The organism is Clostridioides sp. ES-S-0190-01 (genome assembly GCF_020658275.1).
GTDB lineage: Bacteria > Bacillota > Clostridia > Peptostreptococcales > Peptostreptococcaceae > Clostridioides.
Genome location: NZ_JACVWA010000045.1, coordinates 57,672 through 115,342, shown reverse-complemented (window position 1 = coordinate 115,342; position 57,671 = coordinate 57,672). Strand labels below are relative to the sequence as shown.

Below are 57,671 nucleotides of genomic sequence, written 5' to 3'. Positions count from 1 at the left end.
AGTCTATTATATTTATTAAAAAAGGTGGATACTAATGATAAAAGTAGAGAATTTACATAAAAGTTTTAAAGGTACAGAAGTTCTTAAAGGTATAAATTTAGAAATAAATCAAAGTGAAGTAGTAGCTATACTTGGTCCATCTGGAACAGGTAAATCTACGTTACTTAGATGTTTAAATTATTTAGTTGAGCCTACAAAAGGAAAAATAATGATTGGAGATGTAAACGTAGATGTAGAAAAAGCAACAAAAAAGGATATAGCAAATTTAAGAAAACATACATCTATGGTATTCCAAAATTATAACCTATTTAAAAATAAAACAGCATTAGAAAATGTAATGGAAGCATTGATAGTAGTACATAAAAAGAGTAAACAAGAAGCTAGAGAAATTTCGATAAAATTAATAGAAAAAGTTGGGATGTTAGATAGAAAAGATTTTTATCCATCAAAGTTATCTGGAGGTCAGCAACAAAGAATAGGTATAGCTAGAGCGATGGCAGTAAATCCAAATGTAATATTATTTGATGAACCAACATCTGCACTTGACCCAGAACTTGTTGGAGAAGTTTTAAGTGTTATAAAATCGCTTGCAAAAGATGGAATAACAATGCTTATTGTGACTCATGAAATAAATTTCGCAAAAGAAGTTGCTGATAAAATTATATTTATGGATAATGGTGTGATAGCTGAAGAAGGAACTCCTGATGAAATATTTAATAATCCAAAAAATGAAAGAACGGCAAAATTTTTAAATATTATTAGGAAAGAAGAAGTATTTAATTAAAAACATATAATTGAAGTATGTCTTAAGACATATGAGATACTTTCATAAAAGTAAGCTAATTAACATACAAAATTAATAGATATCTTAATTTATATAATTAAGATATCTATTAACTTTTTGAGTAAAAATATAAATTCTAGATTTAGACGTAATGCCTATAATTTGAATTAATTAAAATTATGTGTATTGAATCATATAAGTTTAAATATCAAACTTATTTTGGAAACAAAAGATTTCAAACTTATTTTTGTTAAAAGATAATAGACCTTCATCTCTCATTTTTCCAAGTTCTCTTGACATAGAACTTCTATCAACACATAAAAAGTCAGCCATTTCATTTCTTGAAAAAGGGATTGTAAACTTATAGTTACCCGTTCTCTCTATTTGATTTGAAAAGTACATGAGCAATTTTTCACGAGTTGTTTTACAAGAAAGCAACTCTATTTTGTTATGAAGTAAAATATTTTTTTCAGCTATTAATTGTAACATATTTTCAACAAGTCTATTGTGAAATTCACATGTAGACGAGCAAATACCAGTCACACTTTTAAACTTTATAAATAGAACTTCACATGAAGATGTTGTCACTACTGTTACAGTACTTTTATGTAGTCTAGTGCAAGCAAACACCTCTCCAAATAAATCACCAGGTAAAAGTTCAGCCACAATATTTCTATTACCTTCAATATCTTCTTTTATTATGTGTGCACTTCCCTTAAGCATAATTCCAATAGAAGTCACTTCATTTCCTACAGAAAATATTATGTCATCTTTTGGATAAGTCTTATCAGTAACACCCAAACATTCTAACATTGCTTCAAGTTCATCATCTTTAATCCCTTCAAACAGAGAAATCCTTCTTAATAGATTTATATGTTTTTCTAAAAATTTTTTCAAATAATCACTTCCTTGTTGCATATGCAACCGATAATTTCTTTTCATTGTACTATACTAAATTTATAAAAGCAAGGAGATATAAAAATCCTGATACAAAAATCTAAAATAAAAAAGACCTATGTCTTAAAAATAAATATCTAGTAAAGTAGTATTTTAAACAAAAAAATTTTATGAGGTGATATAAATGATTAGAAAAATAATTAAAATTAATGAAGAAAAATGTAATGGTTGTGGATTATGTGTTGAAGCTTGCCATGAAGAAGCTATAGGTATGGTAAATGGAAAAGCAAAACTTTTAAGAGACGATTATTGCGATGGTTTAGGAGATTGTTTACCAACTTGTCCAACGAATGCAATTTCATTTGAAAATAGAGAGGCTGCAGAATATGATGAAGAAGCAGTAAAAGCAAATATGGAAGCAAAGAGAGCACAAAAAGAAAATTTAGCATGTGGATGTCCAGGTTCTCAGTCTAAGTCTATAAAAAGACAAGATTTAGATACTATATCTACAAATAACAATATAGTAATGGAGGCACAAGAGTCTCAGCTTAATCAGTGGCCAGTGCAAATAAAACTAGTACCTGCTAATGCATCATATTTAAAGAATGCAAGTCTTTTAATAGCAGCAGACTGTACAGCATATGCATATGGAAATTTCCATAATAAATTTATGAAAAATAAGGTTACATTAATTGGTTGCCCTAAACTTGATGAAGTTGTTTATGCTGAAAAACTTACAGAAATTTTAAGATTAAATGATATTAAAAATATAGTGGTAACACGTATGGAGGTACCTTGTTGTGGTGGTATCGTAAATGCAGTTAAAACAGCCCTACAAAATAGTGGAAAGATGATACCATGGCAAGTAATTACTATATCTGTAGATGGGAAAATAGTAGATGGAGAAATCTAATTAAGTAAATCGTAAACAATTTAATAAATTTTAATAAATAAAATTAAATGGGAGGAATAAAAGATGGAGAATATGTTTTGTTTTCAATGTGAACAGACAGTTGGTGGTAAAGGATGTACTGTAAATGGAGCTTGTGGTAAAAAAGGGGGAACAGCTAATTTACAAGATGAACTTACAGGAGTATTAATTGGACTTTCAAGAGCAACTGTTGGAAATAAAAATAGACCAACAAGAGAAACAGATAAAGTTATGATAGAAGGATTGTTTACTACTGTAACAAATGTAAGTTTTGATGATGAAGCTATAAAAAGACAAATTGAAAAAACTGAACTAGCAAAAAGTGAACTTGTACCTAGATGTTCAGATTGCTCAACAACTTGTAGTAGAAATGATAACTATGATATGAAGAATTTATGGAATGATAATGAAGATATACGTTCATTAAAATCATTAATTTTATTTGGATTAAGAGGGATGGCTGCTTATGCTTATCATGCAATGGTACTTGGATATACAGATAAAGAAGTGAATGACTTTTTCTACGAAGGGTTAATAGCAGTTGGAGAAGACTTATCTAGTGATGAACTTTTAGGATTTGTAATGAAAACTGGGGAAATAAACTTAAAATGTATGGAATTACTTGATAGAGCAAATACCGAAACTTATGGAACACCAGAGCCAACTCAAGTACCTATGAAAATTGAAAAAGGTCCATTTATTGTAGTTACAGGGCATGACCTTTATGATTTACACAAATTGCTAGAGCAAACAAAAGATAAGGGAATAAACATATACACTCATGGAGAATTATTACCAGCACATGCATATCCAAAATTAAAAGAATATAAGCACTTAAAAGGAAATTTTGGTACAGCATGGCAAAATCAACAAAAAGAATTTGACAATATACCTGCTCCAATACTATTTACGACAAACTGTTTAATGCCTGTTAAGGATAGTTATAGAGATAGAGTATTTACTACAGAAGTGGTTGCTTATCCTGGTATGGTTCATATTGGAGAAGATAAAGATTTTTCTAGTGTAATAGAAAAAGCACTTGAACTTGGAGGATATAAAGAAGATATGCATATGACTGGAATAAATGGAGGTGATATGCTAACTACTGGTTTTGCAAGAGGAACAGTTTCATCTGTACAAGATACAGTAGTAGAAGCTGTAAAAAATGGTGCCATAAGACACTTTTTATTAGTTGGTGGTTGTGATGGTGCAAAACCTGGAAGAAATTATTATACTGAATTTGTAAAACAAGCTCCTGAAGACACTGTTATATTGACTCTTGCATGTGGAAAATATAGATTTAATGATTTAAATCTTGGAGAAATAGGTGGTTTACCACGTTTAATGGATATGGGACAATGTAATGATACTTACAGTGCAATTCAAGTGGCTATTTCATTGGCAAATGCTTTTGAATGTGATGTAAATGAATTACCTCTTAGCATAGTTCTATCATGGTATGAACAAAAAGCTGTTTGTGTACTTCTTACATTGCTTTACTTAGGTATAAAAAATATCTATATAGGACCTTCTTTACCAGCGTTCTTGTCTGAAAATGTATTGAATATATTGGTTGAGAAATTTGCTTTAACTCCTATATCTACTCCAGAAGAAGATATGAAAAAAATATTAGGATAAAGAAAATACGCTTAGCTGATAAGGTATAAATTTTATAATCAAAGTATTATTAAGATTAATTATAATTAACATAAATAAGGGGTGGCTTTGTATAAGGTCAACCCTTATTTATATTTTTATGGTCTATTACTAAAGTATATATTATTTTAATCAATTATTTATAATAAATCATACTTTTAAATATTTATAATAAATCATACTTTTAAACTTATAATACTTAAAATATGTGTATAGTACAAACAAATAAAAAGTATAGTTTTAATAGTGCAGGATACTGAATTTAATTATAGAAAGAGGAACTTTGTAATATAGAATTTGCATAATATATATATATTATAGTGTAATTATTTTAACTAAAATTTAAAATATATAAGGCATTTTATATGGGGGTATGTATATATGAAAAATTCGAATTTTAATATATTAACATTCGATGGTGGTGGATTAAAGGGAGCATTAAGTATATCCATACTTGAGAGAATAGTAGAGGAGTATCCAAGTTTGTTAAATAACATAAATATGTTTGGAGGAACATCTACAGGCAGTTTGATTGCATTAGGGCTTGCATATGGTGTAAGCCCAAAAGAGATAAAGACTCTCTATTCAATTGAAAATTCAAAGTATATTTTCAACAAAAGTTATGCAGAAATGCTCAGACCAAAGTATGAAAATAAAAATTTAAAGGAAATTTTACTAAGTATATTTCCAGAAGACTTAGAATTGAAAGATTTAAGTAAATTAGTCATGGTACCAAGCTTTTATATAGGTAATGAAGAACATTCATGGAAGCCTGTATTTTATAATAATATGCCAAATTCTCTTAATAAAACTAGTAAAGTTGTGGATGTAGCAATGGCAAGTAGTGCTGCACCAGTATTCTTTCCAACCTATAATTGTCATGTTGATGGTGGTATAATAGCAACTGACCCAAGTTTAGCATGTATAGTTTATTCAATTGACAGTGGACTTAAGCTAAATTATAAAAATACAAGACTTTTTTCTATAGGGACTGGATATGTATATAATAGTATAAAGACAGATACAACTGAATGGGGAGCTATTGACTGGATAATCAATAAGGAGCCAGACTTACCAATTATATCTGTTACACTAGAAGGGAACTCTCAAATGAGTCAACTATTTTCTCAAAAACTTCTTGGAGATAATTACTATAGGTTAAATCCTAAAATGGAGAGAGATGTAGCTATGGATGATTGTGATTCACTAGAATATTTAATATCTCTAGGTGAAAACTGTGATATAAAAGATGCATTTGAATGGATAAATAAAAAAGGTTTTTATAAAAATTAGGTATAGTTTTTCATTATATTTATAAGTAGAAAATTTTTATAGTTTATAATTTTGATAAAAGATTTTGCAATTTTAAATACTTTAATATCATATAGTATTTTCTAAATAAAGTAAAAAATAATAAAATACAAGATTATTAAGTTACTTCTTAGGGAATAAATAAAATATAATTTTTTTAAGGAGTGATGAAAATGATAAAACTTGCTACTTTTGCAGGTGGGTGTTTTTGGTGTATGGTAAAACCTTTTGATAAATATGATGGGGTTATAAAAGTAGTTTCTGGATATACATCTGGTCATGTTGAAAATCCTACATATCAAGAAGTATGTTCAGGAACAACTGGCCATGTTGAAGCTATTCAAATAACTTATGATGATAATATAATAAGTTATGATGAACTTTTAAATATATTTTGGAAACAAATTAATCCTACGGATGATGGTGGACAATTTGGTGATAGAGGAACTCAATATAAAACTGCTATATTTTATCATGATGAAGAGCAAAAAAATACAGCTTTGAAGTCAAAAGAAAGCTTAGAAAATAGTAAAATATTTGATAGTAAAATAGTTACTGAAATAATTCCAGCAACTAAATTTTACGAAGCAGAAGAAAATCATCAAGATTATTATAAAAAAAGACCATTAAATTATAATATGTATTATAAAGGTTCAGGAAGATATAATTTTGTAAAAAGTTATTGGGATGGAAATAATGTAGATAGGGAAGCGTTAAAAAAGACTTTAACTCCTATTCAATTTGAAGTTACTCAAAATGACATGACAGAAGTACCTTTTGAAAATGAATATTATGATAATAATGAAGAAGGTATCTATGTGGATATAGTAAGTGGAGAGGTTTTATTTTCTTCAAAGGATAAATTTGATGCGGGATGTGGATGGCCTAGCTTTGCAAAGCCAGTTATAGATAAGTCTATAATTGAAAGAAGTGATTTTTCACAAGGCATGTATAGGGTTGAAGTAAGAAGTGCTAAAGGAAATTCTCATCTAGGTCATGTTTTTGATGATGGACCAAAGGAACTTGGAGGTTTAAGGTATTGTATAAATTCTGCTTCTCTTAAGTTTATACCTAAAAAAGACATGGAAGAATTAGGATATGGAGAATATTTAGAGCTTTTTAAATAATTAAAACTAGTTATATCATATATTCAGATTAGAGATGGAAATATAAATTTATGTTTTCATCTTTTGTTTTTTTGCCAATAATATGATAAATTATTAATTGTAATGTTATAATTTATATTTGTATGACTAAAGAATTTAATTTTTGAAAGAGAGAAAACAAATGAATTTAAAAGACTTTAATGGAAAAAGATTAAAATCAGCTAGAGTTTTTAGAGCTAAAACTCTAGAGCAGTTATCTAAAGAAACTAAAATAAATAAAAAAGATTTACAAGCTTTTGAAGAAAATAAGTATGTTCCAAATATTGAAAATGCATTAAAATTATCAAATATATTAAACTTCCCAAAAGAGTATTTTTATAAAAACGAAAGTATAAATGTTATTGTGGAAGATAGTCATTTTAATCCTCAATCTAAACTTCCTAGAGTGGAGGAAATTTCTTATAGAGAAAAAATAATAATCATTCATAAAATATACTCGTTTATGGAAAGTTATATAAAATTTCCAAAAGAAAACTTACCAAATAGAAAACTAATTAAGGATGTTAATATAAATGATATAGAAAGTCTTGCTAATAAGACTAGAGAACTTTGGAATTTAAACAACAATCCAATAGTAAATATGGTAAGTTTATTAGAGGCTAATGGGATTATAATATCAGGAATGAATGTAGATAGAAAAGGAGCAACCGTATTTACTCAAAAACAGAGAATAGGTAAAGAAACTAAATATCTAATATCTCTTGGGAATGATAAAAAATCAGCATCAATTAGAAACTATGATTTAGCCTATGAGCTTGGATATATAATATCAAGTCAATTGGGAATACCAAATAAGCAATTCTTAGCAGATGAATATGCCTGTGCATTTTTGCTTCCAAGAGAGACTTTTTTAGAAGACTTGGTTTATCCAGAAGACCTAGATTATTATGTAGAACTAAAGCAAAAATGGATTGTACCTATATCTGTTATGATTTTTAGAGCATACAATTTAGGTGAGATAAGCTATAAAAAGTATAATTATCTTATGAGCGAAATGGATAAACGAGGATGGTTAATAGAAGAACCATTAGATAAAATGAAGGGTGTAAGTCCAGTATATTTAAAAAAAGCAGTCGAATTACTGATAGAAAACAAAATAATGAACACAGACAATATAGTATCAAATTTAGGAGATATAGGAATAAGTCTTTATCCAGAAGACCTAGAATTATTGATGGGATTGAAAAATGGACTCCTATCTCAAAATACAAAGAAAAAAAGTAAAGTTATAAAATTTGATGGGAAAAGATAAATTAATATTTTAATATTGAAAGATAAAAGCAGGTATTTATGATTTAAATTTAAGGTTTATTAAGATAATTTTTTATCATAAGAAATTTACCTGCTTTCAATATTAAATTTGAGATACACTTAAAATATGCTATTAACTTAAATATGTATTCTAATATGGTATTAATCTAAATATCCTTAGCAATTTTAATGTATTCTTTTAAAATAGTACATGATTTATTGAATTTTTTTTGTTCATCATCAGTTAAATTAATTTCTACTATAGACTCAACTCCATTTATGCCAATTATGGCAGGAACACCAGCAAACACATCTTTTTGCCCATACTGACCATCTAATAAAGTAGAAACAGGAAGGATTTTTCTTTCATTATGAAAAATTGTCTTTACTATTTCTGTTAAAGCAGTACCAATACCAAATTCAGTAGAACCTTTGCCATAAAGTACATCCCAACCAGCTCTAGCTGTTTTTTCAGTTAATTCATCTAAGTTTAATTTTCCATAAGTGTTAGGATTTTCTTTCATAATATCAAATAATGGTTTACCACCAATTGAAACATGAGACCAAGGAACCATCTGAGAATCTCCATGTTCACCCATAGAATAAGCTTGTATTGATTGTTGAGGAAGATTTGTTTCCTCAGATAAAAGCCTTCTAAGTCTCGAAGAATCGAGTGCAGTGCCTGTACCCAAAACTTTATTTTTAGAAAATCCAGAAACTTTCCAAATATAATCAGAAATTATATCAACTGGATTTGAAATTACAATAAATATACCATCAAATCCAGAATCAACAATAGGTTTTACAATTGTTTTTACAATGTTGACTGTAGACTCAAGAGTATCCAATCTAGTCTGATTTTTTTCAGGTAATGGACCTGCACTTATTACTACAATATCAGAATCTTTACAATCATCAAGTGTTCCACTTTTTATTTTTGTAGCATGTTTAAGATAAGAAACTGCATCTGATAAATCTAAAGCTTGAGCCTTTGCTTTATTTTCATCTATATCAATCATCAGTAGTTCATCACAAACACCTTGAGTTATTAAACTAAATCCACAATGTGAACCGACATGACCAGTTCCTATTATTGATACTTTTCTTGGTTTTATTGACAAATTTAACATCTCCTTACAATTTGTTTTATGTATACATATGAGAATACTCTATAATAATTATAGAGTATCTAAATAAGTTAATTAAAGAATAAATCGTATAGATTTAAAACTAAATAGTCTTTGAAAGTGCAATATGGTCTCTTAAAACAGAACAAGATTTACTAAATCCTTCTTGCTCATCATTAGTTAAATTGATTTCAACAATTCCCTCAATCCCACTTTTTCCTATAATACAAGGAACACCTGCAAATACATTTTCTTCATTGTATTGACCTTCTAATAATGTAGAGACTGGTAAAATCTTTTTCTCATTATGTAGTATAGCCTTTACAATTTCTACTAAAGCAGTTCCTATTCCAAACTCTGTGCAATCTTTGCCATTTATTATACCTATACCTGTTTTCTTGTTTTTTTCAACTATTGATGGTAAGTCTAATTTGCCATAAGTATCTGGATTATCCTTCATCATATCTAAAATTGGTTTGCCACCAATTGAAACATGAGACCAAGGAACTATTTGAGAATCTCCATGTTCACCCATTGAGTAAGCTTGTATTGATTGTTGAGCGATTCCAGTTTCTTCAGATAAGAGTCTTCTAAGTCTTGTTGAGTCTAAAGCTGTTCCAGTTCCAATAACTCTGTTTTTAGGAAAACCAGACTTTTCCCAGATATAATTTGTAACTACATCAACTGGATTAGAAATAACGATAAATATACCATCAAATCCAGAATCAATTATAGGTTTTACTATAGATTTTATCATCCCAATAGTTGGTTTTAGTAAGTCTAACCTAGTTGTGTTTTGTCTGCGTAAAGGACCTTCTGAAGAATCTGCAACACTTATCACTACGATATCAGAATCCTTACAATCATTAAAAGTTCCTTTTTCTATATGTACTTTATGTGGAAGATAGGAAACCGCATCAGCTAAATCTAAAGCTTGAGCCTTTGCTTTAGCTTCATCAATATCAATCATAAAGAGTTCATCACAAACTCCTTGAGTTATCAAACTAAATCCACAGTGTGAACCAACATGACCTGAACCTACAATAGATATTTTTCTTGGTTTTATTGGCATTTTAAATCACTCCCCCTACAAAATAAAACGATATATTTATAATACAATGCTATATGTTATTAAATATGTTTTTTATAGATTGCAATATTCTATCATTTCAGAAAATTTATTTAATATGATTTTATACTAAAGTTTTTAAAAAAGCAATGTTAATATACTTTATATTATTGAATATTTAAAATAATATATAATTATAAATTTGTTAACATTAATATCTATATGTTAAAATATAGTAGAAGATTACTATTAAAAAATAGGTTAAGCTCTATCTGGTGTAATTACTTTAAACTTAACCTAAAATATGTGTATATTTAAACAATAAGGCAGTTTACAATAAAGGAAATGGAGATAAAATCATAATGGAAAAGTTATACTATACAAATCAGTATATAAGAGATTTTACAGCAGAAATAATTGAGATAAGAGAAATAGAAAATAAGTTTCATGTTTTGTTGGATAAAACAGCGTTTTTCCCTGGTGGAGGAGGACAATTTGGAGATTTAGGAAAAATAGATAATTATGAAGTAATAAGTGTATATGAAGAAGATAAAAAAGTATATCATATATTAGATAAAAAACCAATAAAGATACATAAGGTAAAGTGTAGTATTGATTGGGATAGAAGAGAAGATGGTATGCATCAACATTTTGGACAACATGTACTCTCAGGATGTTTTTTTAAGACTTTTAATGCAAATACAACGGGTTTTCATTTAGGTAATGAGTACAGCACAGTGGATATAGAGGGTAATTTAGATGAAGAAAAAATTAGAGAGATAGAGTTGCTTGCCAATGAAATTATTCATCAGAATATACAAGTAGAAACATTACTTCCAACTAAAAGAGAATTAAAAAAAATTTGGTTAAGACGTGCTTTACCAAACACAAATGAAGAAATAAGGGTAGTAAAAATAGGTGACTTAGATACAAATGCGTGTTGTGGAGTACATCCAACATCAACAAGTGAGCTTAGAATGATAAAAATAAAGAAATGGGAGAAGCATAAGTCTAGTACAAGAATAGAGTTTTTGGCTGGTAAAAGAGCTGTAGATGAAGTATTAAAAAGGGATATATATTTAACTAAAATCTGTAGATATTTAAGTTGTAGTGAAGAAGATGCTATAAATGGAATTGTAAATTTAAATGAGAAAGTGGAAGATTCTCTAAGTAAAAAAAGAAAACTTGAAGAAATAGTAGCTAAGTATCAAGTTAAAGAAATGGTTGAAAATGCAAATAAGATTGGAAATATTTCAGTTGTTAAAAAAATTTATGATGAAGAAGATTTAAAATATGTAAATAAAATTGCAAATAAAATTACAGAAGATGAAAATAAAATTGCATTATTAGCTGTTAGATTTGAAGAAAAAATAAACTTGATTTTTGCATGTTCTAAAAATTTGAAGGCTGTTAATATGGGAAGTTTATTGAAGGATGCAATAAGTCTTATAGATGGTAAAGGTGGAGGAAGTCAGGTTTTAGCTCAAGGTGGGGGAAAAAATAATGGTAACTTAGAATCTACCTTCGATTATGCATTTATGAAACTAGAAAAATTTTTATAATGTATTATTACAAAGAGATTAATGTAATACGTAAAATAGATATGGGGGAATAAGTATGGAACAAAAGGACTATATAGAATTATATGAAAATGAAGAACTGATAGAGATAAGAGAAGCCCGTTTAGATGATTTGGATATAATAGCGAGATTTAATTATAATTTAGCTAAAGAAACAGAAGGAAAAGAACTTGACATGGATGTTTTAACTAAAGGTGTAAGGGCGCTGTTATTAGATGAAAGAAAAGGAAAATACTATGTATATACAGTATTTGATAAGGTTGTTGCACAGATTATGTATACATATGAGTGGAGTGATTGGAGAAATGGAAACTTTCTTTGGATTCAGAGTGTATATGTAGAGAAAGAGTATAGAAGAAAGAACATCTTTAATTATTTATTTAATCATATAAAAAATATGTGTGATAGAGATGAAAATATTGTTGGCATGAGATTATATGTAGAAAAAGAAAACATAAATGCAAAAGCAACATATGAGTCTTTAAATATGTATGAATGTGATTATAATATGTATGAATATGAAGTAATAAACCAGTAATGTAAATATAAGATGTAATAAACCAATAATATAAACTTATACTATTATTATATTAAGATTATAAGTTTATATTGGGTATATTGAGAATTGTATGAAATAAAGCAGATATTATAATTAAATTTTTTAGGGGGTATAAGTATGGGCGTTTTAAAAGTCATGTTTTATGTATTTTTGTTTTTAGATTTAGTATCAATATTCTGTTTCTTTTTTAATAAAGGCAAGATAGCATCTAACACAATTGTATTTAATGCAATAGGTGTATATACATTTGTACTTTGTTTCATGTATTTTAGTTCTTATCCAAGTAATAATATTCTTGGTAAATTTATTGCATCTCTCTTTTTTATACTTGGAGTTGCAGGAGTTATGCTTAAAGAAAAAAATTTTTTATATGCTAGATTACTTTTAACTTTGGTTATTGTTTGTTCTACACTTAAATTGTTTGTCATTTAATAAAATGTATCTATAATGAAATTTATGAAGGTCTATATTTTAAAGTATAGACCTTTTTAATATGTTTTAATTTAACACTTAAGGAAAATTTAAGAAAATTTTAAAGGCATCTTAAACACTTGTTGGCATTATTAAAATATTAGAAGAGAGAAGGTGTTATTATTGAAAAAAGACATGTGTAGAACTTCAGAAAAATTATTATTATCAATTATATACATAATATTTTTTGTATATGTTCTAATAACTATAAGGATAATTTTATTTAAAGATGTACCAATTTATGCCATTTTCAAGGGTGGATTTAGGTCTGTCAACTTAATTCCATTCTATACAGTATGGGAATTTATGACAGATAGTAACATTAGTCTTATAAGAGCTATTGCAAATATCATAGGTAATATTGGTATATTTATTCCAATGGGAATTTTTCTTCCTGTAGTATTAAAAAAATTAGATAAAAAAACTATAATTATAATAATTTCTCTTATTAGTTTAGGATTTGAATTAATACAATATATTTTAGCTATTGGAAGCAGTGACATAGATGATGTGCTTCTAAATTCATTAGGTGGGATACTTGGTATTATTATTTATACAAAGGTGACCAAATTATTTCCTAATAACATTAAGAAATTCCAAGCCATAATAAGTACAAGCATAGTTTTGGGAGTAATAGGATTAGGTGTCATTGTTACAAATTACCAAAGCTTGTTAACTTTTAAACTCAAGCCAGATAAACAAGTTTCAAGAATATTAGTTGAAGAAAATAAGGAAATAATTAAAGATATAGATAAAAATGAGGGAGATATAATTGGCTCATTTGAAAGCTTTAAAAATGGTGTATTAACTATTAAGGCAGCTTGTAATAATAATATAAAGAGTCCAGATAATTTAATGGATAAGAATGGTAATATAAAAGTTTATCTAAGTAAAAATACAAAACTAATATCCTTTGTAATCACTGAAGGAGAGAATAAAGATATAATTAGATATGAAGAATTTGATGCTAAAAATTTGCCTCTGTTAAAGAAATCTGATACATTTGAGATTTGGATTGATAAGTATAATCGACCAAAAGATGAACATGGAATTACAGCTGCTAGATTATTAATCGGATTAGATGAATAGAATATCCAACAAAAAAGAATAACAAAAGTAAAAAACGAAAAAACTATTTCTACAATTATTTTTACATTATGCACAAAAATATATCAACTATTGAAGGAGTAGAGATAAATTATGGAGATAATAAAATATATTTTGTATTTTTTTATATATTCATTTCTAGGATGGGTAGTAGAAAGTGCAGGATGTTCTATAGCAAGCAAAAGGATAATCAATAGAGGTTTTTTAAATGGCCCAATATGTCCTGTTTATGGTTTTGGAGCAGTACTTGTGATATCAGTATTAGGCAGGTTTGACAATATAATTATTTTATTTTTGATAGGAATGATTTTGACTACAATACTAGAATATTTTACAGGATTTATTTTAGAAACATTATTCCATGCCAAATGGTGGGATTATTCTGACCAAAAATTTAATGTAAAGGGAAGAGTCTGTTTAAAAAATGCAATATATTTTGGAATAATGTCTGTTGTAATAATAAAATTTATACATCCCTATATAGAATACATTGTGAGTACTATTCCGTATAATATATTAATTTCAATAGTGGTAATTACGACTTTATGGACAATTGTGGATTTAATTGTTACTATCATATCACTTAAAAAATTAGACATGAAGCTCAATTTATTAGATGAAATAATTACAGACCTAAATGGTATAAACATGAAATTGGATAAGTTTGATAGAAGAGAGATACAAGCTTTATTTAAAACAATAAATAGTGAAGAGTTAGAAGCCAGAGAAAAATTAAACAAAATAAACAGTAAATTAGACCGTATAGAATCTAATATTATCTTACAAAAAAGAATTATCAAGGCTTTCCCAGATATAAAACATAAAAAACAACAAGAACAATTACAATATTTTAAAGAAATCATTAATGATAATAAAAGATGATAAGATGATTTAATTAGAAATAAATGGAAAAATAGTATTTATAAGATAATTTGCAAAGAACTCTATTATAATAGAATAGAGTTCTTTATTTTTTGGAGAAATAGAGTTGATTTGCTGAAAATAAAATATATTATCTCTGAATAACAAATATTTTGAAAATTATAAAAACATATATTGACAATTTGTGTCAAAAATACTAACATTAGTATATAAAGAATTTTATATAAAAATATCTTTATAAATTGCAATAATTCTAAAAATATAAATTTACTTAAAGAGGGGAATGATTTGCCAATGAGCGAGATAACTAGTCAAATGATAAGTACAGAAGAAAAAAAATATGTTGCTAAGACTCAAAAAATACCTTATTATCCAGTAGCATTTAAATCAGGTGAAGGTGCGATGTTATATGATTATGAAGGTAATGAGTATGTAGACTTTTTAGCAAGTGCAGGCTCTGCAAATGTAGGTCATGGAAATAAGGAAATCTCACAAGCAGTTAAAGAACAAATGGATGATATCACACAATATACACTTGCATATTTTCATAGTGATCCTCCTGTAAAGTTAGCTGAAAAGCTTGTGGAAATAGCCCCTGGAGATAATGATAAGAAAGTATTATACAGCGCAACAGGCTCTGCTTGTATAGATGCTGCTATAAAATTAGCAAGAGGATATACTGGAAGAACAAAAATAATATCTATGTGTGAATCATATCATGGAAGTACTTATGGAGCTATATCTATATCTGCATTAAGTACAAATATGAGAAGAAAAATGGGTCCATTATTACCAGAAGTTTATCACTTCCATTATCCAGATAAAAATAGAACTGCCAAAGAATGTTTAGATGAAATGGAATATGCTTTTGCACACTACTTACCAGTAGAAGAAGTAGCTGCAATATTTATAGAACCAATTGCAGGAGATGCAGGAATAATAGTGCCTCCAGTAGAATGGATTAAAGGATTAAGTAAAATATGTAAAGAAAATGGAATACTACTTATAAGTGATGAAATACAGCAAGGTATGGGAAGAACAGGTAAATGGTTTGGTATAGAAAATTTTGGTGTTGAAGCAGACCTTATAGTTCTTGGAAAATCTGTTGGTGGAGGATTACCTTTAGGAGCAGTTGTTGGAAGAACAGAAATAATGCAAAGTCTTGATGCACCAGCACATCTATTTACTTTAGCTGGAAATACAACAGTATGTGTAGCTGCTTTAAAATCTATAGAAATAATTGAAAGAGAAAATTTACTTCAAAAGAGTATAGAAATGGGAGATTATATTAAAGCAGGATTTGAAAAACTAAAAGAAAAATACGATATAATTGGAGAAATAAGAGGCTTAGGTTTATCTATAGGAGTTGATATAGTTAAAGGAAAAGGTTCTACTGAAAAACATCCAGATGCTACAGCTAAGATATGCTACAGATGTATACAAACTGGTTTGATAATGATATTCTTAGGACAATCCACTTTAAGAGTACAACCACCTTTAGTAATAACTAAGGAACAAGTAGATAAAGCAATGAGTATTATAGATTCTGCAATAGATGATTATTTAAATGGTAGAATTGGTGACGAAGTTTATGAAGTAACTCAAGGTTGGTAAAATAGATATTAAATAAAAAAGAGTTATCTCAATTTTAGAAAATAATTTCTGAAATGAGATAACTCTTTTAAGTTACCCACAAGTAAGAAGATTAGTCGATTCATTAAAGGTTATGTTTTGGGTATTACTTTTGTGAGTATTAGAAACAGTATTGCGAGAGTAGTTACTCTTACTCGAACTATCTGTCAGTTTTGTTATAATCAAAATTGCTAAAAGAATAAAAATTACTGTGTATAAAGCAATAACATATGGTTTTCTTTTATATTTGTATTTGTTATTAAAAAAAGAATGTCCATAATTATCTTTATTGACCTTATGTTTATTTATATTTGTATTCTTTTTTTTGTTATTCTTCTTTTTATCATCCTTTTTTCTATTTTTAGGGTAAGGAATGACTTTGTGTGTATCATCAAGTTTGACATTTTTATTTTTTTGAATATTGTTTTCTAGGCTAGCTTTTTTTTCTCCAAATTGAATAGTTTTATTGGTATTGTTGTTATCTTTCAATGTTAATCTCCCTCCCTTAAACTTTCCCTTTAGATAATATTACTACTAACCTATAGAATATACAATAATAATATACAACGAATAAAATTTTATAAGTATAAATCTCTTTCCCCACGTTCTAAGGCAGTCATATTGTTAGATACGATGTTTCTTATGTCTTCTCTTTCTATCTTAGATATTTCTTCAGTAATAAGTTTTTTACCCATAGCTTTAAGTTCTTCGTCACCATAATCAATTAAAAATTCATTCAATGTAGTAAGTGCATTTGGTGTGCAGACATTGTGAATTTGACGACTCTTAGCCAAACTCATAAATCTATCTCCAGTTCTACCTTTTCGATAACAGGCTGTACAGTAACTAGGGATATATCCATCAGTGATTAATTCCTTAAGGACTTCTACAGGGCTTCTGTGGTCTCCAACCTCAAATTGTTCTGTATTGTCACCATCTTCATATGCTTTATATCCACCAACACCTGTTAGAGAACCTGCACTAACTTGTGATACACCATATTTTAGTAATTCATTTCTCATTTCAGCAGTTTCCCTAGTAGACATTATAATTCCAGTAAAAGGAACTGCCAATCTAGTTATAGCTACAATTTTTTTGAACATATCATCAGAAACTAAATGAGGGAAATTTTCTAAACTCATACCCTCAGCCTTTTTTAATCTAGGGAAAGATATAGTATGGAATCCTACACCAAATTTTTCTTCTAGGTGTTCATTATGCATCATAAGTCCTAAAACTTCAAATTTAGGGTCAGCTAGACCAAATAAAACTCCTGCACCAACATCATCAACTCCAGCTTCCATGGCTCTATCAAAAGCTGTTAAATGGTAGTAGTAATCATTTTTTATAGACTGACCATGCATCTTTATAAATGTTGGTTTATGGTAAGTTTCTTGGAATAGTATATAAGTTCCTATTCCTTTTTCTTTTAGTAGTTTATATTCTTCTACACTAGTAGCTGCTATGTTAACGTTTACCCTTCTTATGTTTCCATTTTCATTATATGTTGAATAAATTGCATCTAAGCAGTCTAATATATAATTTATATCACAATTTTTAGGGTCTTCACCAGCTTCTAAAGCAAGTCTTTTATGACCCATTTTTTCAAGTATTTTAACTTCTTCTCTTATTTCGTCCATAGTAAGTTTTTTTCTTTTAAATTTATTACATGTATTGAAACCACAGTAAACACATTCATTTACACAGTAGTTTGATACATAGAGAGGGGCAAATAAAACCACTCTATTACCATATATTTCATTTTTTATTTGCCCAGCTATACTAAATAATCTATCAAGTTGTTTTTTATCTTCTACTTCAAGAAGTGTAGCTATATCTTTATAACTAAGTTTTTCTCTTCTATCAGCCTTATCAAGTACTTTCTCAATATCATCAGAAGTTGAATTTTTTGCATCCTCTAACAAAGAATTAATAAGTTCATGTTTTATGAACATTTACAAACGCCTCCATTCAATATTATCACCACGAGAGTAGTCAACTTTAAGTCCTAGTGACTTGATATTTTCCTCTAAACTCTGGTGATATTCACAAGCTTCTTGACCAGTAAAGGCTTTGTTATCATAAAGAGAATATTGTTTTCTAAATTCTTGAGGAGAAAGGTTTGGCATAATTACATTACAACCAGCTAAAAGACCTGCATTTCTACCACTAGGGTTTATAGATGCAAGAGCTGTTGTAGCAGGTAATAAGACTTTTGGAAGTAGAAGTCTTGTAATTGAAAGCATAAGTAGTGTTTTTTCTAAATCACCATGTTTATAATCTTTAAAGATTGTATCATGATGTGGGATAAAAGGTCCTATACCAACCATATGAGGATTTAACTCTTTTAGGTATAATAAGTCACGAACAAGGTCCTCATTGCTTTGGAATGGTGACTCAACCATAAATCCAGCACCTACTTGATAACCAATTTCCTTGAGGTTTTTAAGGCATTCTTTTCTAGTTCTAAGTTCAATGTTTGGCGGATGTAATTTTTTGTAATGGCTGTCTGTAGCAGTTTCATGTCTTAAAAGATATCTATCTGCACCACTTAAAAAGTATTTTTTATAGGAGTCATAGCTTTTTTCTCCTAATGATAATGTTATAGCACAATCCTCATATTTATTTTTGATACTTGAAACAATCTCACATATCTTATCATCAGTAAAATATGTGTCTTCACCACCTTGTAAAACAAAAGTTCTGTATCCTATCTTATAACCTATATCACAACATTCAAGTATTTCATCCGTTGAAAGTCGATATCTTGTAATATTTTTGTTAGAAGATTGTATACCACAGTAGTAACAATTGTTTTTGCAGTAGTTTGTAAGTTCTATAAGCCCTCTTAAGTAGACTCTATTTCCATAGTGTTTATTTCTCATATCGCTAGCTTGCTTGTAAAGATAGTTTCTCAAATTTTGTTCAAAGTTATATTCTTCATTGTCGATATTCTCTATTAAGTATAGTAGTTCATCAAAGCTTAGTGAATTAATGCTGTAAAGTTTATCTATAAAGTATTTAATCTTATTTTTAGTCATATCTTAGTATGTATTTATTAAATATATTTAAATTTTTAGTAATTGAAAAGTTCAAGGGATCTTTCCAAAATACCTTTTGTATATGCTATTAAAATACCATAGTTTACGATAGGTACATTGAAAGATTTTGCCTTTTCTATTCTAGATAACATTCCAGCTCTATTCATCATACAAGCTCCACAGTGAACTACAAGTGCATATTTAGTTATATCTTCAGTGAAAGATACTCCAGAACTAAATTCAAAAGTAATATTTTTACCAGTTTTCTTTCTAATCATATTAGGGATTTTAACTGTTCCAATATCATCAGTTTGTCTGTGATGAGTGCAACCTTCAGCCATCAAGACCTTGTCACCATCTTTTAAATTTTCTAAAGCATAGGCACCATCAATTAATTCTTTAAGGTCTCCTTTTTGTCTAGCGAACAATATAGAAAAAGATGTAAGAGGAATATCTTTTGGAGTATCTTTATCCACTTGTGGAAATACTTGAGAGTCAGTAATAACAAGCTTAGGTTTTTTACCTAAATTAGATAGAGTTTCTTTTAAGCTATCTTCTTTTGTAACTATAGAAATTGCTCCAATATCCAAAATATCTCTTATAACTTGCTGTTGAGGAAGTATAAGCCTACCTTTTGGAGCTGCCTTATCTATTGGAACAACTAAGACAACTAAATCATTTGGCTCGATTAAATCTGATACCAATTTAAACTCATTACTGTCTTTAGGCAAAACCTTTATTATTTCATTTTTTAAATCTTCAATTCCAATTTTATCTGTTGATGAGACAGAAACAACTGGACATTTAACTTTATTTTTAGTTAAGTTTAAAATTTCAGATTGATTTTTAATTGTATCAATCTTGTTAAGTACTAAAATGTGAGGTATATTTTTATCATTAAACTTTTCAATTAGTGATAAATCTTCTTTTGACACACCAATTTGGCAATCCACTACTAGTAAAGCTATGTCTGTCTTTTCTAAAATATCTAATGATTTGCTTATTCTAAGCTCACCAAGTTCACCAACATCGTCAAGACCAGCAGTATCTATAAGAACACAAGGTCCTATAGGAAGGATTTCCATTGGTCTAAATACTGGGTCTGTAGTAGTTCCAGCAATATCTGATACTATTGCAGCACTTTGATTTGTTATAGCGTTTATTACGCTAGATTTACCTGCATTTCTTTTACCAAAGAGACCTATATGTACTCTTATTGATTGTGGAGTAGAATTTAGACTCATTTGTACTCACCACCTTAAATTTCTTTTTTTGATATACTAGTTTTTACAGATACATGAGGTATATTTCCCAATTTACCAGTCAAACTATTGATAATATCCATTTCGCCAACAACTGCTATACATACAATTGAGACACCTTCTTCTTCACAAGGAATTCCCATTCTACCTTTAATAATACCTTTAAAAGTTGATACAACTTCATTAAATTTAAGCTGACATTCTTTTGGTTCTTCCAAAATAGCACTTATAACCGCAACCTTTTTCATAAATATCCTCCTAACTCAGAAAATATGTTCTTAAACAAATCCAAAATCAAAAAACTTTTCTTTTTAAAGAAAAGTTTCTACAAAAGAAAAGTTATTAATTACACAATTATAATGTGCTATATTAAACTATTTCCTTACAGATTAGATAACTCTTTTCTGGTAGGGTTAGCTTGTAAAATTTATTTTAACAACAATTAGCTAAAGAAAATTTTTATACAATTTGTGTGAATCATATAAAAATTAACTAAAGAAAATTGAAGTTACTTATATAATAGTAGTAAATCGAGATTAAGTCTATAGAAAAACCAATTTTTGTATAAAAATAAAAATAAAAATTGGTTATTTACAAAGAAATGACTTTAATAAAATATATAGTTAATTATTTTTTTAGCATGTAGTTTATAAGAAGTTTTAGAGTATTTTCAATTGCTTCTATATGAGTTCTTTCGTAGTGGTGGCTATTATTTGTTCCAGGGCCAACACAAGCTATTTGAACATCTTCTCCCCAACGAATAGCCTCTGAAGCATCTGAACCATAAAAAGTAAATACATCGACAGCATAATCTAAATTATTATCTTCTGCAACATCTACAAGTTTATTTCTTAAACTAAAATCATATAGAGATAAGTTATCTTTTGCAACTATAGTTACACCATGTTCACTAGATGTTTGACTTGGTCCAGTAGGTGCTATATCTATTGCTATAAATTCTCTAGTTTTTTCAGGTAAAGCTTTAGAGACACCATGTCCAATTTCCTCATAATTACTTATATAAAAGTTAGTAGTATGCTTAGGTATTAAGTTGTTTTCCTTAAAGTATCTAGCTATTTCAAGAACCATTGCTACAGCTGCTTTGTTATCTATATATCTAGATTTTATAAAACCAGATTCTGTAGTTTCAAAACGATGGTCTAGACATACAAAATCTCCAACATTTATTCCCAAATCCAAAACATCCTGTTTATTAAATACTTTTTCATCAAGTCTAATAATCATTGTTTCTTCATTTCTTTCAGATGCAGCTTTTGTCTGTCCATATATATGAGTAGAAGCGTATTTAAACACAACACTTCCTCTAACTTTTTTACCTTTTCTAGTTATAACAGTGCAATTTTCACCTTCTATAGCGGCCCAACAACCACCACCGACTTTATGGTATTTAAGAGTACCATCTGGTGATATTTCTTTTACCATAGCACCAAGTGTATCCATGTGTGCAGATATTGTTATTTGATTTGAATCATCTTCACCAGGAAGAGTAGCTATAAGAGCACCTTTTTTTGTAAGAGTAGTATTAAGACCTAAAGTTTCAAAATCCTTTTTGCTTTCTAAAACTGCATTTTCAGTATATCCAGCTGGACTTGGTATATCAAGATACTTCTTCATCAAATTTATAGTATTAGTTAAATTTAAATTCATATTATTTCCTCCTAAAAAATGTATATTCATACAAATTATAACATAAATACGAATGTTCTGAAAACTGTATTTGAAAGAAAAATTTCTAAATCTATTAAAAAAAATAATATATAAGGTAAAATTAATTTATATTATATGGGTTTAAGTTGAAAATAGTTTTATTGTATAAATAATAAAAATAAATAAAAAACAAATAAACAAATAAAAACAAATAAATAAAATATTTAGTTTAATTCTCTTTACAAATAAAGATTTTAGTAATAAAATAATTTTTGAAAAAGATTTTAAATTCAGAATATTCATTTTTAAAGTAATTAATCTGTAAACCTTTATTAATATGTGTAAATAGTTGGTTATATATGTATTTAATTAGCTAAATATAAATAAAAAAGTTTATTTTAATTATTTTCATTATTGGGAAAAAATTTATTAGGAATTATAAAAAATCTGGATTACTTAGAAAAAGAGAGGGTGTGTATAATGTGATTGAAAACGGATTCGTATTTTGTAGTTTTTTAGTTGTATTTGTAGGTGGCATTTTTTACATGGTTGATAAATTAAAATGGAAGATATTCGATGTTATTAATCCAATGCTTTTAATTTATTTAGGGGCTGCTATACTTGCATCATTTGGTTTATTTGCACAAAATGAAGAAGTTGGTATCTATCAGAATATAATAACCGTAAATTTTCTACCATTAATGTTAGTATTCTTATTAATTCAATGTGATTTAAGAAAAATATTAAAAATGGGCCCTAAAATGTTATTATCATTTTTCTGTGCTACATTGACATTTATGCTTGGGTTTGTTATAGCCTTTATAATTTTTAAAGGTTCAATGGGTGCAGATTCATGGAAAGTTCTTGGTGCAGCATCTGGGTCATGGATAGGTGGTTCATCAAATATGATTGCAGCAGCTAATGCTTTAGGTGTTGCAGAAGAAGGGCTTAGTTATGCAATACTTATGGGTTCTATAGGATATACAGTATGGATGTCTGTTTGTCTAATGTCTGTAAAATTTGGACCTAAATTTAACAAATGGACAAAATGTGATACAAGTTTTATAGATGAGGTTACAGCAAAGCTTGAGAAAGAAAATAAAGATAATACAGCACCTACGTTTGTGGAACTTATGACTTTATTATCTGTTGGATTTGGAGTTGCAGCATTTGCACAGATTGTATCTAAGATACTTCCAACTTCAGGCATACTTAATGAGACTATGTGGGTAGTACTTGTTGCCTCTACAGTATCAATACTGTTAGGTATGACTAAGATATCAAAACTTAAAGGAAGTACATTAGTAGGAAATGTGTTTATGTACTTGCTTCTTGCAGCAACAGGAAGTAAAGCAAATTTCTTTGGACTATCAGAGGCTCCTGTTTACATAATGTTTGGATTAGTAGTAGTTCTTGTACATGCCATTTCATTTATAGGACTTGCAAAACTATTTAAATTAGACTTATTTACTTGTGAGGTAGGAAGTATAGCTAATATAGGTGGTGTAACTACAGCACCAATGATTGCTGGGGTTCATAATCCAGTATTAATCCCAGTAGGTGTACTTATGGGGCTTTTAGGAAATGTTATAGGAACTTATTGTGCTCTTATAGTTACTCAAATATTACATATGTTAGCTTAATAAAATTATAGTATAAAGCTAAATAATTCATATCAGAAAAGTTATTTCAATTTAAGCATAAGCTTTTATCGAAATAACTTTTTTTATTTGGCAAAATAAGTCGTTTTAAAAAGTTGTTTTGACATATTTAGTGAATAATATTGTAAAAATTACCAATAACGATATATATTTAATTTTTATATTGAATCGAACGTTTGTATGATGTATAATAAATATATAGAACGAATGTTTGCAGAACGAATGTTTTTTGAAATTATTTTAATAATTTATGAATATATATCACAATGCATAAATATATTTAAATATAAAGATAAAAAGAATTTAAAGGAGTGTTGATAACTTATGATAATTCCATCAAGAAAAATACAGGATATAACATTAACAAATTTAAAAAATGGTGAAGTGACTTTAATTGAATTAGATGAAATATATAAAAAGATGGGATTTTTATTTGTTGTAAGTGAAGGCAAATTGAAAAAAATAAAAAAGGAGAATCATCATTAAAAATGCATAAAATAAATACTATAAAATTTTGTAAAACCTAACTTATGTAGAATATAAATACTTAAGTTAGGTTTTTTGTGATAAAATCTGTGATTACTTGAGTTTTAGAAAGCAGTACAGTATTTTATAGACTAAAAAATAAATGAGTTTAAATCTCAAGGGCATAATACTGCATAAGAGGTGATATTAATGAAAATAGTAACCTACAATATTCATAAAGGTATGGATTCAAATAATAAATTAACATTATCTAAAATGGGAATATATTTAAAGAACTTAAATTGTGATGTAGTTTGTTTGCAGGAAGTGCTATACCCTCAATTTTTAGCTTTAAAGGCTGTTTTAAATATGGATGGTGTATTTGCCACAAATGTAAAAAAGGTAAATATGCTATATGGAATTTGTACATTTACAAAATTAAAAATATTAAACAATAATCATTTTTTTTTAACTAGTAAAAAAGAACAGCGAGGAGCACTTTGTATAACTGTAGATGATTATGGAAGAATTATAAATATTATAAATGTTCACTTAGGTTTAGATAGAGAAGAGAGAGCAAAGCAACTGGATGAAATAATAGACTATAGAAATAGATTAGTAGGAGCTGTTGTTTTATGTGGTGATTTCAATGAAAAAAATATCTCTTTAGATATGTTTAGTGATATGGCTGTTTGTCTAAATAAATCTCAGTTTGCAACCTTTGAAAAGTCAAATTCTAGGATAGATTATATTTTTGTTGATAGAAAAACTGAACTAAAAGGATATATAGTAGAGAAGATTTATTTATCAGACCATTATCCAGTAATAGGATATATTTAATTTTTAATGTAACTTAATCAATATTCGTAAATAAAGGGTAAATTTTTTATTAAGGTATAATTAAAAAAATATAATTAAAAAGTGTCAAAAAGAAATCTAATTATAAGACATAAATTTACAATAAAGTTACATTTGCTTAAATACCTTGTTTAAAAAAAGCTATTCAAATATAATCTAAAGTAGTTTTGAAAGGGAAACTTTAATAAGCAAAATTAAGATAAATTAAGTTAGTGTTAAAATGAGGTGAATTTATGAGCAGAAGTACAACAAGGGTTTCAAAATTAGGAAAAGAAAAAAAACGAAATTTTATAATAGTGTTAGCAGTTTTAGCTGTAGCGATTGGTGTGTCTACTTATTTTTTTAACAACAAATTTCTATATAATGGGAAAATAGCTAAAAATGTATATATAGAAGATATAAATGTATCTGATATGAGCAAAGAGGAAGCATTAAAAGCTGTAACAGATAAGTATACTCCAGAAGTCCTGAATCTTACTTATGAAGGAAAAGATTATAAAATATCTCCAAATGATATTGATTTAAAATATAACACAGAAGAAGTTGTAAAAAATGCTTATGAGAGTACAAAAAAAGGTTCTTACTTTCAAAACTTAAAGAAGTATATTGATATAAGAATAAATAAGCTAGCCCTGAAAATAGAATCTGGATATGATGAGGCAAAACTTAGTGCTCAAGTATCTTCAGTAGCAGATAGCATCAACGTTAAAATGAAAAATGCTTCAGTTAGTGTTGGAAGTGGTGGATTAAATTACACAGAGTCTGTTATAGGTAGAGAATTTGACTTGGCATCAAATAAAGAATCTATATACAACATGATAAAAAATAAAGAGCATAAGCCTTTAGAACTAAAAGTAAACCTTCAAAAACCAGATATAACGACAGAACAAGTAAAATCTGTGAATTCTGTTATAGGTCAATATTCAACAACATATTCTCAATCTGTATCAGGTAGAGCATATAATGTGGCATTGTCAGCAAGAAAAACTAGTGATGTTTTACTAATGCCAGGTGAAGAATTTTCATATAATAAGCTTACAGGGCCTAGCAATAAAGCTAATGGTTACAAAGATGCACCAGTTATAGTTTATGGAAAATTAGAGCAATCAGCAGGTGGAGGCGTTTGTCAAACATCTTCAACAGTTTATAATGCAGCTCTCCTTTCAGGTATGGAAATAACACAAGTTACAAACCACTCATCTGCATCTACTTATGTACCAAGAGGTAGAGATGCTACGGTAAGTGATGGAGGATTAAATTTAAAATTTAAAAATCCATATAACCATCCTGTATATATTAAAAATTATGCAGGTGGAGGAAGTGTATCATCTATAGTATATGGCAATTCTGGTGATAAACCAAATATATCTATAGAAGTAAAGAATACTGGAAAAGATAAATATTCTACATATAGGGTGTATAAAGACTCAAATGGAAAAGTCATAAAAAGAGAACATATATCAAATAGTTCTTATAAAGAATTGAAAAAATAGATTATTTTTTAGCTTAATATTGAATTGATACAAAAAACAAGAGAGTTGATAACTCTCTTGTTTTTTGTATAAGAATAGACTTATTAATTGTCGTTTTGATATTAGAATCATTAATATATAGAAAATATTCCTATATATTGGTATAATTATAAATAGATTTAGTTATATAAAATGTATGAGGAGGTGACAGGGTTGAATTTTATAGGCAATAGGTATGAGGTAGTAAATTCTGATGACGTTTTAGAAATTAACAAAATCTATAAAGCTAGGGATGTTTTTTACAGAAAAAATGTGTTAATAAAAGTTATAAAACACAATAACTATATTTGTGAAGATTTTGTATCAAATTTAATTGATGAAAGTACTGCTTTAGATGAAATAAACTCTCCTTATATACTAAAAATAATTGATGTTGGGATTCATTGCACAGAAGAAACAACATTATATTATATTGTAAGTGAAGACTTTGATGGTATTGGCCTAGATGAATTAATTCTAGGTAATTATCTTCATCTAGAAGCAATTATAAATATAATGATACAAGTTTTAAAAGCTTTAGAAATGATACATAGAAATTATTCATATCATGGCAGTTTAAAGTCAAGTAGTATAATGGTGAATACAGAATATAATATTAAAATTTGTGATTTTGGAATTACAAAAGCAAATAATGGGGTTAATACAAGAAGCTATGGAAATAGAAGATATTTATGTCCACATCAACTATGTATAAACTATACTGATAGAGAGAGTGATTTTTTCGCAACAGGTCTTATTTTATTTGAGTCTATATTTAAGAAATTACCTTTTGGAGAAGCAAATTCAGAAGAAAAAATGTTACAATTGATTGATAAAGGGCTAGATTGGAATAGTATAAGAGCAGTTAATGGAAACATAGAACTTATAAATGTTATAAAAAGACTGCTTGGTAGAAATAATAAATATACTAGAGCTAATGATATTATTGTTGACCTTAGTAAGGTAATGTATGAAAAAGCATATATAGAGGTTGAAGATAAATTAGAAGAAGAACCAAAAAAAATTGTTCAGGTTAGAAAAGAAGATAAAAGTAAAGTGAGAAGAAAATTACATAAAAAAATTGTTGTTGCTGGCTTAGCTATAGTTATGATTTCAATGATTATTATAGGTTCTATAATATAAAAATTATATATTGTACATTTTAAAATAAATGTCTATAAATAATATACATATAGATTAAAATTTTAGTATTGTTTTAATTATGAGAGGAAGTGGTTATTATGTTAGCAAAAAATAATGAGGTGTTAAACGTTTAAGAGTATTTTAACAAATAGCCACCTGCTTTTGTAGTTTAAAATAAAAAAGCTGTGGCTAAAAGTCACAGCTTTTTGCTACTTTTTAAAGGCAGGAGTATATTAAAAAGGAGCAAAGTATGAGTGAAATAAAAATAATAGCAAGTAACAAGTGTTGGATTGAAGATATAGCAAAGAAACAACTTGAAGATATTTTAAAATTGAATGGAGTTTTAAGAATAGTAGGATTGCCTGATTTACATGCAGGTAAAATACCTGTGGGCCTAGCAGTTGAAACCAAAGATATTATCTATCCACATATAATTGGAAATGATATAGGTTGTGGCATGACTTTATTTAAAACTGGAATTTCCAAAAAGAAATTTAAAAAAGATAGATGGATTAAACGTCTTTATGAAATTAAAGATTTATCTGATATAAAAATAATAAATCCATATGAAGAGGAATGCCCAATATCAAATTTGGGGACTATTGGAAGTGGAAATCATTTTATAGAATTTCAATGTGTAAATAAAATTCACAATAAAGAAAAATTTGAACTATTAAGATTTTCATCTGATGACATAATGATGTTAGTTCATTGTGGGTCAAGAAATTACGGAGAAACCATACTTAAAAAATTTTATAATAAAAATGGTATTGAAGTTGGAAGTGAAAAAGAAAGAGATTATATGATAAATCATGATAAAGCTTTAATCTGGTCAGAGCGTAATCGTGAAATTGTTAGTAAAAAAATCATGCAATCAATAGGTATATCTAGAGATATTGAAAAAATATTGTCTATAAATCATAATTTTATAGAAAAAAGGGAAGATAAATTCATACATAGAAAAGGTGCTGTTTCAAGTGAAAGAGGAGCTGTAATTATACCTGGTTCAAGAGGAAGTCTATCATATATAGTTATGCCTACTGAAAATACAGAACTGTCTTTATATTCTCTATCACATGGAGCTGGTAGAAAATGGTCTCGTTCAATTTGTAAATCTCGTCTTAAAAACAAGTATAATAAAGATACTATAAAACAAACAAAATTTAAAAGTCATATTCTATGTAATGATATAAACTTGTTATTTCAAGAGGCTCCAGAAGCATATAAAAATATAGAACAAATTATTGAAAGTTTGATAGAATATAAGCTTATTCAAGTAGTGGCAACTATGAAACCACTAATTACTTATAAAGGGTAATTTTAAAAATTATATTAAATTATAAATAACTGATTTTATTAAAGCATATTAAGAATGCTTTGATACTATCAGTTATTTTTTTGTTTTTTGTTAGGGTTAATAATTTAAAGAACTTAACTTCATAATATGTAATCTTTATAAAATTACATTCTGTAAGAAATGTTGGGTATAAATGAAAGAATAAACATTGTTTTTATTTTAATAGTGAGTATTATAGGTGTTTTATTATGTTAAAAGATAAATAAATTTATTTATATTGACACTAGGATATAATTTATGAAATAATGTTAAAGTGACTAAAATAGTTAAGTAAAAATAGAAAAGGAGCAGTGTTTTATGAAAAAGAATACTAACATTAGTGAGTCCGGGGTTAGACTTCTTAATAAATAAGGAGTTTAATGAACAATAATTCCTTATTTATTAAGTCGATTACAAATAATTATTATAAAAATAAGTGAAATAGTTATTTAAAATTCATGACTTATAAATAAAGGAGAAAGTAAAATAATGAATAGTAATACAATTGAAAGACTACAACTAAATGAGGTTAAAGAATTAATAAAAATACATTGTGTAAGTTCACTTGGAAGAAATTTAATAGACAAATTAACTCCTAGTGGTAATATTGAAGTAGTAAGAAGGAAATTAAAAGAAAATAAAGAAGCTAGAAAAATAATTGAAAATAGTAATCATATACCACTTGAAGGGTTGTTTAATGCAGGTTCTACAATAGATAAAATTGAAAAAGGAATGATAATAGAACCTATTGAACTTGTAAATATAGAGGATTTTTTAAGAGGTTGTAGGAAGATGAAAGCTTTTATGTTAGACAAAGAATTTTATTCGCCTACATTAAGTTCTTATGCTTTAAATATAACAGAATGCAAAAACATAGAGGAAGAGATAAACTACTGCATAAAATCAAATAAAGTTGATTCTAATGCCAGTAAAGAATTAAAAAAGGTAAGAAGAAATATAGAAGTTACAGAAGGAAAAATAAAAGATAGATTAAATAAGTTTATAACATCAAGTATAAACAAAAAGTATATACAAGAGTTTATAATAAGTAAAAGAAATGATAGATATGTAATACCAATTAAATCTTCTTATAAAAATGAAGTTAATGGTACTATATTAGATACTTCATCAAAAGGAAATACTGTATTCGTTGAACCAATAAGTGTGTCAAATTTAAGTACAGAATTGACTATGTTAAAAGCTGACGAGACTATTGAAGAATATAAGATATTATCTTATTTAACAGAGCTTATATTTGATAAAATAACTCAGATAAAGTTAAATATAGAAATACTTTCTGAATATGATATGGTATTTGCAAAAGCTAAATATAGTCAAAAAATAAATGGTATTACTCCAAGAATAAACAACAATGGATATACAAAAATAATCAAAGGTAAGCACCCACTTTTAACAGGAGATGTGGTACCTTTAGATTTTGAAATAGGTAAAAGTTATAGAAGTCTTGTAATAACAGGACCTAATGCAGGTGGAAAAACTGTAACTCTTAAGACTGTTGGTCTATTAACTTTGATGGTTCAATGTGGTTTTGATATTTCTGCTAAAGAAGACAGCGAACTAAGTGTATTTGAAAAAGTGTTTGTAGATATAGGAGATAATCAAAGTATTGAAAATGCTCTAAGTACTTTTTCATCACACATAAAAAATATTGCAGAAATTATAGACTCATCAAATAATTCTACGCTTGTTCTATTTGATGAGATAGGTAGTGGAACTGAACCCAATGAAGGAGCAGGACTAGCAATATCATTGCTAGAAGAGTTTTATAGTATGGGATGTATAACAATAGCATCAACTCATTATGGCGAAATAAAAAAGTTTGCTAATTTGCATCCAGAATTTGAAAATGCAGGTATGATGTTTGATAAAGAAACTTTAGAACCATTATATAAATTAACAATAGGAAAATCTGAAGATAGTAATGCTCTTTTTATTTCTAAAAAGATGGGAATAAAAAATAAGGTATTAAGTAGAGCTAAAGAATATATAACTGATAGAAACTACAATTTAGATTTAGTTAAGAGAAGTAAATTAAAATCCCATACTGAAAATAAAGATAATGTTGAATTTATTTCCAATTATACAGAGTATAATACAGGTGATAAAGTAAAATTATTGGATGAAAATGACTTTGGAGTTGTGTATAAACCTAGAGACAAATTTAATAATGTAGAAATATTATTTAAAGACAATTTTGTTTTAGTAAATATAAAAAGATTAGAACTTAGTATAAAAGCAGAAGAGTTATATCCAGAAGGATATGATTTAAATTCATTGTTTACTAGTTTTAAAGATAGAAAATTAGAAAAAGACATTCAGAGAGGTTCAAAAAAAGCTCTTAAACAGATTCAAAGAGAAATTAGAGAAAATAGAAAACAAATGTAAAAAACATAAATGACTATTTAAAATGTAAATAATTATTTTACAAAACATGAGTAATAAATGCGATTATTTTTGCGTATTTTACTCATGTTTTTTTGTGTGTAAAAATTTATACTTTAAACATAGATGAAATAATATTAAAGGAGGTATAAATATGGATGTTCTATTATCTGTAAAAGATGTAACAAAGACTTACAGTAAAAATAAAAAACCAAGTTTGAATCATGTTTCATTCGAGGTAAATTCTGGTGAATTTGTTGGAATTATGGGAGCATCAGGTTCTGGAAAAACAACTTTACTAAATGTATTATCTACAATAGATAGTGTAAATAGTGGTGAGATAGTAATTAATGGTGTAAATTTAAAAGAATTAAATAATAACTCTACTGCGGATTTTATAAAGTATAATATTGGATTTATATTTCAAGAATACTTTTTGATTGATAGTTTGAATGTTTTTGAAAATATAGCTGTACCACTTACTTTAAAACATATGCAAGCAAGTGAAATCGAAGATTCTATCAAGTTATTGACAAAACGTTTTGGAATAGATTCAACTTTGTATAAGTATCCAAATGAGTTATCTGGTGGTCAATGTCAAAGGGTTGCTGCAGCAAGAGCTATTATAAAAAAACCATCTATAATACTTGCAGATGAGCCAACTGGAGCACTTGACTCAGTATCAGCAAATGAGTTACTAAAAACACTAAGTGATGTAAATCGAGAATTAAAAACTACTATATTGATGGTAACACATGATGCTTATGTAGCTAGTTTTTGCAGTAGAATTTTGATTTTTAGGGATGGTCAAATTATAGATGAACTTCAAAAAAATGAAAAAAATCATAAAGATTTCTTTGAAGCTATAGTTAGCAAGACCAGTAAACTAGAAGAAATATATTAGTATACATTAAAAGGAGATAGTAAAAATGAATATATATAACATTGCTAAAAAGAATCTCAAGAAAAACTTTTCGTTTTATTCATTATATTTGTTTTCTGTAGCTTTTATACTCATGATATTTTTTAGTTTTGTATCTTTTTCTGTGAATGATATTATAATGAATAAAATTTCATCAGATGGAAGAGTAGAAACTATGACAAAAACTATTTCAATTTTTATAATTTCATTTGTATTATTCTATATGCTTTACTCAAATAGATTTTTTATAAGACGTAGAATGAGAGAGCTTGGCATATACACCTTGATGGGATATAGAAAATCAAGTATATTAAAATTAGTTATGATTGAAAATATATTTATTTGCATGATTGCTTTTATTATAGGTGTTTTAGCTGGTTCATTATTACATAAGTTTGTTATACATGTAATTGTGCATTCATTAAATTTAAATGTAGATAGTTCAAAGATACCTTTTTTCAATGTAAATGCTGTTATTTCTAGTATATTATTTTTAATTGTTATATTACTTGTACTATATTTTTCAAATTGGAAATTGATTCGAAGAAATTCTCTTCTTAATTTAGTCAAAATAGAACGAAACGAAGAAAAACAGATTATAATAAGACCTTTGATAGCTTTTATAGGTATTTTTATGCTTGTATTAGGATATGTACTAGCTTTTGATATGACTAGAGGAAAGGATTCTGTTTGGTATAGTATTGGTTTTTCTCCAATTGCTATATTGACCTTACTTTGCGTAGTTGTTGGAACTGTTTTTTTTATAAATTCATTTTTACCTTATATTATTAGAATATTAAAAACTAAAAAAAATCATTTTTATAGAGAAATACAGATTATTACAATTCCTAAGTTTATTTACTCCATACGTTCTAATGCAAAAACATTAATTTTATTAACTTTGTTGTCAGCAGGAACATTATGTATATTTGCGTCAACTGTTTTATCAATTTATTATCCTGTAGTAGCAGTTTCTCGTATAGTACCTTCTGCTATTGAGTTTAAGTTAGAAGAAAAAAGTAATGTTGATAAAATTATTAATGCTGTAAGAGATTATGAATTAATAGAAAACCTTAAATACAGAGAAACAAATATTATAAAAGTAAATTCTTCATCAAAAAATTTACCGATTGAGTATTCTATTGGCAAAGACAAAGGAAGAATCTCTGGATTTGACTGTATATCAGAGTCTGATTATATAGAATTAATTAAACAACAAGGGAAAAAATTTGATTTAAAACCTCTGAATTATAATGAAAGTGTATTAGTAAAATATAGACCAAGTGAAGAGAATGTGGATAAAGGGAAAATCCTTAATTTAGATTTATATTCAGATAAAAAGGTAGATGTGGTTATAAAGGATACTACATTAGATAATCCAATTAGTTTTTCAAATAGTATTGGAACATTAATAGTGTCGGATAAACTATATAATGAAATATCTAGATACAATAATCTATCAAGAAATTCTATTATAAGTATTGATGGAAAAGATATGAGAGATAATAAAGAAATTTATGAAAAACTTAAAAATTTATTAAAGAATAATCCATATTTTATAAGTGCTTATCAAAGAAAATTTGAAATTGTGCATGAGAGTAGTTCAACTTTTTTATTGATTAGCTTTCTTTCTGTTATATTTTTTATTGCTACAGGAAGTATGCTGTATTTTCACAGTATTTCTAATGCCATTTATGATAGAAATAGTTTTAATATATTGAGTAAAATAGGATATAGTCAAAAAAATATAAAGAAAATAATTAAGAATCAGATTTTAGTGTTTTTTTCGATACCATATGTATTAGGAATGGCACATAGTATATTTGGATTAATTGCTTACAAATCTGCTTTAATAGATAACATATTAGGAAATAATACACCTATAATAATTCCAATAGTATTTGCAAGTGTCATATTTACACTAGTATATATAGGATATTACATTTTAACAAAGTATTCATGTTATAAAATAGTGCTTAAAAAATAGCATTAAAAATTTTATAAAATATTTGGAAAATAGAAGATAAGCATCTTGTATATAAATTAATTTACAAGTTATGTAATGTTATCATATAATTAATTATCAGAAAGGAGTTAATATGTTCAAAGTCAGTTATAATAAAAGAAAGATTTTCATATTAATAAATCAATTATTGATAATATTATTTCTAATTTATGAATTTTTTAATAATAAAAATATTAAAAGTATTTCCATTTTCACTCTCTTACTTGTATCTATTATAGTTGTTAATATAATGTACATTGAATTAATTAACTTGAAACAAAATAGAGTGCTCGTACAATTTACAAACTTGCTTGTTTTGCTTTCTTGGTATTTTTTATTTTTATTTGATAATAGTAAAATATCTTCTGAATTAATTTTTTTCCTAAGTCCGATTATTGTTTTTGAAAGTGTAAGATTTTTATTTGTATTTTTCTTTCAAGATTACAAATACAACTACCAGAAAGGCTTAGAATTTATATTGAAACTTATGTGTGCTTTGACAGTCGTTTCAAAATTTATTGATAATCATCTGTTTGCACTACTTTATTTATTACAAATAATTATAAGTTTGATAAGCTTTATATTCTTAATAGTCTTATATAAAAAAACTGTGATACTTGTTTTAAAGTGTGAGAAAAGAAATTTTATATATTCAGCTATTTTATTATTTATATTCCTTGTATATGCTATAGTTTTTTCTAAAAAACAGGAATATGTTGAGAATCTAGGAATGTATTTAATTATATCATTAGCCATATTTAGTATCCATAATATTGCTATAAAAGATAAAGGTTATATAAAACAAAATACTATGCTAAATGGTAAGAAAAGATTGATTTTTATTTCTTTAATAAGTGTATTTTTCGTTGGAATTGGAAAACTATTAGACCTTAATATAATTACATATTTTATAATAATACATTGTATATTTTGGTTTACTCTACTTTACTTTATTTTAATTTACACAAACATTGATGATATCATATGTAATAAAAATTCAGTAAAAAAATTTAGTGTGCAAGAAAGTAACTTAATAAATAATCTAATGCAGATATATAAAGAGGAAGAGCTTAAAAAGGATTTTTCTAATTATCTACATGATGAAGTATTACAAGATTTACTGTCAATTAAAAATATGATGAAAAAATCTGAAAATCCAGATGTAAAATATATAATCGTAAGTACATTAGAAAAATTAAATCTATCTATTCGCAATCAAATGCAGGATTATCATCCAATATTGTTAAAAACACTTACATTAAAAGAAAATATAGAAAATATGTTTGTTATGGTTAGAGGTAATTATTTATCTAAAAATATAGAAATTTGTTTTACATGTGAAGATAATATATTTTTGGCTGAACCATATAATTTTATTATATACCGTATATTAAAAGAGCTAGTAACAAATGCTTTTAAACATTCAAATTGCTCTAAAATCGAAATTTCACTAATTCAAAAAAATAAAGATATAATTCTTTCAGTATTAGATAACGGAGTGGGAGTGGAAAGTGAATATGATTTAATAAGATATCAAAATAATGGGCTATCTTCTATTCAAGAACAATTACACAGATTAAATGGTGTTTTTAATATTGATAAGACAGCTTCTGGGTTTAGTATTGTTGTAAAAATTCCTATGGAAGGAGAGAATTATTATAAATATTTTATTAATAGATGACCATGTGTTATTTGCAAAAAGCTTAGAAATTGCATTAGAAGATTATACTGAAATAGAAAAATTTATTTATATTAAAGATATTTCCCAGGTAATTTCAATAATTAAAAATGAAAAACCAGATATAATTCTTATTGATATTAATTTAGGAAAAATTGATAATGATGGGTTGTCTTTAGCAAAAGACATTATAAGAATAATACCTAAAGTAAAAATAGTCATGTTAACGGGTTATGATTTGCCTGTATATAAGTATGAAACTCAAAAAATGGGTGCAAAAGGCTTTATAAATAAAAATATTGAGCCAGATAAATTTATTGAAATATTAAATCAGATTCAAAATGGATATAATTATTTTCCCAATGAAATAAAATATATTGAAGAGCTAACACATAGAGAAAAATTAATATTGCAATTTCTATATAATGGAGTTAAGAGAAAAGATATAGCAACTCAATTATACTTAAGTGAGCGAACAGTATCTAATCATATCCAAAACATTTTTGATAAACTAAATGTATCTTCTTCATTAGAAGCTGTCACAAAGGGAGTTCAGCTTGGATATATTAAACTCAATATGCAATAAGAGAAGTTTGTAGCTCAGTAAATGTATTTGATTGTAAATTTTCATCTAATATAATAATTAAATTTAAGTAGAAATTTTTATCATTTAAAATATATATAAAAAGGCTATCTAAAATAAAATTTTAAGATAGCCTTTTTGTTAACATATTTTCATAAATCCAATAATTAGTAAAATCAAACCGCTTAACCAAGATAAATTTAGATTTATATTTTTAACAAATACATTTCCTAGTAAACAACCAAATGATACTGCTAATATATTTGAAATTAGAGAAAATAAGATAACTTGTATATAATTTACACCTACAAGACCACTTCCAAATCCAATAGCTAATCCATCTAAGCTTAAAGCAAGTGCAAGTGTAAATGCTTCAGCAGATTTAAGAATTTTAGATTTATTTGTATCTAAAGTGTCAGGTTCAACACTAACATTAAAATTTAACTTAAGGTCTAGCATATTAAAATTATAATCTTTTGAATGTATGGATTTTTTTTTGAAATAAGATTTAAAGAAACTCTCAACTAATCGAGAACTTCCTAATAAAAATAAAATTAAAAAGCATATCAACATTGTTATATTTTGAGGTAAAAAGTCTCTAGCTATTGTACCTGCAAAAAGTGATATTGCCAAAATTGCTGAAGAAACCACACTAATAATCATATTTGAATATAAAGGAACTTTAACTTTATTTACGCCATATCCAAAACTTGTTACAAAGGCATCTATACAAAGAGAAGTTACTAATAAAATTGATTCAATCACAGTAGATTAACATCCTTTCTCTTAAATTTTATACTTATATAGTTATAGTATTGTAAAAAGAGATAAATTGTTACAGATAAACCAATAGAATGTTGATAGAATTTCAACATTTTGTAACACCTAAAAAACAAAAAATTCATATTATATAATATAAAACCAAACATAATAAAGCAGGTGAAAATAATGGAGCAACATATTGAGGTTGAGAGTTTTGGTAATCTATTGAAGGCATTACTAAAAGAAAAATCAATATCAATGGGAGCGTTGAGTAAAAAAAGCGGAATTGATAAATCTACTATATCTCGCATAGCAAATAATAAACAAAAACCGAATATAAATCACCTAGAAAAGATTGCAATACACTTAAATGTAAATTTAGAAGAGTTATTAAAAGCATCAGGATATGAGTTTAAAAACAGTAATAATAAACAAATTTTTAATATAGATAGCGATTTTAGTAACTTTGATGATGTACTTGGATTTGCAAATTTAATTAATGATAAAAATTTCAACGGAAATATTGAGAAAGAGTTAAGTAAATGTGAATTATATGTTCAAACAGATGAAGGGAAAAAATTACTTTTTGATAGTTTTAGTAAAAAAATAGATTCTATAGAAAAACAAGGACAATTTACAGATAGACTGAGGGACATGTATGCTGAATTTTGTACAGGAAAATTAGGAATAAAAAAATATTTATTGACTGGAAGTATGCTGCTTTACTTTGTTATATCAACGGATGTTATTCCAGACTTTGTATTTCCAATAGGATTTATCGATGACTTAGTAGCATTAAATATGATTACAAAACTACTTAGAAAAGATAAGTAGTTTTGTAATTGTACTACTCTATGGGGATGACAAACAAAGATACTGAGTATAGATAAATTTTAATGTTTATCTAAGGAGAAATAACTTGAAAATTTTAAAATAAACAATTTAATATATATTTTGTATGTATTTAAGTATATAAAATAAAATAATATCCAAACTAATACAAAATAGTGATAATTTTTTTGTACTGGAGGATATTTATGAATTGCAAATGGATATCTAAAATAGATGAAAGAAAAAAATGTCATAGAGAAGCAGATTCTTCTGGATATTGTATTTTTCACAAAGAGAATAAGTCTAGTGAAGATATAAAACTGATGATGGACAATATATATAAGGAAGAAATAAATGAATTTAATGGATTTATATTTGAGAATGAATTTAATGCAGAAGAAATATTAACTTATGACTATAAATTATTAAATTTTTCTGAAACGATATTTAAAAAAGAAGCAAATTTTAGAAAATATCTTTTTAAAAAAAATGTTATTTTTAACTATACAGATTTCAGGGGTCAAGTATCTTTTAATGCTTGTGTATTTTTAGAAAATTGTGATTTTAATAAAACAAAGTTCAATAAGGTATATATAAATGATAAGATATTTGAAAAAGTAAAATTTAAAGGGCCTGATTTAGTAGTTAATAAAGTAGAAAATTTTCCAAGAATGGATGGAATAATTTTTAGTATGTGTACAAAATTTATACTTAAAAATGTGGAGTATGGAAAAAGTGAATGCAAGCATGGAAAAATAAATTATAGAATAGCTAGAAATCAAGCTACAAAAATTGGAGATTATGAGATGATAGGTCCTTACTATTATAAGGAAAGAATTTATAGTAGCAAAATGATAAAACGTTCTGACTATCCAACTCTCAGCAGTTATTTAGTTGAAAAGTTTTTTGACCAAATAGCGCACTATACTACAGGTTATGGAGAAAAACCATGGAATATATTATTTGTGATTATAGCTATAATAAGTAGTTTTGCCTTATTATATCTATTCGTAGGTATAGAAAGTTCAAACAGTACACTTATAACTTTAAATATAAATAACTTAGGTAATTATTCAGCAAGTGAGATTTTTAAAACATATATAGATTTATGGTATTTTAGTATGGCTACATTTAGTACAGTAGGATACGGAGATATGGTTGCTACAAGTTTGATTGGTAAAGCTTTAGCAGGTATAGAAGTATTTTTAGGAGTTACAATAGGAGCAATTTGGGCATCTGTGATTATTAAGAGAATGATAAGATAATATCTATGTAAATATGGATAGGTATTAATTACTAGATATAAATTGGACTAAAGAGGGAAAATTTAAATATAAATATACTTAATAATCCAAGAAGGTGAAAAAATTGAAAAACGGAATAAAAAAAATTTTAACATTAACTCTAATTCTAGCATTTATAATACCAAATTATTCATATGCTGATGAAAAATCCGTAGACAAATACTCAAAAACATCTATACTTATAGACCAAGAAACAGGTAGAGTCTTGTATGGTAAAGAGCCTGATATGAAGGTACCTTTAGCAAGTTTAAGTAAGATGATGACTTTTTTACTTGCAATAGAGGCTATTGAAAATAAAGAAGTAAAAGAAACTGACACAATAAAGATAGACAAGTCTATTGCTTCAGTGAAAGGTTCAAGCTATAAACTAAAAGTTGGTGAAGAAGTACCACTTATAGAACTTATGAGAGGTCTTATGATTGTATCAGGAAATGATGCAGCAATTGCTATAGCAAAACATATTTGCAAATCTAAAGAGGCATTTGTAGATAGGATGAACAAAAAAGCAAAAGAAATAGGAATGACTAATACTCATTTTTTAAATCCAAATGGTCTTCCAATATATGATTTAAGTAATCCCAAAAAACCAGCAAAAGAAAATATATCTACTGCAAGAGATATATCTATTCTTGGAAAATACATGTTTGACCATTATGAAAAGCAAGTAACAGCTATAACTGATATGGAAACCTATACGAACTCAGATAGAAGCTTTGAAAAAAGCAATACAAATGCATTATTGAGAATTATACCTGAAGTTGATGGTATAAAAACAGGGTACACTGGGAATGCTGGCTATTGTTTATCATTTTCTATGATTGTTAATAAGAATGAAAAAAATGAAAAAAAACGTAGAGTAATAGGCGTTGTATTAGGTGCTAATCATAAAGATAAAAGAATATCCTCTTCTTTGGCTATGTTAAAATATGGAAAAGAGAATTTTAATATGAAAAAAGTAATTGATAAAGATAGCTTTATTGGTAAGAAATATATAAAAGGAATGAAAGAACTAGAGGTTACTTTAAAAGCCAAAAATGAACTTTATACAATATTAAAAAATGATGAAAATATAAAATCTGAAGTAAAAATTAAAAATATGGAGTATCCTGTTAAAAAAGGTGATACTATGGGTACTATAAAATATTACACTAGTTCAGGTGATTTACTTGGAAGTGTAGATATAGTCAGTGATAATAGTGTTGATAATGTACCACTAAAAACAAAATTAAAAATGAAATTTGCAAATTAAATTCAAAAAAATGGTATAAAATATACAAAAAAATATAAAAATAGAAAATATGGAAAAAATATTGTTATTTTTTCACCTCTATGATATACTACTAGAGGTGAAAAAATAAAATAAATCACACACAGCATTGGGATCCTTAAAAGGTGCCTATTACATGGTTTTTTAGGGAGAAGATCAAGCTGGAGGTATAAAACCAGGAGGTAAATATGTCAGTAATATCAATGAAACAATTATTAGAAGCAGGTGTTCACTTCGGTCACCAAACAAGAAGATGGAACCCTAAAATGGCTAAGTATATATTCACAGAAAGAAATGGAATATATATAATCGACTTACAAAAAACAGTTAAAAAAGTTGAAGAAGCTTACAAGTTCACTAAAGAAGTAGCTGAAACAGGAAAGCCAATTTTATTCGTAGGAACTAAGAAACAAGCTCAAGATGCGATAAAAGATGAAGCTGAAAGATGTGGAATGTACTTTGTTAATGAAAGATGGTTAGGTGGAATGTTAACAAACCACAAAACTATAAAAACTAGAATAAATAAATTAAGAGAATTAGAAAAAATGGAAGAAGAAGGCGTATTTAATGTTCTTCCTAAAAAAGAAGTTATAAAATTAAGAGCTGAAAAAGAAAAACTAGAAAAGTACTTAGGTGGAATAAAAGACATGCCTGAATTACCAGGTGCAATGTTCGTAGTTGACCCAAGAAAAGAAAACATAGCTATTCAAGAAGCTCACAGATTAGGTATACCAGTAGTTGGTATAGTTGATACAAACTGTGACCCAGAACAATTAGACTTTGCTATACCAGGAAATGATGATGCAATAAGAGCCGTAAAATTAATAACTGGTGCTATGGCAACAGCTGTAATTGAAGGTAGACAAGGTGCTGAAGAAGAAGTAGCTGAAGACCAAGAATAATAATTTGACAATTAAATGGTAAGGGTCGCCCTTACCATTTATAATATGGAATAGAATAAGTAGGAGGAAACTTAAAAAATGGCTAATATAACTGCTCAAATGGTAAAAGAGTTAAGAGAAAGTACAGGCGCAGGAATGATGGACTGTAAGAAAGCTTTACAAGAAGCTGAAGGAAATATGGAAAAAGCAGTAGATTTATTAAGAGAAAAAGGATTATCAAAAGCTGCTAAAAAAGCTGGTAGAGTTGCTGCTGAAGGTCTAGTTGCAATAGAAATGAACGATGATAATACAGTTGCTTCTATGGTAGAAGTTAACTCAGAAACAGATTTCGTTGCTAAAAATGAAGACTTCAAAGTGTTCGTTAAAGATGCTGCTTGTATGGCATTAGCTACTGATAAAGAAGATATCGCTTCTTTATTAGGTGAAACTCATAGAGAAGGAATAACTTTACAAGAAGTTTTAAATAATAGAGTTGCAAAAATAGGTGAAAAATTAGACTTTAGAAGATTTGCTAAAGTTGTAACTAATGGACAAGTTGCTGGATATATCCACGGTGGTGGAAAAATAGGTGTTCTTGTTGAAATGGAAACAGAAGCTAGAGATGCTAAAGTTTTAGAATTAGGTAAGGATGTAGCTATGCAAGTTGCTGCTATGAATCCTAAATACGTTTCAAGAGATGAAGTAGATGCTGAATACATAGCACATGAAACAGAAGTATTAACTCAACAAGCATTAAATGAAGGAAAGCCAGCTAATATAGTTGAAAAAATGGTTAAAGGAAGATTAGAAAAAGAATTAAAAGAGGTTTGTTTATTAGAGCAAACTTTCGTTAAAAATCCAGATATAACTGTTAAACAATTAGTTGCTGATGTTGCTAAAGCAGTAGGTTCTGATATAAAAGTTGTTAAAGTTGTGAGATTCGAAGTTGGTGAAGGTATACAAAAGAGAGAAGAAAACTTTGCAGAAGAAGTTGCTAAGCAACTTAAGTAATAACCAAAGAGAGAACACGCAGGTGTTCTCTTTTTTAAAAAATAGAAAAAATGGATATGAAGGATTGAAATAGGAGGTTTCTGATGGATAAACCAATGTACAAAAGGGTATTGTTAAAATTAAGTGGAGAAGCATTAGCGGGAGAAAGAGGTTTTGGTATAAATAATGATGTAGTTAATGATATTGCTATTGCTATTAAAAAAATACAAGAAATAGGTGTTGAGGTGGCTGTAGTTGTAGGTGGCGGAAACTTCTGGAGAGGTAGAACTAGCGAAGGAATGGATAGAACTACTGCTGACTATATAGGTATGTTAGCTACAGTTATGAATGCAATGGCATTACAAGATGCACTAGAAAATATAGACGTTGCTACAAGAGTTCAAACTGCTATAGATATGAGACAAATTGCAGAACCATATATAAGAAGAAGAGCAGTTAGACATTTAGAAAAGGAAAGAGTTGTTATATTTGGTGCAGGAACTGGAAACCCTTACTTTACAACAGATACAACTGCTGCTTTACGTGCTGCTGAAATGGAAGCAGAAGTTATTTTGTTAGCTAAAAATGTTGATGCAGTATATGACAAGGATCCAAAAGTACATGCAGATGCTAAGAAATTTACAGAATTAAGCTATATGGAAGTTATACAAAAAGAATTAAAAGTTATGGATTCTACAGCTACATCTTTATGTATGGATAATAAGATTCCAATAAAGGTATTTGAGCTTACAACGGAGAATATAATAAGAGCAGTAAAAGGTGAAAATATAGGAACTACTGTAAAATAATGAAGAATGAAGGAGGAGTAAAATTATGAAACTAGAAATACATAAGCAGTTAGAAGAGAAAATGAATGGGACAATTGATGCTTTAAAGTTCGAATTTGGAACTATAAGAGCAGGAAGAGCCAATGCACAAATGTTAGACAAAATAAGAGTTGATTATTATGGAACTCCAACTCCAATAAATCAAATTGGTGCTATATCTGTACCAGAGCCAAGAATACTAATGATATCTCCTTGGGATAAATCTGCTATGCATGAAATAGAAAAAGCTATAGCTAACTCAGATTTAGGATTGAATCCATCAAATGATGGTGAAGTTATAAGACTTTCTGTACCAGCTTTAACAGAGGAAAGAAGAAAAGAATTAGCTAAAAAGGCCAGTAAAGCTTCAGAAGAATTTAAAGTTAGAATAAGAAATGAAAGAAGAGACGCCAATGAAAAAATTAAGAAAATGGAAAAAGGCGGAGAAATAACAGAAGATGAATTAAAGAAAGCACAAGATGAAGTTCAAAAAATGACTGATAAATTTATAAAAGAAATAGATACATTATTGGCTAAAAAAGAAAAGGATATAATGGAGGTATAATATTGAAAAAATATTATAACCTTTTAGGTCTTCATATAGATGAGGTAAAACAATATTTTGATGAACAAAATGTAGCTTATACCATAAAATCTATTGAAGGTAAAAAGGATAAAGATAAACTTGTAGTTCCTAGAGTTATAAAAATATCTGAGATAGGTGATAGTGTAGAACTAATAATCACATACTTTTCTGACTCCTTAATTTAAGGAGTCAGAACAATATTGGAGGCAAAATATGAATAACAACATCATGTATGACATAGACTTAAATAACATACCTACTCATATTGCTATTATAATGGATGGGAATGGAAGATGGGCAAAATCCAGATTTCTTCCAAGAACTGCAGGACATAAGGCTGGAGTAGAAACTATAAGAGATATAGTTAAAGAATGTTCAAATTTAGGTGTTAAGCACTTGACACTATATGCATTTTCAACAGAAAATTGGAAAAGACCAAAACTTGAAGTTGATACACTTATGAACTTATTATCTACATACTTAAGAAATGAAATAGCTGAACTGCATCAAAATAATGTAAAAGTAACAGCTATAGGAGAGATAAGTGCTTTACCAAAAACTTGTATAAGAGAATTAAATTCAGCTAAGGAAATAACAAAAGACAATACAGGAGTTAACTTAAATTTAGCATTGAACTATGGAAGTAGGGCAGATATAAAAAATGCTCTTATAGATATAGTAAAAAATTGTGAAAGTGGTAAAATAGATATAAACAATATTGATGAAGATATTATAAAAAACTATTTAAGCACAAAGTCTATACCAGATCCAGACTTGGTCATAAGAACAAGTGGGGAACAAAGATTGAGTAACTTTTTACTTTGGGAAGTTGCTTATTCTGAGTTTTACTTTACTGATATACATTGGCCTGATTTCAACAAAGAAGAATTACAAAAGGCTATATATTTATATCAAAAAAGAGATAGAAGATTTGGAGGACTTAAGTAAGGAGATTATTTTATGCTTACAAGAATTATTGCTTCACTAGCTCTGGTTCCATTATTTCTATTTGTTGTATATGGAGGGATTCCTCTTTATATAGCTGAGATGGCAATAGTTTATATTGCATTACATGAATTTTATAAAGCATTTAAAATAAAAGATATACATCCAATATTTATTATAGGGTATATATTTTCTATTTATTTAGCTGTAAAAAATATTTTTAACTTACCATTGGAATATACTTATGCAGTGCTTTTCATTTTATTTTTAGCAAGTATAATTTATATGTTGATGGGCAAAAGCAATGTTATAGATGTTTCGATTACATTTTTAGGAGTTTTTTATATAGGAGTATTTTTAGATTTTATAGTTATAACTATAAATAGCTTTGAAAGAGGGAATATCTATGTATGGCTTATATTTGTAATATCTTTTATGACAGATATATTTGCATATTTTAGTGGCTATTTACTTGGCAAACATAAGTTAATCCCTAAAGTGAGTCCTAAAAAGACTGTAGAAGGAGCTATTGGAGGAATAATAGGAAGTACACTTTGTTGTATTTTATTTGGGTATTTATTTGGTATTGATTTGCTTCAATTGGCTATAATAGGAAGCATAGGAAGTATAATAGCTCAATTAGGAGATTTATTTGCATCCTCAATAAAGAGATATGTAGGGATAAAGGATTATGGAAAGATAATACCTGGTCATGGGGGTATATTAGATAGATTCGATAGTGTTATATTAGTAGCGCCTTTTGTATATAATACTATTAAATTTTTTATTAGATAAAGATTGGTTGGTTTTAAAAAGGCAGTCTATAATTGCTAGTAATGAAAATAGCTATGTAACTTTTAAAAAGCAGAAGAATTCTGTGAGTATTTAGTTACATGGCTATTTTCATTTTTTTATAATTTAGAAAATATTGTAAAAAATCTTTTTTTATTTAATAATTTCGACATTTTTAAATATAGTATCTTTTTATAAGCTATATATCTGAATATAACTAATTTATTCTCAATTATAAATTTTATTTTTATGTATAATTAATAAGTCATAAGTATATTATTGATTTTATTTGATAAGTATGGGTATAATTTAAGTAATATATCAAAAAAAAGGAAAATATTTCCAAAATATGATAAAATAAATTCAAATAGTTAAATTCTCAATAAATAATATATTTTAATTGTTTATTGAAATATATTAGGTACTCCATCTTCAACATCATCAAGTTGATGATGTAAATTTAAAGTATACCAGTATAAAAATAGCTTTTGAATTAGGTAAGAATTTATTATATATATATAAATTTTCATAACTAGAAAATATGATTGGAATTAAAAAAATAATAGAAAAAAGTTTATTTCGAGAAGTTAAAGCAATTTAGGGGGGATGGATTAATAGGCATGTTAACTAATAATATTATAGACAAATTAACGAATTTAAATGGAAATTACAATTTGAGAATGATGCTTTCAAGTCTAGAAACACAGAAAAAGCCATATGGTATTATGTTTATTGGAATTGATGATTTCGAACAAATTAATAACTTATATTCTTATTCATTTGGAGATAGGGTTTTAAAAAAGTTTTCTAAATCTATTTTACCTTTTTTACCTGAAGATATAAGTTTATATAGATTAGATGGAAATGGTTTTGGAATTTTGTATCCAAATGGAGATTGTTATGAATTAACAAAACTCTTTAATAGGTTTCAAGATATCGCACAATGTATAAAACAGATTAATGGACATGCTATTTCATTTACTATATCAGGAAGTATTTGCTTTTATCCAAAAGATGGTATAGATTGTGATACATTATACCAAAATGCACGTGTTACATTTGAAAAAGCAAAAAAGCAAGGGAAAAAAACACTAATTGTCTATTCAAAAGATGAGTTGACTTTTTCGCAGTATTCTATACAGTTGATAGAGTATCTAAGAGAAAGTGTATTAAATAATTTTAAAGGATTTTATTTAAATTATCAACCACTTATTTTTAACAATAGTAAGAAACTATATGGATGCGAAGTATTGCTTCGTTGGAGAAATCCTAATTTTGAAATGAAACTTGGTCCAACTGAATTTATACCTTTTTTAGAATCTTCTGGGCTTATGGATACAGTTAGTCAATGGGTAATTAAAACAGCTTTAAAGCAATTAAAAGTATGGACAAAATATATGCCAAATTTCAATATGAATATAAATGTGTCATATCAGCAGCTTGAAGACCCTAGCTTCAAGTTTTTTATTTTAGACACTATAAAGCAAGAGGGTATATCTCCATCTCTGATTACATTGGAATTAACAGAAAATAATAACATAAAACAAATAGAAGAAATAAGGAGTTCTTTTGATTTTCTTCGAAGTCAAGGTATTAAGATTACATTCGACAGCTTTGGAGCAAAACATTCATCTTTAGAAATTTTTCGTGAACTAAGTGCTGATTCTTTAAAAATTAATCATACTCTTTTAAACCGTATTACATATGATGTAATAGACCAAAAAATCGTCTCTCAAATTATTAATCTATGTCATAGTATGAATATGTCCGTTTATGTGGAAGGAATTGAAAATAAAGAAACTTTAAAAATAATTGAACAGATGAGACCAGAAATATTGCAAGGATTTTATTATAATGAGCCTATAAACGCAGAGAAGTTTTATGAGCATTACTTTGAAAAGAATATTGAGAGCATTAATTATCAGGAAGATGTTATATCAAAAGAACTTTCTATAGAAAAAGAAAAAAGTATGGTATATTCTGCCTTTACTCCAACACATTCAATGAATATAAAAGAATTGGTTGATAATGCTTATGCAGGCATATTTCAAGTAGGAATGAACCCTGAATTTACTTTTCTTACATGTAATGAAGGCTATAGAAGGATGTTAGGTTATACCATTAAAGAGATGGAAGAAAAATTTAAAAATCAAGCATTAGGATTTGTGCATCCAGATGATATGGAATATGTGAATTATGAAATTAGAAGGCAACTTGGAATTAGCGATGTAGTTACAATTGAATTTAGGGTAGTAAAATCTGATGGAACTCCTATATGGATACTTGGAACAGGCAATGTAGTAAAAGGTAAGCAGGGTTCTAAAAGTTTAATTGTAGTCATAATAGAAAATGATAGGCTTAAGAAAAGGTCTTTAGAGATGGAAGAATCCTATTGGAAATACAGAAGAGTTTTAGATAATATTCCTGCTTGTGTAAAATGTATCCATTTTGATGAAAATTTTACTTTAGATTATATTTCTCCTAGCTTTATATCATTGATAGGTTATACAGAAAAAGAAATTAAAAGTAAGTTTGATGGAAAGTATATCAATTTAATTATAGAAGAAGATAGAAGAGTTGTACTTGGAGATATGATAAGCCAAGTTAATTCTGGAGATATAGTTACACTTCATTATCATATTAGATGTAAAGATAATCGTTTGATTTCTTTAGAAACGATTTCTAGATTATGTGAAAATGATAAAGATGGCAAGAAGTACTTTTATTCAAGTATTGTGGATGTAACAGAGGCAACAGATGTAACTTCTGAAAAAAGTGATAAAAAATCTAATAGACTTGTTAATCGCTATCAAACAGCCTTAAAACAATGGGGAGATATATTATTTGAATATAGTTTTAAGGATGGTACAATAACATTTTCTGATAACTATTATAGTATATTTGAGATAGAACCAAGAGGAACAATTTCTGAACAATTATCAAATATTTATGAAGAAGACCATCAGATTTTACTTGACGCTTTAGAAAATGCACGTATTGGTAATAAGCCAGAAGCAATAGAGATACGTATACGTTCTAAAGATAACGTACATTTATGGTGTTCTATAGTATTTAATGAACCTGATAAGATTGGAGATGCTACTATATCGATACTAGGTAAAATAAGAAATATTGATGAAGAAAAGAGAGAGTATAATAAGTTAATTGAGCAATCTCAAAATGATTTAATGACAGGATTACTAAATAAAAGTACTACTGAGGAAAAGATAAGACACATGTTGCTATCAGTTGATGAAAATAAGAAATATGCATTATTTATGATTGATGTAGATAATTTTAAGGATGTTAATGATACTATGGGGCATGTATTTGGAGATAAAATCTTAATTGAGTTAGCGGAATGTCTAAAAAGTAATTTTAGGAAAACAGATATTGTTGGCCGTGTTGGAGGTGATGAATTTATAGCATTTATGGAGTATAATGGAGATAAAGAAAGCCTGCAAAAAAAAGGTCATGATATATTAAAAAGATTAGATACCACGTTTACATATGATAAATTATGTTTTGAAGTAAGTGTAAGTATAGGTATTTCTAGATACCCAGAAGATGGGAAACAGTTTTACGAGTTGTATCATCGTGCAGATAGTGCATTGTATAGAGCAAAAGAAGAAGGTAAAAATACATATTGTATGTTTTCCATCTAAAAATAAAATCAATCAAACACATGTTACTACAAAGCTTTTGTAATCACCTTTACTAAGCGATTAGTTATTTGTAAGTTATATAGATACATTATAATAGAGGTAACTGAAAGTGCTTTTAATGAAATATCAGAGCCAGTTAATTCAATTTTAGAAAAGCTTACTTAAAGAAACCTTTAATTGAGAAAAAGTCTACAAGTATCATTTAGTACATTATTAAAATGTCACATCGTATAGATATGTATGTTGTATGTTAAGGAATTGAAACTAAGAAAGACTTAGATTTTTTAAAGACTATTAAATGTGATGTGGGACAAGAATTTTATTTTTCTAGACCAATAGAAGAAAAAGAATTTTTTAATAAATATGTGACTGAAAAATAATATAAATATTGTAAAAGTGTAATAAGTACATAACATGCTAGAAGAATTAAAAAATTTGTAATTAAAATTAGCAATAGATAAAAAGCATTAGTAATGTAACTAATGCTTTTTCTTATTGGCTTTATTTAGATTAATAATCATAAGAATAAAATGTTCATATAATAATTGAGTTGATTTCAATTTGATTTTATTAATAATGTAATTATGTTATTTGCACAATGTCCAGTATTCATAACCAAAGATACTCTTTCTTTTACAAAGTTGAACTGAGTTATTTTTATTTGTCGAATCATACATGTTATTAGTAACTTTCATTTTTTTTATTTTATTATTTACATTTATTTTAAGATAGTAATCGTTCCCAGAGCGAGAAGGATTTATTTCTTTATCAACAACTGTTACAAATTCAAACTCAGGTTTATCTAATGTTGCTATATAATTTAATGCTGGTGTTGTAGAAAAACTAAGAATAAATGTAGATAAGGTAACCAGTAATACTTTAAGTTTTGTTTCATATCTTTTTTTGATAATTAATACTAAGGCATAAAAAATTAACAACACTATCATGTAAATAGCAGAAAAACTAAATCTTTCGTTATTTGGTGTATTTAGGGTGTTTGTTGATAAAAGTAGAGTTAACATAGATAATGAACATGCTGTTAAAGGAAATGGTATATGATACTTTCTTGATTCTTTTGCTTTAGGTATTTCTAGTAGCATTTTAGGATATAGCCATAAATACATCATCCAACTGAATAGTAATATAAATATATAGATGGAAAATTAAATTTTCATAGGAGTAAGGAGAGCAATGATAGCAAGTATTGTTAGTAAATAACGAATAATACAAGTAACCTTTTTTTCTTTTTCTATGACAGCTAAAGTCCATCTATTTTTTATAAATTCATTTTCTCTTTTTTCACTCTGTTTCATTTAATAACCCTCTATTAATAGTATAGTTTTTTAATCCATTACTTTGTTTTATTTTAACATATTTATATAAAAAAGTAACATTGAAGTTTTTTATTTTTTGGAATGTTATGTTAACTTGGGATAATGATTATACAAATTTATAATCAGAAGAAATTACTTCTATCATTACTTAAAGTTAATAAATATAATTTTCTGTAAAGCTTTTTAATTAGATACAGATTATTTTAAAACATATTTTTGATAGGTGCTATTTATTGTTATATTAAAATGAATTTATTTATCAATATTGAAAGAACATGTTTTTAGCCAATTTTGAATAAATGATTATTTATCGAAAAAGATGAAAATTTTTCAAAATAGATAAAATATGATAAAATAGATTTTAGAAGAGGTGATAAAATGATTTCATACACTCCATTGTGGAAATTGCTAATTGATAGAAAAATAAGAAAGATGGAATTTGTAAATATATCAGGTATAAGTATTTCTGTTTTAGGTAGATTAGGAAATGATAAGTCTGTTTCTATGGATACAATGGAAAAGATATGTTTAGCACTAGACTGTAAAATAGAAGATGTTGTAGAAATAAAAAAGGATGTTTAATGATGCTAAAATATTTTAATAATATTGTAAAAAACATATAAAGAATAGGTAAGGTTTAATTTAATAGATAGAGTTTTATTGGATTAAAAATAAAAGTAACTATATGTGAATAAATTAAAATTAAAGAGTAATGCTATAATGTAAACTAAATATATTTTTCCAGTAATTATATGAAGTTTTTGTGAATAGTAAAAATAATTGTTTTAGTAGTGTTATAATGTCTTGGTAGGGTATATTTATTATTAGAAAGGATTATTATATGAAAAAAATATCAATTTTAGGTTCTACAGGCTCTATAGGTAAGCAAACCTTAGATGTAGTTAGAGAAAATAGAGACAAGTTTGAGGTAGTTGCAATATCAGCTAATAGCAGTATTGAATTACTACTTGAACAAATTGTAGAATTTAGACCTAAATATGTAACCGTTTTTGAGGAAAGCAAAGCATTAAAATTAAAAGAAATATTGCCGCAAAATATAGAGATAGAAGTTTTAACAGGAATGGAAGGTTTAAAAATAATTTCATCACTAGATGAAATTGATGTACTTTTAACTGCTGTTGTGGGAATGATAGGATTGGTCCCAACACTTTGTGCTATAAAGAAGGGAATAAATATAGCATTAGCGAATAAAGAGACATTAGTAACTGCTGGAGAGCTTGTAATGGCAGAGGCAAAAAAATATAATGTAAATATTCTTCCCGTTGATAGTGAACATAGTGCTATATTTCAGTGTTTAAATGGAGAGAATAATAAAAATATAGAAAAAATAATACTTACAGCTTCTGGTGGTCCATTTAGAGGAAAGAAAAAAGAAGAGCTTTTAAATATAACTAAAAATGAAGCTTTAAAGCATCCAAACTGGAGTATGGGAAGAAAAATAAGTATTGACTCTTCAACTCTTATGAATAAAGGACTAGAAGTAATAGAAGCTAAATGGCTATTTGGAGTAAAACAAGAAAATATAGATGTAGTAGTTCATCCACAAAGCATAATTCACTCAATGGTACAGTATACAGATAGTTCTATAATTGCACAATTAGGATGTCCAGATATGAGGTTGCCTATACAATATGCTCTTACATATCCAGATAGAATGGAAAGTAATTTTGAAAGAATGAATTTTTCAAAATTTAGTACTTTAACCTTTGAAGAACCAGACTTAGAGACTTTTCCATGTTTAAAATTAGCTTATGAATGTCTAAAGATGGGTGGAACTTATTCTTCTGTTTTAAATTCTGCAAATGAAGTTTTGGTAAGTGAATTTTTAGAGGATAAAATTGGTTTCTATGACATACCATATTACATAGAGAAAACTTTAGAGGTTCATAAAAGCATAAGCAAACCAACGTTAGAACAAATTTTAGAAACAGATAGATGGAGTAGAGCTTATGTTGAAAATCTGATAAAAAAATAGGAAGGTGAATTTATGACTATAATAGCTGCATTAATACTATTTAGTATAATTGTATTAATACATGAATTAGGACATTTTATATTTGCAAAAAGAAGTGGGATTAAGGTAAATGAGTTTTCTATAGGTATGGGACCTAAGATATATAGTGTAAAAAAAGATACAGAGTATTCCATAAGAGCTCTTCCAATTGGTGGATATGTAAGTATGGAGGGTGAAGACGAAGAACAAATAAGTCCAAATTCTTTTGGAAATAAATCTATACTACAAAGATTTAGTACTATTGTAGCAGGACCAATATTTAATATAATACTGGCAGCAATACTTTTAGTACCAGTGTTTTTGTATATAGGTTCTCCAACTACTACACTTGGAAAAATAATGCAAGATACTCCTGCACAAGCAGTAGGACTTCAAGTAGGAGATAAGATAAATAAAATAAATGGTAATTCTGTTAAGACTTGGGATGAAGTTGCAAATATTATAAATACTTCTTCTGGTGGAGAATTGAAGCTTAGTATAACTAGGGATGGAAATGATAAAGTTGTAAATGTAATTCCTAAAGATAACAATGGAAAGTATGAAATAGGAATTCAGCCACAAAGAGAAAAAGATTTCTTTGGTTCAATAGTAAATGCATGTAAAACTACTGTGGATATGACAAAACAGATGTTAACATTCTTAGGTCAAATGGTTACAGGACGTGTACCAGGAGGAATTGGTAATGCTGTTGCAGGACCAGTAGGTGTTATTGGTATGGTATCAGATGCAGCCCAAACAGGTCTTATAAATGTAGTCTATTTGGCAGCTGTCATAAGTTTAAATCTAGGTATAGTAAACTTATTACCAATACCAGCCCTTGATGGTTGGAGAATACTTATGTTATTATTAGAAGCTGTTAGAGGCGGTAAAAAACTTGACCCAAATAAAGAAGGTATGATAAATGTAGTTGGATTTGGAGCCTTAATGTTATTTATGCTTTTTATAACATATAAAGATATATTAAGGTTATTTCAATAATTTAACTTTATATAAAGTTTAAAAAAGCTATGTAGTTTTAAGTGAGAATAAATTAATTTTAAAAGGTTAAATTTATTCTTAGTTGTTTAACTATATAGCTTTTTAATTTATAATATATATGTAGTTTGTAGTATTTTTTAAGATATTGAATAATTTTAATATAAAATAATATATAGAGGTGAAATATGAGTTACAAGAGAAGACAGACAAGAGAAGTTAGTGTTGGGAGTGTAAAAATAGGAGGAGAAAATCCTATAAGCATACAATCTATGACAAATACTGATACAAGAGATGCAGAGGCTACAATATCTCAAATAAAAAGATTAGAAGAAGCTGGTTGTGATATAGTTAGAGTTGCTGTTCCTGATATGGAAGCAGCTAAAAATATAGGAAAGATAAAGTCTAATGTAAATATACCTGTTATTGCTGATATACATTTTGATTATAAGTTAGCACTTGAAGCTATAGAACAGGGTGTAGATGGTGTTAGAATAAATCCTGGTAATATTGGAAACATAGAAAGAGTTAGAATGGTTGTTGAGAAATGCAAGGAAAAAAATCTAAAAATTAGAATTGGTGTTAATGGGGGTTCTTTAGAAAAAGAACTTTTAAATAAATATGGTTCTGCAACTGCTGAAGCATTAGTTGAAAGTGCTATGGGACATATTAAGATTCTTGAAGATTTAGGTTTTTATAATATAGTTATTTCTCTAAAATCATCTGATATTTATAAAACTGTTGATGCATATGAATTAATATCACAGAAAGTTGATTATCCTCTTCATATTGGAATTACTGAATCTGGAAGTGTTCATAAAGGAACAATAAAGTCTTCTATAGGTGTGGGAGCACTTCTTCTTAAAGGGATTGGAGATACTGTCAGAATATCTTTGACAGGTGACCCTGTTGAAGAGGTTGTTGTTGGTAAACAGATTTTAAGAAGTTTGGGTCTTTTAAATGACAAGATTAAAGTTATATCATGTCCTACATGTGGAAGATGTAATATAGATTTAATTAGTGTTGTAAATGAAGTTGAGGATAAAATTGGTAGTATGGAAAAAGATATTACTGTTGCAATTATGGGGTGTGCTGTAAACGGACCTGGAGAGGCTAGAGAAGCGGATATAGGCATTGCTGGTGGTAAGGGTGAAGGTCTTTTATTTAAAAAGGGTGAAATTGTAAGAATGATTAATGGTGATAAATTGGTTGACGAGTTACTGGAAGAAATTGATAAGTTATAGTATACAATCAATAAATATAAAATAGCTAGATATTCAGTACCTTTGGAATAAATTTTATTCATGGTATTTAATTATCTAGCTATTTTTAATTAAATAAATTTGAAAAGATATAAGAAATCTATATTCTAATTCAATCATATAAGTGAGTACCAAAATTTATTCTGTATTTATTATAATAAAATTATATTTGCTAAAATGAAAATTACAATAGTAGTACTGCAATATAATTACTATTATTGTAGTATTTAGTTACTAAAACTATTGATGTATTATGTTAATATAAATAGTAATGCATTTTAGAACCTATTTAAGAATATATACTATAATTCTTCCTTGTATCATAAGTATACATGTAGTAAATACTTAGAAATAGTTTGTTTCTTAATAATGAACTTATAAAAAATAAACTATTAAATAATAGAAAAGTAGATAAAAATAACAATTTTTTATTTTTTATCTATTTTCCCATTCTCTATAAATACTTTTAATTATATGGATATAATTCATAATAAGTTAGCAATAAATCAACCATTTTACCATAACTTTGGGTTCCTTCAGCAATTCCATTAGCTTTTAAATAAGAATTATTAAACTCATTGGAGATTTTATCAATTTTACCTTCATATCTTTGCCAAAATTCACTCTCATTTTTTAAATCCCTACGAACAGACTCTGAAATACCAGCAGAAATATCAGCATATGCCTTATAGTCAACTTTGATTAAAGCAGAAGCAGTATAATTTAAGGCCAAAATATAGCCAGAATAATTAAAATCAATATCAGGATGTTTTATTGAAGTGAGATAACCTATAAAGTTAGCTTCATCTTCACTAGCAAATCCTCTCTGATGTGCCATTTCATGACCAACTGTACAAGGAATATATAAGTCAGGGATTGCAATATTAATATTTGCCTCACCTGTAAAGGGAAAGTATATACCAGTTATTCCTGTATAACACATAAGATGTGATGAAATAACATACTTTGGCTTAGAGTAACTACCACTAACACTAGGTAAAATATATGAAATTTTATCATATCCTAATTGAGCTCTATTTATGACACCTTTATAATCTGTATTAGATTTTACGACACCATTTTTATCTTGTAGTGTAAGTTTTCTAGTTTCATTTGCTTTAGCTACCAAAAATTTATATAACTCAGAAAGTTCTTTAGTACTATGTTGCTTTGATTGGACAGAACTGTTGTTTTTTAAATTGTATTGGTTGATAATGGTGTTCTCGAGTGGAACTCTATTGTAGTTTATACCCCAAAGTACTACAAAAAGAAAATAAACTATTGATAAAATGGATAATATATTTAAAATAGAATTCTTTAAAAATGTCTTTAAATTTCTATTCTTTTTGAAAATTGTAAATACAATAGAACATAAAAATAAAAAAATAGATATAACTATTATGTACATTGTAATTTCGTAGATAGAAAATGGAAATATTCCTGAAACTTTACTTAATAGCTGTATAACTTTTTTATCTATGGCTTGAGAATAATATTTTTCAACAATATGTGGAATTTTACTTGCTATGAAATTTAAAAACAAAGCAATAGGAAAAAGGATTAAAGAAAAATATTTTATTTTTTTACTCATATTTCACCTCGCAGACTTTAATTTATATAAATATATTATATATCAATTAAAGTTATATTGTAAAATAGGTATAGTTATTTATATTTATGACTTTATACTAAATAAATGATAAGTTATAATATTCATATGAATAAACAATTTATGTATAACTAATAATAATTAAAAATAACAATTGTATAAGGAGTAAAAAATATTATGATAATAAGGCTTACTAAAGATAATTTTAATTTTAGATTTAAACAATATGAAGGGATGTTTTTTCATGCTGAAGTAAACGAAGGAGAAGAATCAATTAAATACAAAATAACTAAAGATAAAGATGGCACTGAACTAAAAGAGTTTGGAAATACACATATAAAGGATAATATGATATATATACCTCAAATAGAAGCATACATAGATTTAAATAGTATAAAATAAAGATTGTAGGTATTAATTTAAAAAGAGGGTTATGTTTAAGGGGGAATACAGTATGAGTAAAGCATTAGACATAGTAATAAGACCAGTAAGAAGGGAAGACGCGCAATCGATTAATGAAATGAGAAGAGCATATAATGTTATGAGAAATACACTAGCATTAATGAGTGATAGGATGGATAAAACTATAGCTATGTTAGATTCTCTAGGCGAAAATGATTATATGTTTGTGGCTGAAATTGATAATG

At 27.2% G+C, this 57,671-nt stretch carries 53 protein-coding genes (1 of these 53 only partly in view); 40 read left to right on the top strand and 13 right to left on the bottom strand.

Annotated elements, in window-relative coordinates:
- The first annotated feature begins 34 nt into the window (after positions 1-34).
- A complete protein-coding gene (locus tag IC214_RS18830; protein WP_227866896.1) occupies positions 35-784 on the top strand; it encodes an amino acid ABC transporter ATP-binding protein in 750 nt (249 codons plus the stop codon).
- A gap of 201 nt (positions 785-985) precedes the next feature.
- Here IC214_RS18830 and IC214_RS18825 read toward each other — a convergent pair whose 3' ends face one another.
- Positions 986-1,702 carry a Crp/Fnr family transcriptional regulator gene (locus IC214_RS18825; protein WP_227434946.1) on the bottom strand — a complete coding sequence of 239 codons (717 nt, stop codon included), beginning with the start codon at positions 1,700-1,702 and terminating at the stop codon, positions 986-988.
- A 163-nt stretch (positions 1,703-1,865) separates the two neighbouring features.
- On the opposite strand from IC214_RS18825, the gene IC214_RS18820 reads away from it, so the two are divergent.
- The 5 genes from IC214_RS18820 (at position 1,866) to IC214_RS18800 (ending at position 7,997) form a co-directional block, all read left to right on the top strand.
- The gene (locus tag IC214_RS18820; protein WP_227866895.1) at positions 1,866-2,594 is read left to right on the top strand and encodes a 4Fe-4S binding protein; all 729 of its coding nucleotides are present in this window, start codon (positions 1,866-1,868) and stop codon (positions 2,592-2,594) included.
- A 63-nt stretch (positions 2,595-2,657) separates the two neighbouring features.
- The gene (gene hcp / locus IC214_RS18815; RefSeq protein ID WP_227866894.1) at positions 2,658-4,250 is read left to right on the top strand and encodes a hydroxylamine reductase; all 1,593 of its coding nucleotides are present in this window, start codon (positions 2,658-2,660) and stop codon (positions 4,248-4,250) included.
- 399 nt (positions 4,251-4,649) lie between these two features.
- Positions 4,650-5,561, top strand: coding sequence for a patatin-like phospholipase family protein (locus IC214_RS18810; RefSeq protein ID WP_227830613.1), 912 nt, complete (start codon positions 4,650-4,652; stop codon positions 5,559-5,561).
- A gap of 191 nt (positions 5,562-5,752) precedes the next feature.
- On the top strand, positions 5,753-6,706 hold the full coding sequence (gene msrA / locus IC214_RS18805) for a peptide-methionine (S)-S-oxide reductase MsrA (RefSeq protein ID WP_227482529.1): 954 nt from the start codon (positions 5,753-5,755) through the stop codon (positions 6,704-6,706).
- A 160-nt stretch (positions 6,707-6,866) separates the two neighbouring features.
- Positions 6,867-7,997 (top strand): XRE family transcriptional regulator, encoded by a 1,131-nt coding sequence (locus IC214_RS18800; RefSeq protein ID WP_227434820.1) that lies wholly within the window; start codon positions 6,867-6,869, stop codon positions 7,995-7,997.
- 166 nt (positions 7,998-8,163) lie between these two features.
- On the opposite strand, the gene IC214_RS18795 is transcribed toward IC214_RS18800, so the two are convergent.
- Positions 8,164-9,117: an L-lactate dehydrogenase gene (locus IC214_RS18795; RefSeq protein ID WP_227434819.1), complete on the bottom strand. Its 954-nt coding sequence runs from the start codon at positions 9,115-9,117 to the stop codon at positions 8,164-8,166.
- 109 nt (positions 9,118-9,226) lie between these two features.
- Entirely contained in the window at positions 9,227-10,195 is a 969-nt protein-coding gene (locus IC214_RS18790; protein ID WP_227434818.1) for an L-lactate dehydrogenase, read from the bottom strand.
- A 359-nt stretch (positions 10,196-10,554) separates the two neighbouring features.
- Here IC214_RS18790 and IC214_RS18785 point away from each other — a divergent pair, with 359 nt between their 5' ends.
- The 6 genes from IC214_RS18785 (at position 10,555) to IC214_RS18760 (ending at position 16,405) form a co-directional block, all read left to right on the top strand.
- Positions 10,555-11,754, top strand: a complete 1,200-nt coding sequence (locus IC214_RS18785) for a DHHA1 domain-containing protein (RefSeq protein ID WP_227835444.1) — start codon at positions 10,555-10,557, stop codon at positions 11,752-11,754.
- 55 nt (positions 11,755-11,809) lie between these two features.
- A complete protein-coding gene (locus IC214_RS18780) occupies positions 11,810-12,310 on the top strand; it encodes a GNAT family N-acetyltransferase (RefSeq protein WP_227482532.1) in 501 nt (166 codons plus the stop codon).
- 138 nt (positions 12,311-12,448) lie between these two features.
- Positions 12,449-12,763: a hypothetical protein gene (locus IC214_RS18775; RefSeq protein ID WP_227482533.1), complete on the top strand. Its 315-nt coding sequence runs from the start codon at positions 12,449-12,451 to the stop codon at positions 12,761-12,763.
- A gap of 162 nt (positions 12,764-12,925) precedes the next feature.
- Positions 12,926-13,891: a VanZ family protein gene (locus IC214_RS18770; RefSeq protein WP_227482534.1), complete on the top strand. Its 966-nt coding sequence runs from the start codon at positions 12,926-12,928 to the stop codon at positions 13,889-13,891.
- Between the two features lie 111 nt (positions 13,892-14,002).
- Positions 14,003-14,791 (top strand): putative ABC transporter permease, encoded by a 789-nt coding sequence (locus tag IC214_RS18765; RefSeq protein WP_227482535.1) that lies wholly within the window; start codon positions 14,003-14,005, stop codon positions 14,789-14,791.
- 294 nt (positions 14,792-15,085) lie between these two features.
- Positions 15,086-16,405, top strand: a complete 1,320-nt coding sequence (locus tag IC214_RS18760) for an aminotransferase class III-fold pyridoxal phosphate-dependent enzyme (protein ID WP_227434812.1) — start codon at positions 15,086-15,088, stop codon at positions 16,403-16,405.
- A 72-nt stretch (positions 16,406-16,477) separates the two neighbouring features.
- Here IC214_RS18760 and IC214_RS18755 read toward each other — a convergent pair whose 3' ends face one another.
- The 6 genes from IC214_RS18755 to IC214_RS18730 all read right to left on the bottom strand — a co-directional run bounded on the left by IC214_RS18755 (position 16,478) and on the right by IC214_RS18730 (position 22,394).
- Positions 16,478-16,912, bottom strand: a complete 435-nt coding sequence (locus IC214_RS18755) for a hypothetical protein (RefSeq protein WP_227482536.1) — start codon at positions 16,910-16,912, stop codon at positions 16,478-16,480.
- 89 nt (positions 16,913-17,001) lie between these two features.
- Complete coding sequence (gene hydG, locus IC214_RS18750) at positions 17,002-18,378, bottom strand: [FeFe] hydrogenase H-cluster radical SAM maturase HydG (RefSeq protein WP_227482537.1); 1,377 nt, start codon at positions 18,376-18,378, stop codon at positions 17,002-17,004.
- Positions 18,379-19,464: a [FeFe] hydrogenase H-cluster radical SAM maturase HydE gene (gene hydE / locus IC214_RS18745; RefSeq protein ID WP_227434809.1), complete on the bottom strand. Its 1,086-nt coding sequence runs from the start codon at positions 19,462-19,464 to the stop codon at positions 18,379-18,381.
- 35 nt (positions 19,465-19,499) lie between these two features.
- Positions 19,500-20,708 (bottom strand): [FeFe] hydrogenase H-cluster maturation GTPase HydF, encoded by a 1,209-nt coding sequence (gene hydF, locus IC214_RS18740; protein ID WP_227482538.1) that lies wholly within the window; start codon positions 20,706-20,708, stop codon positions 19,500-19,502.
- 14 nt (positions 20,709-20,722) lie between these two features.
- On the bottom strand, positions 20,723-20,974 hold the full coding sequence (locus IC214_RS18735; protein WP_227434807.1) for a TM1266 family iron-only hydrogenase system putative regulator: 252 nt from the start codon (positions 20,972-20,974) through the stop codon (positions 20,723-20,725).
- A 379-nt stretch (positions 20,975-21,353) separates the two neighbouring features.
- Positions 21,354-22,394, bottom strand: coding sequence for a M42 family metallopeptidase (locus tag IC214_RS18730; RefSeq protein WP_227855281.1), 1,041 nt, complete (start codon positions 22,392-22,394; stop codon positions 21,354-21,356).
- 482 nt (positions 22,395-22,876) lie between these two features.
- Between IC214_RS18730 and IC214_RS18725 the strand changes: the two genes are divergently transcribed.
- From IC214_RS18725 to IC214_RS18675, 11 genes are all read left to right on the top strand, one after another.
- Complete coding sequence (locus tag IC214_RS18725; RefSeq protein WP_227434805.1) at positions 22,877-24,037, top strand: DUF819 domain-containing protein; 1,161 nt, start codon at positions 22,877-22,879, stop codon at positions 24,035-24,037.
- 342 nt (positions 24,038-24,379) lie between these two features.
- Positions 24,380-24,541, top strand: a complete 162-nt coding sequence (locus IC214_RS18720) for a hypothetical protein (protein ID WP_227434804.1) — start codon at positions 24,380-24,382, stop codon at positions 24,539-24,541.
- Between the two features lie 189 nt (positions 24,542-24,730).
- Positions 24,731-25,360, top strand: a complete 630-nt coding sequence (locus IC214_RS18715) for an endonuclease/exonuclease/phosphatase family protein (RefSeq protein ID WP_227434803.1) — start codon at positions 24,731-24,733, stop codon at positions 25,358-25,360.
- Positions 25,361-25,611: 251 nt separating this feature from the next.
- Complete coding sequence (locus tag IC214_RS18710; protein WP_227866893.1) at positions 25,612-26,871, top strand: VanW family protein; 1,260 nt, start codon at positions 25,612-25,614, stop codon at positions 26,869-26,871.
- A 183-nt stretch (positions 26,872-27,054) separates the two neighbouring features.
- The gene (locus IC214_RS18705; RefSeq protein WP_227866922.1) at positions 27,055-28,032 is read left to right on the top strand and encodes a protein kinase domain-containing protein; all 978 of its coding nucleotides are present in this window, start codon (positions 27,055-27,057) and stop codon (positions 28,030-28,032) included.
- A 250-nt stretch (positions 28,033-28,282) separates the two neighbouring features.
- Positions 28,283-29,350 carry an RNA ligase RtcB family protein gene (locus IC214_RS18700; protein WP_227482542.1) on the top strand — a complete coding sequence of 356 codons (1,068 nt, stop codon included), beginning with the start codon at positions 28,283-28,285 and terminating at the stop codon, positions 29,348-29,350.
- 507 nt (positions 29,351-29,857) lie between these two features.
- Positions 29,858-31,774: an endonuclease MutS2 gene (locus tag IC214_RS18695; RefSeq protein WP_227866892.1), complete on the top strand. Its 1,917-nt coding sequence runs from the start codon at positions 29,858-29,860 to the stop codon at positions 31,772-31,774.
- 151 nt (positions 31,775-31,925) lie between these two features.
- A complete protein-coding gene (locus IC214_RS18690; RefSeq protein WP_227866891.1) occupies positions 31,926-32,675 on the top strand; it encodes an ABC transporter ATP-binding protein in 750 nt (249 codons plus the stop codon).
- Positions 32,676-32,700: 25 nt separating this feature from the next.
- Positions 32,701-34,680 carry an ABC transporter permease gene (locus IC214_RS18685; protein WP_227866890.1) on the top strand — a complete coding sequence of 660 codons (1,980 nt, stop codon included), beginning with the start codon at positions 32,701-32,703 and terminating at the stop codon, positions 34,678-34,680.
- Positions 34,681-35,308: 628 nt separating this feature from the next.
- The gene (locus IC214_RS21260; RefSeq protein ID WP_227866889.1) at positions 35,309-36,379 is read left to right on the top strand and encodes an ATP-binding protein; all 1,071 of its coding nucleotides are present in this window, start codon (positions 35,309-35,311) and stop codon (positions 36,377-36,379) included.
- A 4-nt stretch (positions 36,380-36,383) separates the two neighbouring features.
- Positions 36,384-36,962, top strand: a complete 579-nt coding sequence (locus IC214_RS18675; RefSeq protein ID WP_413926679.1) for a LuxR C-terminal-related transcriptional regulator — start codon at positions 36,384-36,386, stop codon at positions 36,960-36,962.
- Between the two features lie 138 nt (positions 36,963-37,100).
- Here the strand turns inward: IC214_RS18675 and IC214_RS18670 are convergent, their stop codons facing one another.
- Positions 37,101-37,724, bottom strand: coding sequence for a manganese efflux pump (locus IC214_RS18670; protein WP_227434795.1), 624 nt, complete (start codon positions 37,722-37,724; stop codon positions 37,101-37,103).
- Between the two features lie 183 nt (positions 37,725-37,907).
- Between IC214_RS18670 and IC214_RS18665 the strand changes: the two genes are divergently transcribed.
- From IC214_RS18665 to IC214_RS18615, 11 genes are all read left to right on the top strand, one after another.
- A complete protein-coding gene (locus IC214_RS18665; protein WP_227866888.1) occupies positions 37,908-38,555 on the top strand; it encodes a helix-turn-helix domain-containing protein in 648 nt (215 codons plus the stop codon).
- 203 nt (positions 38,556-38,758) lie between these two features.
- Positions 38,759-39,817: a potassium channel family protein gene (locus tag IC214_RS18660; RefSeq protein ID WP_227434793.1), complete on the top strand. Its 1,059-nt coding sequence runs from the start codon at positions 38,759-38,761 to the stop codon at positions 39,815-39,817.
- 103 nt (positions 39,818-39,920) lie between these two features.
- Entirely contained in the window at positions 39,921-41,105 is a 1,185-nt protein-coding gene (locus IC214_RS18655; RefSeq protein WP_227824021.1) for a D-alanyl-D-alanine carboxypeptidase family protein, read from the top strand.
- A gap of 206 nt (positions 41,106-41,311) precedes the next feature.
- Positions 41,312-42,025, top strand: coding sequence for a 30S ribosomal protein S2 (gene rpsB / locus IC214_RS18650; RefSeq protein WP_003424537.1), 714 nt, complete (start codon positions 41,312-41,314; stop codon positions 42,023-42,025).
- 78 nt (positions 42,026-42,103) lie between these two features.
- Positions 42,104-43,015 carry a translation elongation factor Ts gene (tsf, locus tag IC214_RS18645; RefSeq protein WP_021384993.1) on the top strand — a complete coding sequence of 304 codons (912 nt, stop codon included), beginning with the start codon at positions 42,104-42,106 and terminating at the stop codon, positions 43,013-43,015.
- A gap of 83 nt (positions 43,016-43,098) precedes the next feature.
- A complete protein-coding gene (gene pyrH, locus IC214_RS18640) occupies positions 43,099-43,803 on the top strand; it encodes a UMP kinase (protein ID WP_003430597.1) in 705 nt (234 codons plus the stop codon).
- Positions 43,804-43,828: 25 nt separating this feature from the next.
- Positions 43,829-44,386, top strand: a complete 558-nt coding sequence (gene frr / locus IC214_RS18635; RefSeq protein ID WP_227434791.1) for a ribosome recycling factor — start codon at positions 43,829-43,831, stop codon at positions 44,384-44,386.
- 2 nt (positions 44,387-44,388) lie between these two features.
- Positions 44,389-44,592 (top strand): hypothetical protein, encoded by a 204-nt coding sequence (locus IC214_RS18630; protein ID WP_227434790.1) that lies wholly within the window; start codon positions 44,389-44,391, stop codon positions 44,590-44,592.
- A 28-nt stretch (positions 44,593-44,620) separates the two neighbouring features.
- Positions 44,621-45,355 carry an isoprenyl transferase gene (locus IC214_RS18625; protein WP_227866887.1) on the top strand — a complete coding sequence of 245 codons (735 nt, stop codon included), beginning with the start codon at positions 44,621-44,623 and terminating at the stop codon, positions 45,353-45,355.
- A 12-nt stretch (positions 45,356-45,367) separates the two neighbouring features.
- A complete protein-coding gene (locus IC214_RS18620; RefSeq protein WP_227434788.1) occupies positions 45,368-46,147 on the top strand; it encodes a phosphatidate cytidylyltransferase in 780 nt (259 codons plus the stop codon).
- A gap of 617 nt (positions 46,148-46,764) precedes the next feature.
- The gene (locus tag IC214_RS18615; RefSeq protein ID WP_227866886.1) at positions 46,765-49,809 is read left to right on the top strand and encodes a diguanylate cyclase domain-containing protein; all 3,045 of its coding nucleotides are present in this window, start codon (positions 46,765-46,767) and stop codon (positions 49,807-49,809) included.
- 587 nt (positions 49,810-50,396) lie between these two features.
- On the opposite strand, the gene IC214_RS18610 is transcribed toward IC214_RS18615, so the two are convergent.
- Together IC214_RS18610 and IC214_RS18605 are read right to left on the bottom strand one after the other, a co-directional pair.
- Positions 50,397-50,909: a hypothetical protein gene (locus IC214_RS18610; RefSeq protein ID WP_227866885.1), complete on the bottom strand. Its 513-nt coding sequence runs from the start codon at positions 50,907-50,909 to the stop codon at positions 50,397-50,399.
- Positions 50,910-50,972: 63 nt separating this feature from the next.
- Positions 50,973-51,122, bottom strand: coding sequence for a hypothetical protein (locus tag IC214_RS18605; RefSeq protein WP_227434785.1), 150 nt, complete (start codon positions 51,120-51,122; stop codon positions 50,973-50,975).
- Positions 51,123-51,521: 399 nt separating this feature from the next.
- Between IC214_RS18605 and IC214_RS18600 the strand changes: the two genes are divergently transcribed.
- From IC214_RS18600 to ispG, 4 genes are all read left to right on the top strand, one after another.
- A complete protein-coding gene (locus IC214_RS18600) occupies positions 51,522-51,725 on the top strand; it encodes a helix-turn-helix domain-containing protein (protein ID WP_227434784.1) in 204 nt (67 codons plus the stop codon).
- Between the two features lie 259 nt (positions 51,726-51,984).
- Positions 51,985-53,139, top strand: coding sequence for a 1-deoxy-D-xylulose-5-phosphate reductoisomerase (locus IC214_RS18595; RefSeq protein ID WP_227482551.1), 1,155 nt, complete (start codon positions 51,985-51,987; stop codon positions 53,137-53,139).
- Positions 53,140-53,151: 12 nt separating this feature from the next.
- Positions 53,152-54,156 carry an RIP metalloprotease RseP gene (rseP, locus tag IC214_RS18590; RefSeq protein WP_227482552.1) on the top strand — a complete coding sequence of 335 codons (1,005 nt, stop codon included), beginning with the start codon at positions 53,152-53,154 and terminating at the stop codon, positions 54,154-54,156.
- A 185-nt stretch (positions 54,157-54,341) separates the two neighbouring features.
- Positions 54,342-55,397 carry a flavodoxin-dependent (E)-4-hydroxy-3-methylbut-2-enyl-diphosphate synthase gene (gene ispG, locus IC214_RS18585; RefSeq protein WP_227866884.1) on the top strand — a complete coding sequence of 352 codons (1,056 nt, stop codon included), beginning with the start codon at positions 54,342-54,344 and terminating at the stop codon, positions 55,395-55,397.
- A 484-nt stretch (positions 55,398-55,881) separates the two neighbouring features.
- Here the strand turns inward: ispG and IC214_RS18580 are convergent, their stop codons facing one another.
- On the bottom strand, positions 55,882-57,006 hold the full coding sequence (locus IC214_RS18580) for a DUF3810 domain-containing protein (protein WP_227866883.1): 1,125 nt from the start codon (positions 57,004-57,006) through the stop codon (positions 55,882-55,884).
- Positions 57,007-57,201: 195 nt separating this feature from the next.
- Here IC214_RS18580 and IC214_RS18575 point away from each other — a divergent pair, with 195 nt between their 5' ends.
- Entirely contained in the window at positions 57,202-57,426 is a 225-nt protein-coding gene (locus IC214_RS18575) for a hypothetical protein (protein WP_227482555.1), read from the top strand.
- Between the two features lie 52 nt (positions 57,427-57,478).
- Positions 57,479-57,671, top strand: the 5' portion of a protein-coding gene (locus IC214_RS18570; protein WP_227866882.1) for a GNAT family N-acetyltransferase. The gene runs 332 nt beyond the window's last position; 193 of the gene's 525 nt are visible here — the first part of the coding sequence; its start codon is at positions 57,479-57,481; its stop codon lies beyond the right edge, outside the window.

Bases quoted from the DNA above. Each gene is read 5' to 3' on its own strand.
- IC214_RS18830 (WP_227866896.1), top strand. From the start codon at position 35: ATGATAAAAGTAGAGAATTTACATAAAAGTTTTAAAGGTACAGAAGTT.
- IC214_RS18825 (WP_227434946.1), bottom strand. From the start codon at position 1,702: ATGCAACAAGGAAGTGATTATTTGAAAAAATTTTTAGAAAAACATATA.
- IC214_RS18820 (WP_227866895.1), top strand. From the start codon at position 1,866: ATGATTAGAAAAATAATTAAAATTAATGAAGAAAAATGTAATGGTTGT.
- hcp (WP_227866894.1), top strand. From the start codon at position 2,658: ATGGAGAATATGTTTTGTTTTCAATGTGAACAGACAGTTGGTGGTAAA.
- IC214_RS18810 (WP_227830613.1), top strand. From the start codon at position 4,650: ATGAAAAATTCGAATTTTAATATATTAACATTCGATGGTGGTGGATTA.
- msrA (WP_227482529.1), top strand. From the start codon at position 5,753: ATGATAAAACTTGCTACTTTTGCAGGTGGGTGTTTTTGGTGTATGGTA.
- IC214_RS18800 (WP_227434820.1), top strand. From the start codon at position 6,867: ATGAATTTAAAAGACTTTAATGGAAAAAGATTAAAATCAGCTAGAGTT.
- IC214_RS18790 (WP_227434818.1), bottom strand. From the start codon at position 10,195: ATGCCAATAAAACCAAGAAAAATATCTATTGTAGGTTCAGGTCATGTT.
- IC214_RS18785 (WP_227835444.1), top strand. From the start codon at position 10,555: ATGGAAAAGTTATACTATACAAATCAGTATATAAGAGATTTTACAGCA.
- IC214_RS18780 (WP_227482532.1), top strand. From the start codon at position 11,810: ATGGAACAAAAGGACTATATAGAATTATATGAAAATGAAGAACTGATA.
- IC214_RS18775 (WP_227482533.1), top strand. From the start codon at position 12,449: ATGGGCGTTTTAAAAGTCATGTTTTATGTATTTTTGTTTTTAGATTTA.
- IC214_RS18765 (WP_227482535.1), top strand. From the start codon at position 14,003: ATGGAGATAATAAAATATATTTTGTATTTTTTTATATATTCATTTCTA.
- IC214_RS18760 (WP_227434812.1), top strand. From the start codon at position 15,086: ATGAGCGAGATAACTAGTCAAATGATAAGTACAGAAGAAAAAAAATAT.
- hydG (WP_227482537.1), bottom strand. From the start codon at position 18,378: ATGTTCATAAAACATGAACTTATTAATTCTTTGTTAGAGGATGCAAAA.
- hydE (WP_227434809.1), bottom strand. From the start codon at position 19,464: ATGACTAAAAATAAGATTAAATACTTTATAGATAAACTTTACAGCATT.
- hydF (WP_227482538.1), bottom strand. From the start codon at position 20,708: ATGAGTCTAAATTCTACTCCACAATCAATAAGAGTACATATAGGTCTC.
- IC214_RS18735 (WP_227434807.1), bottom strand. From the start codon at position 20,974: ATGAAAAAGGTTGCGGTTATAAGTGCTATTTTGGAAGAACCAAAAGAA.
- IC214_RS18730 (WP_227855281.1), bottom strand. From the start codon at position 22,394: ATGAATTTAAATTTAACTAATACTATAAATTTGATGAAGAAGTATCTT.
- IC214_RS18720 (WP_227434804.1), top strand. From the start codon at position 24,380: ATGATAATTCCATCAAGAAAAATACAGGATATAACATTAACAAATTTA.
- IC214_RS18715 (WP_227434803.1), top strand. From the start codon at position 24,731: ATGAAAATAGTAACCTACAATATTCATAAAGGTATGGATTCAAATAAT.
- IC214_RS18710 (WP_227866893.1), top strand. From the start codon at position 25,612: ATGAGCAGAAGTACAACAAGGGTTTCAAAATTAGGAAAAGAAAAAAAA.
- IC214_RS18700 (WP_227482542.1), top strand. From the start codon at position 28,283: ATGAGTGAAATAAAAATAATAGCAAGTAACAAGTGTTGGATTGAAGAT.
- IC214_RS18695 (WP_227866892.1), top strand. From the start codon at position 29,858: ATGAATAGTAATACAATTGAAAGACTACAACTAAATGAGGTTAAAGAA.
- IC214_RS18690 (WP_227866891.1), top strand. From the start codon at position 31,926: ATGGATGTTCTATTATCTGTAAAAGATGTAACAAAGACTTACAGTAAA.
- IC214_RS18685 (WP_227866890.1), top strand. From the start codon at position 32,701: ATGAATATATATAACATTGCTAAAAAGAATCTCAAGAAAAACTTTTCG.
- IC214_RS18665 (WP_227866888.1), top strand. From the start codon at position 37,908: ATGGAGCAACATATTGAGGTTGAGAGTTTTGGTAATCTATTGAAGGCA.
- IC214_RS18660 (WP_227434793.1), top strand. From the start codon at position 38,759: ATGAATTGCAAATGGATATCTAAAATAGATGAAAGAAAAAAATGTCAT.
- rpsB (WP_003424537.1), top strand. From the start codon at position 41,312: ATGTCAGTAATATCAATGAAACAATTATTAGAAGCAGGTGTTCACTTC.
- tsf (WP_021384993.1), top strand. From the start codon at position 42,104: ATGGCTAATATAACTGCTCAAATGGTAAAAGAGTTAAGAGAAAGTACA.
- pyrH (WP_003430597.1), top strand. From the start codon at position 43,099: ATGGATAAACCAATGTACAAAAGGGTATTGTTAAAATTAAGTGGAGAA.
- frr (WP_227434791.1), top strand. From the start codon at position 43,829: ATGAAACTAGAAATACATAAGCAGTTAGAAGAGAAAATGAATGGGACA.
- IC214_RS18625 (WP_227866887.1), top strand. From the start codon at position 44,621: ATGAATAACAACATCATGTATGACATAGACTTAAATAACATACCTACT.
- IC214_RS18620 (WP_227434788.1), top strand. From the start codon at position 45,368: ATGCTTACAAGAATTATTGCTTCACTAGCTCTGGTTCCATTATTTCTA.
- IC214_RS18615 (WP_227866886.1), top strand. From the start codon at position 46,765: ATGTTAACTAATAATATTATAGACAAATTAACGAATTTAAATGGAAAT.
- IC214_RS18610 (WP_227866885.1), bottom strand. From the start codon at position 50,909: ATGCTACTAGAAATACCTAAAGCAAAAGAATCAAGAAAGTATCATATA.
- IC214_RS18605 (WP_227434785.1), bottom strand. From the start codon at position 51,122: ATGAAACAGAGTGAAAAAAGAGAAAATGAATTTATAAAAAATAGATGG.
- IC214_RS18600 (WP_227434784.1), top strand. From the start codon at position 51,522: ATGATTTCATACACTCCATTGTGGAAATTGCTAATTGATAGAAAAATA.
- IC214_RS18595 (WP_227482551.1), top strand. From the start codon at position 51,985: ATGAAAAAAATATCAATTTTAGGTTCTACAGGCTCTATAGGTAAGCAA.
- rseP (WP_227482552.1), top strand. From the start codon at position 53,152: ATGACTATAATAGCTGCATTAATACTATTTAGTATAATTGTATTAATA.
- ispG (WP_227866884.1), top strand. From the start codon at position 54,342: ATGAGTTACAAGAGAAGACAGACAAGAGAAGTTAGTGTTGGGAGTGTA.
- IC214_RS18580 (WP_227866883.1), bottom strand. From the start codon at position 57,006: ATGAGTAAAAAAATAAAATATTTTTCTTTAATCCTTTTTCCTATTGCT.
- IC214_RS18575 (WP_227482555.1), top strand. From the start codon at position 57,202: ATGATAATAAGGCTTACTAAAGATAATTTTAATTTTAGATTTAAACAA.